This window comes from uncultured Rhodococcus sp., assembly GCF_963525155.1.
GTDB lineage: Bacteria > Actinomycetota > Actinomycetes > Mycobacteriales > Mycobacteriaceae > Rhodococcus_F > Rhodococcus_F qingshengii.
The window spans coordinates 1-47964 of sequence record NZ_CAURKP010000026.1; the positions used below are offsets into that span (position 1 = coordinate 1).

At 62.2% G+C, this 47964-nt stretch carries 44 protein-coding genes; 21 read left to right on the forward strand and 23 right to left on the reverse strand.

Features of this window, described 5'->3' with window-relative positions; genetic code table 11:
• Nucleotides 1-42 precede the first annotated feature (42 nt).
• Both RWT78_RS08555 and RWT78_RS08560 read right to left on the reverse strand, forming a co-directional pair.
• Nucleotides 43-1038 (reverse strand): endonuclease/exonuclease/phosphatase family protein, encoded by a 996-nt coding sequence (locus tag RWT78_RS08555; RefSeq protein WP_217017827.1) that lies wholly within the window; start codon nt 1036-1038, stop codon nt 43-45.
• Nucleotides 1039-1105: 67 nt separating this feature from the next.
• Nucleotides 1106-2527 carry a short-chain fatty acyl-CoA regulator family protein gene (locus RWT78_RS08560; protein ID WP_314675307.1) on the reverse strand — a complete coding sequence of 474 codons (1422 nt, stop codon included), beginning with the start codon at nt 2525-2527 and terminating at the stop codon, nt 1106-1108.
• A gap of 167 nt (nt 2528-2694) precedes the next feature.
• On the opposite strand from RWT78_RS08560, the gene prpD reads away from it, so the two are divergent.
• The 6 genes from prpD (at nt 2695) to RWT78_RS08590 (ending at nt 8609) form a co-directional block, all read left to right on the forward strand.
• Nucleotides 2695-4197 (forward strand): 2-methylcitrate dehydratase PrpD, encoded by a 1503-nt coding sequence (prpD, locus tag RWT78_RS08565; protein ID WP_063315793.1) that lies wholly within the window; start codon nt 2695-2697, stop codon nt 4195-4197.
• Entirely contained in the window at nt 4197-5114 is a 918-nt protein-coding gene (gene prpB / locus RWT78_RS08570) for a methylisocitrate lyase (RefSeq protein WP_042448311.1), read from the forward strand. The genes prpD and prpB overlap by 1 nt, the downstream gene beginning before the upstream one ends.
• Nucleotides 5111-6232, forward strand: a complete 1122-nt coding sequence (locus RWT78_RS08575) for a bifunctional 2-methylcitrate synthase/citrate synthase (protein ID WP_314675308.1) — start codon at nt 5111-5113, stop codon at nt 6230-6232. Before prpB ends, RWT78_RS08575 begins: the two co-directional genes overlap by 4 nt.
• 189 nt (nt 6233-6421) lie before the next feature.
• Nucleotides 6422-7204: an enoyl-CoA hydratase gene (locus RWT78_RS08580; protein WP_314675310.1), complete on the forward strand. Its 783-nt coding sequence runs from the start codon at nt 6422-6424 to the stop codon at nt 7202-7204.
• A 60-nt stretch (nt 7205-7264) separates the two neighbouring features.
• A complete protein-coding gene (locus tag RWT78_RS08585) occupies nt 7265-8125 on the forward strand; it encodes an SDR family NAD(P)-dependent oxidoreductase (RefSeq protein WP_314675311.1) in 861 nt (286 codons plus the stop codon).
• A gap of 10 nt (nt 8126-8135) precedes the next feature.
• A complete protein-coding gene (locus RWT78_RS08590; RefSeq protein ID WP_030538051.1) occupies nt 8136-8609 on the forward strand; it encodes a MerR family transcriptional regulator in 474 nt (157 codons plus the stop codon).
• Nucleotides 8610-8615: 6 nt separating this feature from the next.
• Here RWT78_RS08590 and RWT78_RS08595 read toward each other — a convergent pair whose 3' ends face one another.
• Nucleotides 8616-9125, reverse strand: coding sequence for a MarR family winged helix-turn-helix transcriptional regulator (locus RWT78_RS08595; RefSeq protein WP_151098213.1), 510 nt, complete (start codon nt 9123-9125; stop codon nt 8616-8618).
• Nucleotides 9126-9219: 94 nt separating this feature from the next.
• Here RWT78_RS08595 and RWT78_RS08600 point away from each other — a divergent pair, with 94 nt between their 5' ends.
• A complete protein-coding gene (locus RWT78_RS08600; protein ID WP_314675314.1) occupies nt 9220-10188 on the forward strand; it encodes an NAD(P)/FAD-dependent oxidoreductase in 969 nt (322 codons plus the stop codon).
• Here RWT78_RS08600 and RWT78_RS08605 read toward each other — a convergent pair.
• Both RWT78_RS08605 and RWT78_RS08610 read right to left on the reverse strand, forming a co-directional pair.
• Nucleotides 10146-11066 carry a TIGR01777 family oxidoreductase gene (locus RWT78_RS08605; RefSeq protein ID WP_314675315.1) on the reverse strand — a complete coding sequence of 307 codons (921 nt, stop codon included), beginning with the start codon at nt 11064-11066 and terminating at the stop codon, nt 10146-10148. The genes RWT78_RS08600 and RWT78_RS08605 overlap by 43 nt on opposite strands.
• Complete coding sequence (locus RWT78_RS08610; RefSeq protein ID WP_314675317.1) at nt 11063-11740, reverse strand: TetR family transcriptional regulator; 678 nt, start codon at nt 11738-11740, stop codon at nt 11063-11065. The genes RWT78_RS08605 and RWT78_RS08610 overlap by 4 nt, the downstream gene beginning before the upstream one ends.
• A 145-nt stretch (nt 11741-11885) precedes the next feature.
• Between RWT78_RS08610 and RWT78_RS08615 the strand changes: the two genes are divergently transcribed.
• Together RWT78_RS08615 and RWT78_RS08620 are read left to right on the forward strand one after the other, a co-directional pair.
• Entirely contained in the window at nt 11886-12290 is a 405-nt protein-coding gene (locus tag RWT78_RS08615; protein ID WP_314675319.1) for an EVE domain-containing protein, read from the forward strand.
• A 12-nt stretch (nt 12291-12302) separates the two neighbouring features.
• A complete protein-coding gene (locus RWT78_RS08620) occupies nt 12303-12749 on the forward strand; it encodes a MarR family transcriptional regulator (protein ID WP_314675321.1) in 447 nt (148 codons plus the stop codon).
• Nucleotides 12750-12770: 21 nt separating this feature from the next.
• Here RWT78_RS08620 and RWT78_RS08625 read toward each other — a convergent pair whose 3' ends face one another.
• The gene (locus tag RWT78_RS08625) at nt 12771-13409 is read right to left on the reverse strand and encodes a TetR family transcriptional regulator (protein WP_314675323.1); all 639 of its coding nucleotides are present in this window, start codon (nt 13407-13409) and stop codon (nt 12771-12773) included.
• A gap of 96 nt (nt 13410-13505) precedes the next feature.
• Between RWT78_RS08625 and RWT78_RS08630 the strand changes: the two genes are divergently transcribed.
• From RWT78_RS08630 to RWT78_RS08670, 9 genes are all read left to right on the forward strand, one after another.
• The gene (locus RWT78_RS08630) at nt 13506-13967 is read left to right on the forward strand and encodes a MaoC family dehydratase (protein WP_042453553.1); all 462 of its coding nucleotides are present in this window, start codon (nt 13506-13508) and stop codon (nt 13965-13967) included.
• Between the two features lie 28 nt (nt 13968-13995).
• Nucleotides 13996-15168, forward strand: a complete 1173-nt coding sequence (locus tag RWT78_RS08635) for an acyl-CoA dehydrogenase family protein (RefSeq protein ID WP_314675326.1) — start codon at nt 13996-13998, stop codon at nt 15166-15168.
• Between the two features lie 9 nt (nt 15169-15177).
• Nucleotides 15178-16317, forward strand: coding sequence for an acyl-CoA dehydrogenase family protein (locus RWT78_RS08640; RefSeq protein ID WP_007731347.1), 1140 nt, complete (start codon nt 15178-15180; stop codon nt 16315-16317).
• Nucleotides 16318-16447: 130 nt separating this feature from the next.
• Nucleotides 16448-18376 (forward strand): molecular chaperone HtpG, encoded by a 1929-nt coding sequence (htpG, locus tag RWT78_RS08645; protein ID WP_314675330.1) that lies wholly within the window; start codon nt 16448-16450, stop codon nt 18374-18376.
• Nucleotides 18377-18530: 154 nt separating this feature from the next.
• A complete protein-coding gene (locus RWT78_RS08650) occupies nt 18531-19070 on the forward strand; it encodes a DinB family protein (protein WP_165638907.1) in 540 nt (179 codons plus the stop codon).
• A 92-nt stretch (nt 19071-19162) separates the two neighbouring features.
• Nucleotides 19163-20743, forward strand: coding sequence for an FAD-binding oxidoreductase (locus RWT78_RS08655; RefSeq protein WP_065351386.1), 1581 nt, complete (start codon nt 19163-19165; stop codon nt 20741-20743).
• Nucleotides 20740-21657: a diacylglycerol kinase gene (locus RWT78_RS08660; RefSeq protein WP_007731349.1), complete on the forward strand. Its 918-nt coding sequence runs from the start codon at nt 20740-20742 to the stop codon at nt 21655-21657. The genes RWT78_RS08655 and RWT78_RS08660 overlap by 4 nt, the downstream gene beginning before the upstream one ends.
• Before the next feature lie 46 nt (nt 21658-21703).
• The gene (locus tag RWT78_RS08665) at nt 21704-22531 is read left to right on the forward strand and encodes an ion channel (RefSeq protein WP_314675340.1); all 828 of its coding nucleotides are present in this window, start codon (nt 21704-21706) and stop codon (nt 22529-22531) included.
• Between the two features lie 47 nt (nt 22532-22578).
• Nucleotides 22579-23265 carry a TetR/AcrR family transcriptional regulator gene (locus RWT78_RS08670; protein ID WP_007731351.1) on the forward strand — a complete coding sequence of 229 codons (687 nt, stop codon included), beginning with the start codon at nt 22579-22581 and terminating at the stop codon, nt 23263-23265.
• 6 nt (nt 23266-23271) lie between these two features.
• Here the strand turns inward: RWT78_RS08670 and RWT78_RS08675 are convergent, their stop codons facing one another.
• Nucleotides 23272-24456, reverse strand: coding sequence for a metallophosphoesterase (locus RWT78_RS08675; protein WP_118606632.1), 1185 nt, complete (start codon nt 24454-24456; stop codon nt 23272-23274).
• A gap of 123 nt (nt 24457-24579) precedes the next feature.
• Here RWT78_RS08675 and RWT78_RS08680 point away from each other — a divergent pair, with 123 nt between their 5' ends.
• Complete coding sequence (locus RWT78_RS08680) at nt 24580-25209, forward strand: GyrI-like domain-containing protein (protein WP_314675344.1); 630 nt, start codon at nt 24580-24582, stop codon at nt 25207-25209.
• A gap of 3 nt (nt 25210-25212) precedes the next feature.
• Here the strand turns inward: RWT78_RS08680 and RWT78_RS08685 are convergent, their stop codons facing one another.
• The 6 genes from RWT78_RS08685 to RWT78_RS08710 form a co-directional block, all read right to left on the reverse strand.
• Nucleotides 25213-25605 carry an RNA-binding S4 domain-containing protein gene (locus tag RWT78_RS08685; RefSeq protein WP_029256216.1) on the reverse strand — a complete coding sequence of 131 codons (393 nt, stop codon included), beginning with the start codon at nt 25603-25605 and terminating at the stop codon, nt 25213-25215.
• Nucleotides 25606-25629: 24 nt separating this feature from the next.
• Nucleotides 25630-26523, reverse strand: coding sequence for an oxygenase MpaB family protein (locus tag RWT78_RS08690; protein WP_314675347.1), 894 nt, complete (start codon nt 26521-26523; stop codon nt 25630-25632).
• 167 nt (nt 26524-26690) lie between these two features.
• Nucleotides 26691-27539: a 3-hydroxybutyryl-CoA dehydrogenase gene (locus RWT78_RS08695; protein ID WP_003940434.1), complete on the reverse strand. Its 849-nt coding sequence runs from the start codon at nt 27537-27539 to the stop codon at nt 26691-26693.
• A gap of 87 nt (nt 27540-27626) precedes the next feature.
• Nucleotides 27627-28784 carry an acyl-CoA dehydrogenase gene (locus RWT78_RS08700; protein ID WP_003939784.1) on the reverse strand — a complete coding sequence of 386 codons (1158 nt, stop codon included), beginning with the start codon at nt 28782-28784 and terminating at the stop codon, nt 27627-27629.
• A gap of 159 nt (nt 28785-28943) precedes the next feature.
• The gene (locus tag RWT78_RS08705; RefSeq protein ID WP_003939674.1) at nt 28944-29636 is read right to left on the reverse strand and encodes a TetR family transcriptional regulator; all 693 of its coding nucleotides are present in this window, start codon (nt 29634-29636) and stop codon (nt 28944-28946) included.
• Between the two features lie 28 nt (nt 29637-29664).
• Nucleotides 29665-31269: an acyl--CoA ligase family protein gene (locus RWT78_RS08710; RefSeq protein ID WP_030535166.1), complete on the reverse strand. Its 1605-nt coding sequence runs from the start codon at nt 31267-31269 to the stop codon at nt 29665-29667.
• Nucleotides 31270-31400: 131 nt separating this feature from the next.
• Between RWT78_RS08710 and RWT78_RS08715 the strand changes: the two genes are divergently transcribed.
• Together RWT78_RS08715 and RWT78_RS08720 are read left to right on the forward strand one after the other, a co-directional pair.
• Nucleotides 31401-32267 (forward strand): response regulator transcription factor, encoded by an 867-nt coding sequence (locus tag RWT78_RS08715; protein ID WP_314675353.1) that lies wholly within the window; start codon nt 31401-31403, stop codon nt 32265-32267.
• Between the two features lie 114 nt (nt 32268-32381).
• A complete protein-coding gene (locus RWT78_RS08720; RefSeq protein WP_314675355.1) occupies nt 32382-33809 on the forward strand; it encodes an amidase in 1428 nt (475 codons plus the stop codon).
• Nucleotides 33810-33837: 28 nt separating this feature from the next.
• Here RWT78_RS08720 and RWT78_RS08725 read toward each other — a convergent pair whose 3' ends face one another.
• The 10 genes from RWT78_RS08725 to RWT78_RS08770 form a co-directional block, all read right to left on the reverse strand.
• Nucleotides 33838-34518: a 3'-5' exonuclease gene (locus RWT78_RS08725; RefSeq protein ID WP_314675357.1), complete on the reverse strand. Its 681-nt coding sequence runs from the start codon at nt 34516-34518 to the stop codon at nt 33838-33840.
• 123 nt (nt 34519-34641) lie between these two features.
• Nucleotides 34642-35775 (reverse strand): o-succinylbenzoate synthase, encoded by a 1134-nt coding sequence (gene menC, locus RWT78_RS08730; RefSeq protein WP_054827073.1) that lies wholly within the window; start codon nt 35773-35775, stop codon nt 34642-34644.
• Nucleotides 35765-36586 (reverse strand): GNAT family N-acetyltransferase, encoded by an 822-nt coding sequence (locus tag RWT78_RS08735; RefSeq protein WP_314675359.1) that lies wholly within the window; start codon nt 36584-36586, stop codon nt 35765-35767. The genes menC and RWT78_RS08735 overlap by 11 nt, the downstream gene beginning before the upstream one ends.
• On the reverse strand, nt 36564-37727 hold the full coding sequence (locus RWT78_RS08740; protein WP_050656426.1) for a M20/M25/M40 family metallo-hydrolase: 1164 nt from the start codon (nt 37725-37727) through the stop codon (nt 36564-36566). The genes RWT78_RS08735 and RWT78_RS08740 overlap by 23 nt, the downstream gene beginning before the upstream one ends.
• Nucleotides 37724-41107 carry a serine hydrolase gene (locus tag RWT78_RS08745; protein ID WP_314675362.1) on the reverse strand — a complete coding sequence of 1128 codons (3384 nt, stop codon included), beginning with the start codon at nt 41105-41107 and terminating at the stop codon, nt 37724-37726. The genes RWT78_RS08740 and RWT78_RS08745 overlap by 4 nt, the downstream gene beginning before the upstream one ends.
• On the reverse strand, nt 41104-41895 hold the full coding sequence (locus tag RWT78_RS08750; protein ID WP_003940215.1) for an ABC transporter ATP-binding protein: 792 nt from the start codon (nt 41893-41895) through the stop codon (nt 41104-41106). The genes RWT78_RS08745 and RWT78_RS08750 overlap by 4 nt, the downstream gene beginning before the upstream one ends.
• Nucleotides 41892-43772, reverse strand: a complete 1881-nt coding sequence (locus RWT78_RS08755; RefSeq protein WP_225320135.1) for a dipeptide/oligopeptide/nickel ABC transporter permease/ATP-binding protein — start codon at nt 43770-43772, stop codon at nt 41892-41894. The genes RWT78_RS08750 and RWT78_RS08755 overlap by 4 nt, the downstream gene beginning before the upstream one ends.
• Before the next feature lies 1 nt (nt 43773).
• Nucleotides 43774-44787 carry an ABC transporter permease gene (locus RWT78_RS08760; RefSeq protein WP_003940249.1) on the reverse strand — a complete coding sequence of 338 codons (1014 nt, stop codon included), beginning with the start codon at nt 44785-44787 and terminating at the stop codon, nt 43774-43776.
• A 65-nt stretch (nt 44788-44852) separates the two neighbouring features.
• A complete protein-coding gene (locus RWT78_RS08765) occupies nt 44853-46454 on the reverse strand; it encodes an ABC transporter substrate-binding protein (RefSeq protein ID WP_314675365.1) in 1602 nt (533 codons plus the stop codon).
• Between the two features lie 227 nt (nt 46455-46681).
• The coding region (locus RWT78_RS08770) for an ABC transporter substrate-binding protein (RefSeq protein ID WP_314675367.1) at nt 46682-47964 on the reverse strand (1283 nt) is incomplete at its 5' end.

Consider the following 47964-nt stretch of genomic DNA (forward strand, 5'->3'; position numbering starts at 1 on the left):
GGGCACAACCATGCCCCGGTGCTTGCTCAATCCAGTATTTACTCAAGACAACGTGATGTCGGCAATCAGGCCGTGGTGATCGGATCCCTCGATCTCGATCCGTTCCAAGGATGTCGCCACGGCGCCTTTCGTGATGATGTGGTCGATACCGACCACCGCCGGATACCGCTTGTCGGTCGGATAGGTCGGGATCAGGCCGGAACCCAATTGGTCGGCGGCGCTGGTGTATCCGTTCGTGAGAAGATTCCGGAACTGTTTGTTCGAGTACGACGCGTTGAAGTCGCCGCTCACTATCACGTTGTCCCGTCCGGCGACTTTGTCCATGTAAGACCCAAGCCTTCGCTGCTCGTCCGCCCACACCGAAGGCGGTGAGATGTACGCCGGTGCCGGATGCACGGCGAACAATGTGACTGGCTGCGCCAAGCCGACATTCAGTTCTGCGGACAGCGTTTCGGGTGAGAATCCGTCGAGGCTAAGCGGATTGGAGAGTGGAAAGCGACTGTAGATTCCTGCCCCGCCACCACCGTCGGTGTACGGGACGAGGAATTGGTGGCTCAGAACCTCGTCAAGCCCGGCGGCTTTGAGCGCGTCGGCTTCCTGGTACGTCAACTCCTGGACCGTCACCACGTCGACCTCGCGTTCGCGGACCATCGCCACAAGCGACTCCGGATCCGCTGCACCGACCATCAAGTTGGCCTGCATGATTCGAATCGATGGACCGTTCGCAGACGTCGACTCCCCAGTTCCGCCGATGTACAGCGGGCTCACAGACCATCCGAACAACCCAAGGACGAGGATCGAGGCGGCGCACACGATCCACTGACGCCCGATACCCGAGACGACGGCACCGATCAGCGGAGCAATCATCAACAAGGGCGCCACTGACGCCAGAACGATCACGATGTTGTGATCGACGTCCAACTGAGTTGCGATCAAGGCAACCAAACCAGTCACGATGCCGGCCACACCGGCCACGGCCGAAAGGCGGCGAAGAACCAGTCGACGAGGGGTCACGGCATCGGGTTGCATGACGTCCATGGAAGCAGAAGAGCGTCATAGCTCCGGGAAACTGCAGGTGGAGTCGGTGCGCCCTATTGTTTGCGCCCTATTGTTGCGGATACGGAAGGTGGCTGCTGCTGTTCTCACTGACGGAGATCGAGCGGCCGAGTTGGGGGAAGGCGCGTTGAGAGCACGCTGGCCTGTCACAGACTTTGCACCCCGCGCCGATCGGCACGATGGTCGCGGGGTCGTCCGTCTGAATTCCGTGTGAGTAGACCATGCGATCGGCGTAGCCGATGTCGCAACCGAGTCCGACGGCGAAGTTGCGCTCGGGTGCGAGGTACCCGAGTCCGCCGCTGTGGGTAGTGCGCGCCACCCAGAGGTATGTCCGGCCGTCGGGCATCTTCGCGACCTGAGTGAGGATGCGACCTGGGCTCGCGAATGCCTCGTGGATGACCCACAGCGGGCAGCTGCCTCCGACTCTGGAGAAGTGAAAGGCGGTAGCAGACTGACGCTTCGAGATGTTTCCGGCGCGATCGGTTCGGACGAAGAAGAAAGGGATGCCGCGTTGGCCGTGTCGTTGGAGAGTGGACAACCGGTGGCAGACTGTCTCGAAGCCGACCTCGAACTTGAGGCTGAGCAGGTCGATGTCGTACCGCAAGGCCTCAGCGGATTGCAGGAATTGGGTGTACGGGAGTAGCAGTGCGCCGGCAAAGTAGTGTGCGAGTCCGACGCGAGCCAGCGCTGCGGACTCAGCACTCAATGATTCATCCTCGGCGACAAGGGAATCGATCACGTCGGCCTGCGTGAAGAAGGCCAACTGCATTGCGATCTGGAACGCGCGTTGTCCTGCCGACAGACGACGGGCGAGTGTGAGGACCGACTTGTTCGGATCGTAGTAACGCTTGGGCCCGAGCTTGTCGGGTTCGTCGGTACGGATCGTCACGGTGACGCCGTGCTGATCGCGAAGTAGTCGTGCCAGTTGCAAATCCACTGCGCCCGCGGACAATCCGTTGTCCAGAAACATCTGCTCGGCAGCGTCGTCCAGAACGGCGATGTGATTCTTTCGGTCGTAGAAGAAGTCCCGAACTTCCTCGTAGGGCATCGGTACGAGTGACACATCGGACGCTGGTTCGCCGGACAACTGCGTCGAGAACTGGTCCAACTGCTCTGTCGCGGCGTGAAGGCGGCGGTGCAACATCACGAGGGTGCGTCCGACCGCCGGCATGCGGGCCACCAATTCGTCCACCTCGGCCAGAGATACGTCTCCAGATTCCGAAGTTTCGGCCAAGGCGTGATGAACGTCCGCAACCAGGCGTGCGTCGGAATCGGAGGCGAAGAATTGCACGTCGAGATCGAACTCGGCGTTGAGCTTGAGAAGGACGGGCACCGTCAGCGGTCGTTGATCGTTCTCCAGTTGATTGACATAGCTGGGGGAGAGTTCGAGTGCCTTCGCCAGTGCGGACTGTGACAGGTTTCGTTCCTCCCGCAGCCGTCGCAGCCGCGCTCCCGCGTACATCTTCTTCATCGAATCTCCTCGGTGCCGATCGCGTTCACCCTACCGAGAAGCTATTCGCAACATTCGCAAGATTGCAGCATTGTCATTGCACAAATAGGCAATTGCGAGGGCCTATCCCGAGGTGAATGAGCTGCGTAGCGTGCAAATAGATACCGAAGAACGTGAGAAGAGGACCGATGAAGACGCATCTCGTACGCACTCACCGCTCTGCCGAAGAGTTCCCCAAGGAAGACCACCTCGCGTGGAAGATCGCGGAAGTTGCGACGGATTCCGTCGACGTCACCGACGCCACATCCGACATGATCGTCAACCGGATCATCGACAACGCGGCAGTTGCCGCAGCTTCCCTGGTACGCCGTCCCGTGGTGAATGCGCGGGCGCAAGCACACTCGCATCCGTATACGCCGGGCTCCACCGTGTTCGGTATCCCCGGTACGTTCTCGCCTGAATGGGCCGCCTGGGCCAACGGTGTCGCGGTTCGTGAACTCGATTTCCACGACACGTTCCTCGCCGCCGAGTACTCGCACCCCGGAGACAACATCCCGCCGATCCTCGCCGTCGCTCAGCACACCAGCCGTGACGGTCGAGACCTGATTCGTGGTCTGGCGACCGGCTACGAGATCCAGATCGACCTGGTTCGGGCTATCTGCCTGCACGAGCACAAGATCGACCACGTCGCACACCTCGGCCCCTCGGCTGCGGCAGGTATCGGAACTTTGCTGGGCCTGGGCACCGAGACGGTCTACCAGGCAATCGGCCAGGCGCTGCACCTCACGACGGCGACACGTCAGTCCCGCAAGGGCGAGATCTCCAGTTGGAAGGCGTACGCGCCTGCGCTGGCAGGCAAGGTTGCCGTAGAGGCGGTCGACCGCGCGATGCGCGGTGAGGGCGCACCGTCACCGATCTGGGAAGGCGAAGACGGCGTCATCGCCTGGTTACTCGGTGGCCCGGACAAGGAGTACCACGTTCCGCTGCCCGGTTCGGGTGAGGCGAAGCGCGCCATCCTCGACTCGTACACCAAAGAACACTCCGCGGAGTACCAGAGCCAGGCGCCGATCGACCTCGCTCGCCGAATGCGTTCTCGTGTCGGTGATCTCGACCAGATCGCGTCGATCGTCCTGCATACCAGTCACCACACCCACGTCGTCATCGGCACCGGTTCCGGCGATCCGCAGAAGTTCGACCCGACCGCCTCGCGTGAAACCCTCGACCACTCGGTGATGTACATCTTTGCCGTTGCGCTACAGGACGGTACGTGGCACCACGAACATTCCTACGCGTCCGAGCGTGCACAGCGCGCGGACACGATCGAGTTGTGGAACAAGATCTCCACGCGCGAAGATCCCGAATGGACACGCCGTTACCACTCGACGGATCCGGACGAGAAGGCTTTCGGTGCTCGCGCCGAGATCACCTTGAAGAGCGGCGAAGTCATCGTCGACGAGCTTGCGGTGGCCGATGCGCACCCGCTCGGCGCACGTCCGTTCGCTCGCGATCAGTACGTCGCGAAATTCCGCACCCTCGCCGAGGGCGTCATCGAGCCGAGCGAACAGGACCGCTTCCTCGATGCGGCTCAGCGCACCGCCGAATTGAAGGCAGGCGAACTCGATCAGCTGACCTTCACCGTTTCCGAAGACGTTCTCGCTCGGGCTCCCAAGGTCGCCAAGGGACTTTTCTGATGTCGGGCCTCATCGCAGCAGCGACGTCTGCAGCCGACAAGCGGATTGCCTTCCGGGCGGGGCTGACGTCCGGAAAGATTCAACGACTCCCGGGTGCGATCAATCCGCTGACAGCCAGACTGATTCAGGAAATCGGGTTCGAGGGTGTCTACGTTTCAGGTGGTGCGTACTCCGCCGGATTGGCGCTTCCCGACATCGGACTGACCACCTTGACCGAGGTCGCCGGCCACAGCAAGCAGATCGCGCGCGTCACGGACCTCCCGACGCTCGTCGACGCCGACACCGGTTTCGGTGAACCTATGAGCGCGGCCCGCACGGTCACGATCTTCGAGGACGACGGAATAGCCGGTCTGCACCTCGAGGACCAGATCAACCCGAAGCGCTGCGGGCACCTCGACGGCAAAGCAATTGTGCCCACCGAAGACATGGTTCGCCGTGTTCGTGCTGCAGTGTCGGCGCGTCGTGACCCGAACTTCGTCATCTGCGCGCGCACCGATGCTGCCGGAATCGACGGTATCGACGCGGCGATCGAGCGAGCAAAGGCCTATGTGGATGCCGGTGCTGATTTGATCTTCACCGAAGCTCTTGCCACCGAAGCAGACTTCGAGAAGTTCCGCGCAGCAGTCGACACTCCGCTCCTCGCCAACATGACCGAGTTCGGGAAGTCGAACCTCATTTCGGCGAAGACATTGGAAGAGATCGGTTTCAACGCCGTCATCTACCCCGTGACCACCCTTCGGCTGGCGATGTTCGCTATCGAAAAGGGTCTGCGCGAGATTTTTGCGGAGGGCACGCAAGAAGGACTGCTCGGCGAAATGCAGCATCGCAGCAGGTTGTACGAGATTCTCGAGTACGAGCGCTACAACGAATTCGACAGTGGCATTTTCAATTTCAGCTTGGAGGGGAGTAGGACATGACCGAACAGATTCCGACGATCTACAAGGGCTTGGCCGGAGTTGTCGTCGATACGACGGCTATCTCCAAGGTAGTGCCCGAGACGAATTCGTTGACGTATCGCGGTTACGCAGTGCAGGACCTTGCCGCGAACTGCAGCTTCGAAGAAGTTGCGCACCTGCTCTGGTACGGCGAACTGCCGACTCCCGAGCAGCTCGAATTACTCTGCCTGCGTGAGCGTGCGGCCCGTCGTGCCGACCGCTCACTGCTCTCACTCCTGACCAAGATGCCGGACAACTGCCACCCCATGGATGTTGTCCGCACGGCGATCAGCTACCTCGGCGCCGAGGATCCGGCGGAGGACGACAACTCGGAGAAGGCCAATCTGGCCAAGGCGCTGCGGATGACGGCTGTGCTGCCGACCATCGTCGCAGCCGATTTCCGCCGCCGGCGCGGTCAGGATCCCATCGCGCCGCAGTCGGACCTGGGTTTCGCCGAAAACTTCTTGAACATGTGTTTCGGTGCTGTTCCGGAGCCGGCGATCGTGAAGGCCTTCGAGGTCTCGCTGATCCTGTACGCGGAGCACTCCTTCAACGCCTCGACGTTCGCCGCTCGTGTTGTGACGTCCACACTTTCGGACATCTACAGCGCAGTGACCGCTGCTATCGGCACGCTCAAGGGCCCGTTGCACGGCGGTGCAAACGAAGCTGTCATGCACGACATGCTCGAGATCGACGACCTCGACCGCGCCGAAGCCTGGATGTCGGAGAAGTTGGCTGCCAAGGAGAAGGTCATGGGCTTCGGGCACCGCGTCTACAAGAACGGTGATTCGCGTGTTCCGACCATGAAGCAGGCCCTCCTCGACGTCGCGGCAGCGACCGACGGCGAGAAGTGGGTGCAGATGTACGAGATCCTCGAGAAGACCATGGTCAGTGCCACCGGAATCAAGCCGAATCTCGATTTCCCCACGGGCCCTGCATATTTCCTCATGGGCTTCGACGTCGAGATGTTCACGCCGATCTTCGTGATGAGCCGCATCACCGGATGGACGGCGCACATCATCGAGCAGGGGCAGTCGAATGCACTGATCAGGCCGCTGAGCCAGTATTCGGGCGTGCCACAGCGCACAGTCGTGGCATGACACTTTTTGCTGTCGTGGCATGACACCCCTTTGATACTGCGTCGGCGAGGTTCGGTTCTGGCATCACCGTCTCCTGGCCTCGTCGACGCTTCTCCGTTCGCACTATCTGCAACTTTGCATCGAGAATTCGCAAAGATATTCAAGTGCAATGTGTTTCGACTTTTCTCCACCGGAAATAACGTGAGTGTCATGACTGAAACGCACGAAGAAATCTTGATCATCCGTCGTGGCGAGACCCTCGACGTCGTGTTCAACCGGCCGGAAAAGCGCAACGCATTGACCCCGCAGATGTACGACGCCATTGCCGGAGCCTGCCGGCGCGCCGACTCCGACCGCGAGATTCGGTTACTCACTCTCCGAGGTGCTGGGGGAGAGGCGTTCTCGGCGGGCTCCGACATTGGCCACTTTCAAACCTTCTCGAGCTTTCAGGACGGGCTCGACTACGAAAGCCGGTTCGTCGGCGTACTGACCGAACTCGAGAAAGTGAGGGTTCCCACCCTCGCGGTCATCGACGGTGTGTGCGCGGGAGCAGGGCTGTTGCTGTCGGCAGCGTGCGATGTGCGGATCGCGACGCAGGGGTCACGCTTCTGCCTACCGATCGCGCGCACACTCGGAAACTCGTTGTCGATCCATTCCGTGGCGTTGCTGGCGGACAGGATCGGCAGTTCGCGTCTGATGTCGTTGATCGCTCGGGCTGGGGTGATGTCGAGTGGCGAGGCTCTGCGGAGCGGCTTCCTCAGCGACTGTGCAACAGAGTCCGAGTTCGCGACCCTGACTGCCCAGGCATCTCGCGATCTACTTGCCGCCGCCCCGATGACCGTCTGGACTATTCGCGAGTCCCTGCGACGCATCAGAACCCGAGTGATTGCCGACAACGATGATCTGATGAGCATGATCTACAGCAGTGACGACTTCAAAGCCGGCGTCGACGGTTTCCTTCGCGGGGAACGACCGGTGTGGGCCGGCGTGTAGTTCGGCGGTAGAACCACAGGCTTGCGTTGGAGCGCGCTCTAACCCCTAGCGTTGCCGACCATGACAACAAAGACCTGGATCATCACTGGAGTTTCTCAGGGTTTCGGCCGTGAACTCGCACTGTCTGCACTTCGATCGGGGGACGCGGTAGTCGCTGCAGTTCGTCGTCCCGAGTCCGTTGCAGATATCGCGTCGGAGCATCCGGACCGGTTCTCGGCGGTGACGTTCGACGTCCGCGACACCGCGGCGGCACCCAGCGTCGTCGAATATGCGCTCGAGCGTTTCGGTCGCATCGACGTGCTGGTCAACAATGCCGGTCGTGGGATGGTCGGCGCGGCGGAGATGGTGGACGATTCGACCTTGCGGGATCTCATGGAACTGCACCTGATCGGACCCGCCGCGTTGGTGCGCGCCGTCCTCCCGTCGATGCGAGTGCAGGGCAGCGGGACGATCGTGCAGATGAGCAGTCAAGGCGGCCGTATGTCGTTTCCCGGTGTCGGGGCGTACTCGGCGTCGAAGTTCGCTCTCGAGGGTTGGTCGGAGGCTCTCGCCGGTGAGGTCGCGCAGTTCGGCGTTCGGGTGATGATCGTCGAGCCCAGCCGATTCCGTACAGCATTCAACACGCCTGGCGTTCTGAGCTTCGCCGAATCATCATCGGAATACCGTGATTTGCTGGATCCCGTTCTGCGGGACATGGCGGCCGCAGACGGTGTTCAGGAGGGTGATCCGGAGAAGGCGGCAGAGATCATCACCTCGCTTGTGCACAGCGAGAAAGTGCCACTTCGTCTGCCACTCGGAAAGGAAGCCGTGGAGCGTGTCTCCGCGTCGTATCGGAAGAATCTCGCCGAGGTATGCGTCTGGGCCGACCTGGCTCGCAGTGCAGACTTCGCGGATGCTGCCGGACCCGTCCGTCCGTTCTAGGCTGAGAAGCATGGCTACCGAAGACTTGATGCGTAAGGCACTCGAGGCACTTGGGGAAGTGGACGGGCCCATGTCGATCGAGGTGATTCACCGACTCGTCGATGCAGGAGACGTTCAGGAGCCGATGTCGATCGCCGAAGTCTCGGACCTGCTGGATGTCTCGGCACATACGCTGCGCTACTACGAGAAGATCGGTCTGGTCGAGGTCGATCGTGACTCGAGCGGACATCGTGTGTACGGTCCGGAATCTGTTCGCAGGCTGGTGTTTCTGACCCGCATGCGTATTTCAGGTATGGCGATTCGCGACCTGCAGCACTACGTCGAACTGGTCGACGCCGGTGAAGGGACAGTTCCGGAGAGGCTCGACATGCTGCTCGAGCACCGGGACACCGTTCGTCGGCAGATCAAGGAGCTCACGTTGTCTTTGGCTGCGACGGAGTACAAGATTGCGACGTACGGCGGGCGGACCGGAGAGCAGGAGTAACCCCGATTACTTGCCCGGCATTCGATTCAGCCCGCTTTCCATGGATACTGCCAGTCGCTCGAGTGCGGCAAGGACCTTCCCCCGGTCCCGGCCGAGTTGGGTGAACAATTCACCGTGAGCGGCGAGTTCGCGAGGAAAGACGTCGTCGACGACAGCGTTTCCCTGGACCGTCATCGTGATCAGTGCAGATCGCCTGTCTTCGGGATTGCTTGTGCGGGAGACGAGTCCTCGCTTCTCGAGTCGCGCGAGTGCCTTGCCGACCCCGGCCCGAGACATACCGAGGCGTTCGGCGAGACGAATCGCGGTGACCGGTTCCTCGGCGTATCGCAGTGGCACAAGCAGTTCCACTTCCGACACGGTGAGATCCGCGGTTTGGTATACCGGTTCGACTGCTAGTTCGAGAAGCGCCGTAATCCGTTTGAGTTGCGCGACTACTTCCATGGGCGAGGTGTCGAGGTCGGGATTGTTTTCGGCCCAGAGGTTGCAGGTACGGGAGCGGAGTGTTGGTTCGTTCACGATTCCTCAACTTTGTTAACCGGTAAACAAATTTGCTAGATTGCCAGAATAGCCCACCGTCTCGGGTGGGACGATCTGCGGACTGGGGGAGCACATGAGGTTCGACGTGGTGATTGTCGGTGGCGGTGCGGCGGGGTTGAGTGCCGCGCTTGTTCTGGCTCGGGCTCGGCGGCGAGTGATGATCGTCGATGCAGGTAACCCGCGCAATGGTGTCTCCGAGCACCTGCACGGGTACCTGACGCGTGATGGTGAGAGTCCTACGCAATTACTTGCGGCCGGCCGCAAGGAGGTTCTCTATTACGGCGGCGAAATGACGACTGGCACCGCAATCCGAATCGAGCGCGCGGACGACGGTGGATTTCTTGTGCAAACCGACGCGACTGCGTCGCTGGAGGCACGGACTGTTCTGGTTGCTACTGGGTTACGTGACGAGCTGCCGAACATCGCTGGGCTGCACGATCGCTGGGGCGTCGACGTTCTGCATTGTCCCTACTGTCACGGGTACGAGGTTCGAGATTCCCCGATCGGTGTGCTCGGTGGTCACAACAGGCCGTTCACCATTCATCAGGCGTCGTTGGTGCGTCAATGGTCGGAGGATGTCGTCTTCTTTCCGAATCGCATCGAGCTGACCGGAGCCGAACGGGAGCGGCTGATTGCCAGGGGGATTCGCATTGTCGAAGGTGACGTGGCCGGGGTTTCGGTTGGCGATGGTCGATTGGACGGCGTCGAACTGGCCTCCGGTCAGGTGATTCCGCGAAGCGTAGTGTTTGTCGGCCCACAATTTGTTCCGCGAGGCGATCTGTTGACTGACCTGGGGTGTGAAGCCGACGAAAATGGTTGGGTGGTAACTGATCCTGCGGGGAGTACCAGCGTGCCTGGAGCCTGGGCCGCGGGGAATGTGTCGGATTCGCCGGCGCAGTTGATCACCGCCGCCGCTGCCGGATCAAAGGCTGCGATTGCACTGAATCACTATCTGCTCGAGCAGGATATCGTGCGAGCGGTGGCGATCGCAGCCGAACTTCAGCCGAGTGAAACCGGAAGCAGCCCTCGCGGGGTCTCCTGAGCGATCTGGTCCAGCGCCGACTCCAGTGTCGGAAACTGATAGCGGAAGTTGTTGTCCGCGAGCACTCCTGGCGCTACCCAGCGGCTCTTGAGCACCAACTCGGCCTCGGTGCGGATGACCCGAGCTCCGAACTCCAGCATCCAGCCGGGTGTGGGCAAACCGTACCGTCGACCCAACGCTGCGCGCACCTGTCGCATCATCTCGTCATTGGTCACCGGGTACGGGGATGCGATGTTGACCGGGCCTGAGATCTCCGGATGCTCGTAGATGTGGATGATCGAGCGAACGACATCGGCAATGTGAATCCAGCTGAACATTTGTCGTCCGTCGCCCATCCTGCCGCCGAAGCCCATTCGGGAGAGGTTGACGAACGGGTTGATCGCCCCGCCGCCCGCGCCGAGGACGATCGACATCCGAAGTGCCACTTTGCGAACGGGTGTTGGTGCCGAGAACAATTCGTGTTCCCACGCTCGCGCGACCGCTACGGAGAATCCCTTACCCAGCTCTCCGTTCTTCTCGTCCATCGGTCGATCTCGTGCGTCTCGGTAGATCGTGCCGGTACTGGCATTCGCCCAGAGTGAGGGTGGCTGCGGCGTGCGGGTCAGCGCACGACCCAACAGTGCAGTCGTTTCCACTCGGGAGGAGAAGATGTCGTCGGCATTGCGCTTGTTGTAGCGGCAGCTCACGGAGCGGCCGGCGAGGTTGACGAGCAGATCCGTGCCGCTGAGTACATCGGCGACGCCGTGCTCGTCGGACCACGTGGCATCGCTCGTTCCTCCCCGGCCGATCGTCCGAACGTCGACCCCGTTGGATTCGAGCGTTCGAAGAAGGTGTTGGCCCACGTAACCCGACGCACCACAGACAACAACGGTCTTCATGGTTTTGTGTTCCCCTCTGCAGAAACGACTTTTGTCATCAGGGCGGCGACATCGCCGACCAGACCTCGTGCCACTGGCAGCCGGGCGAGGGTGAGCGCTTTCGCGATGATCGGTACCAGGCCGTCGACCAGGGAACGGGTGCGCGCTTGCCCCGGAGACGAGTCGGTAACCCAGTGCAGCGTCACGCCCAGATAGCTGAGCCACAAGAGCGTGGGGAGCTGGGTCTCCAATGACGACGGCGTCCGCTGCTTCGACGCCGCCAGTGCTTCACGCATCAGATCGACGGCCATCGATCTCGCATCGGTCGACTCGGCCGAGAACGGGCTGGACTGTGATGTGGTGGGCAGGGCAACGTGCAGAAACGTGCTGCCGAAGCCGTGATAGGGGCCCATGACATCGAGCCCGGTGTGCAGGACAATCCTGAGATTTTCTGTCAGTGACCCACCTTCGCGAAGGAGTGGAAGCGCCCGCGCGCGGTGATCGCGTTGGATGACGAGATACAGCTCGTGAACCAGTTCGTCTTTACTGGCGAAGTAGTAGTAGGCATTCCCGAGCGAGACCTCTGCCTCATTTGCGATCTTGCGCATGGTCGTCGCTGCGAAGCCCTCGTCGCGGAAGAGCCGCAATGCTGTTTCCACCAGCTTTTCCCTGGTCTCGATCCCGCGACTACTCATCGACACTCCTTCTTTGAACATGTTCAAGTGCAGCGTACGCCCTGCAGTTGAACACGTTCAAGAGTGGATCTGTTGCGTGAAAGATAATAAGCGCGCATACTAAATCCATGATTGAGATTGTGAGCGGTTCGCCAGGTGGTCGGCGATGAACGCATGGTTGGGAGTTGTGTCCGCCGAACATGTGCGTCGCGCAGTGGATTTCGGTATCGCACAGATCGGGCACGGAAAGAGAGCCGGATTGGCACGGATGAAAGCAGGTGACGTGCTGGTCTACTATTCGCCGGTCGAGTCCATTGGTGATCGAGATCCGTTGCGCGAGTTCACAGCTCTCGGTGTGATCGAAGAGGGTGAGATCTGGCAGGCGGACGAGGGGTGCTTCAAGCCGTTTCGGCGTCGAGTGCGATACGAGCAGTTCACGCCCGTTCCACTCGGCGATGTGCGGAGTCGATTGGCGCTGACCTCGGCACCGAATTGGGGGTATCAACTCCGGCGTGGCTTGATTCCGTTGGATGACAACGACGTCGAGGTTCTGCGTTCGACGACGAGCTGACACACTGGCGCTGTGGCGAAGAAACTGGAAACCGACTTCGAGGACGCGGACGAGAGTCCCGGTCTGATGTTGTGGCGTGTCACCAATGCTTGGCAAGCCTCGATTCGCGCGGCGCTGCGACCTTTCGACCTGACCCACGTGCAGTTCGTTCTGCTCGCAGCACTGACCTGGCTGGATGCAGAGACGCCGATAACTCAACGCGGTCTTGCCGAGTACGCGCGCACCGACCCGATGATGACATCGCAGGTGGTACGGACCCTCGAATCCAAGGGGTTTGTGGAACGCCGTCCACATCCGACCGATGCTCGGGCACGCTCGGTGGTGGTGACCCAGGCGGGTGCGGCCCTGGCCGGCAAGGCAAACCGTGCGGTGGAAGCATCGGATCGGGAATTCTTTGCCGCTCTCGGGGATCGTCAGGCGGCCTTCGTTGCGATGCTCGGCGTGCTCGACCGAAAGTAGCGACCTACAGTTTTCAGGGGATTACTCTGAAGTGCGCTGCAGCAGTGCATATTTGACGTCCAGCCCGTCCAGTAGGGATTCCAGCGCGAGTTCGAAACTGGCACCGTCGATTTCCGCAGCACGCTCACGCAACAGATGTGCTCGCGTGAGGTGCGGGTAGCGCTCGGCGTAGATCGCAGGATCGTCCACGAATCCGCCGGAGAACGTCGCCGTCGCAGCACCCATGACCACGTACTTGACGGAAGCGCCGATCAGCGTTGCCGTGCGCTGCGGCCATCCGGCGCGCACCAGGCCGCCGTGGATGGCGTTCGCGCGATCGAGGGCGATGGGCCTGACGCTCGGACCGTAGGCCAGATAGGGAACGATGTTGGGATGCTTGCCCAGGGCAGCGTGGTAGGACCGCGCCCACGTACGCAGCGCGCCGCGCCAATCGTCGGAGTCGAAGCCGCTCACGTCGACGGACTCCATGATGACGTTCGCGACGTCGTCGAGTAACTCGTCCTTGTTGGCGTAATGGCTGTACAGCGACGGTGCCTGTACGCCGAGAACAGTGGCGAGTTTGCGCATCGAGAAGTCGGTCAAACCGTGCTCGTCCACCAGTTTCAGGGCGGTGTCCCTGATGATCGGCTTACTCAGTAGTGGAACCCGCGGTCGCGCCATCGGCCAGAACCCTTTCGTCTGAAAGTACTGGACAACCTTACACTGTGAGTTTATTATCCAATTAACCTAACAGTGTTCGGGGACGTGGAGGATCAGATGACACGGGTGTTCGAGAACAAGTCCGATCTCCTGGGGGCGGTCGGTGAAACGCTGGGCTCGAGCGAGTGGGTCGAGGTCACCCGCGAGATGGTCCATCAATTTGCCGACGCGACCGGTGACCATCAGTGGATTCATGTCGACGACGAAAGAGCCAGGCGCGAATCACCTTTCGGTGGACCAATTGCGCACGGGTATCTGACGCTCTCACTCCTGCCGCTTCTGTCGAAGTCCGTGTATCGCATCGACGGCGCGAAAATGGTCATCAACTACGGGTCCGACAAGGTTCGATTCCCGAGTCCGGTGCCAGTCGGGGCCAAGGTTCGAAATACCGCAGTGCTCTCCGCAATCGAAGAATTGCCGAACGGTTCACTACAGAGTCAGATCACCAACACCGTCGAGATCGAAGGCGTGGGCAAACCTGCCGTCGTTGCGCAGACCGTCGCACGAATCTTGTTCTGAAATCCTGCAAGAAGAAAGCAGACTCCACATGAATCTCGAACTGACCACTGAGGAAGTTGCGTTCCGCGAGGAGATGCGAAAGTTCTTCACCACCGAATTCTCGCCCGAACTTCGAGCACGTGCAGCCGGATTCGGAAAGCTGACTCGTGAGGACATCGTTGCGGGTCAACAGATTCTGAACGCACACGGGTTGGCGGTTCCACACTGGCCGGTCGAATGGGGTGGCAAGGACTGGACTCCGGTTCAGCGCCACATCTATTCCGAGGAAATGCAGTTGGCGTCGGTACCCAACCCATTGCCGTTCAACGTGAGCATGGTTGGGCCCGTTATCGCTGCCTTCGGTTCGCAGGAGCAGAAGGAGAAATTTCTCCCCGCTACGGCCAACGCCGATATCTGGTGGTGCCAGGGTTTTTCGGAACCAGAAGCCGGTTCGGATCTCGCTTCACTCAAGACGGCCGCTGTCCGTGACGGCGCGGATTACATTGTCAACGGTCAGAAGACGTGGACTACTCTCGCTCAGCACGCCGAGTGGATCTTCTGTCTGGTTCGCACAGATGCCAGTGCCCAGAAGCGGCAGGCAGGAATTTCGTTCTTGCTCATCGATCTGGCAACTCCCGGCATCACGGTTCGCCCCATCAAACTGATCGACGGCAGCGTCGAGGTCAACGAGGTGTTCTTCGACAACGTCCGCGTCCCTGCGGAGAATCTTGTCGGCGAGGAGAACATGGGCTGGGACTACGCCAAGTTCCTGCTCGGCAACGAACGCACGGGGGTCACACGGGTCGGGTTCTCCAAAACCCTTGTCGCCACGGCAAAAGAGAAGGCGCGGGAGGTCCGCGTCGGAAAAGGCACACTCCTCGAGGATCCGTTGTTCGCGGCTCGGTTGGCTGAGTTGGAAAACGAACTGCTTGCACTGGATCTGACTCAACTGCGAGTTGTGGCGAGTTCGGCAGACGGAAAGCCGAATCCGGCATCGTCGCTGCTCAAGCTCCGTGGCTCCGAATTGCAGCAGGCGGCAACGGAATTGCTGATGGATGTTGCGGGTCCGGACTCGTTGCCGGTGAACACGGCCGAGATCGACTCGCCGGAGTGGGCGCAGCAGGCGGCGCCGCGCTACCTGAACTACCGGAAGGTTTCCATCTACAGCGGATCAAGTGAGGTGCAGCGCTCCATCATTGCCTCCTCGATCCTCGGATTGTGAGCATCTGACATGAATTTCGAACTCGACGACGAGCAGACGATGCTTCGCGACACGACGCGTGAATTGCTCAACCGCAGCTACGACGCGGAGAAGCGCAACGCCACCTCGGCTACTGACGAGGGATGGAATGCCGCGGTGTGGAAGCAGTTCGCGGAGCTCGGGCTGCTCGGCCTGCCGTTCGCGGAGGCTGACGGCGGAATGGGCGCTGGACCGGTCGAGACCATGGTCGTGATGACCGAACTGGGCCGTGCGCTTGCACCCGAGCCGTACTTGGGTGGTGTTCTGATCCCCGGCGGTTTGATCGCGGCTGTCGGTTCGGCAGATCAGCGGGCGCGGCTCCTGCCGGCGCTCAGCGACGGGACCACTCTGTCGGCCTTCGCGCATACGGAACCCGGCACGCGCTGGCCGGTCGCCACCGTCACGACCACGGCGTCGCAGTCGGGATCGGGATCGGGGTGGACTATCACCGGCGTCAAGAACCCGGTCCTGCAGGGCGACAGCGCGCACGTCGTGATCGTCAGCGCCGCACTTCCAGACGGGGGCACCGGGCTCTTTCTGGTAGATGCGGAAAGCGCGGGTGTCTCATGGAGCAAATACGCAACTCACGACGGCCGTCGCGGTGCGCAGTTCACGTTCACCGATGCCGCGGCCGAACAGCTTGGTGAGGGCGGCGATGTCACGGAGGCGATCGTCGAAGCAGAGGTTCGGGCGCAGGCAGCTCTGTGCGCCGAGGCGATCGGGATCATGACCGAAGCTCTGCGACTGACGACGGAATACCTGAAGCAGCGCAAGCAGTTCGGTGTTCCGCTCGCGAAGTTCCAGACGCTGACTCATCGTGCGGCCGACATGTACGTGGCGCTCGAACTGGCGAGCAGCATGAGTCTGTACGCCACCATGGCCATCGCCGACGGAGTGATCGATCCGACCATCGCGTCGCGAGCGAAGCTGTCTGTCGGTCGCGCCGCGCATCAGATCGGTCAGGAAGCAATTCAGATGCACGGTGGTATCGGTATGACAGCCGAGTATCCGGTCGGGCACTACGTCTCACGGCTGGTGGCCATCGAACACACTTTGGGCGCATCTGACGATCACCTCAGGGTGCTGGCCGCCGGCGTCTCGAACTATTCGATGGTGAACGTCACCGAGTAGATCGGTGGTGAAGATAACGGGAGGTCACGCGCAGGTCGCGTGGCCTCCCTTGTCTGTGCGGGGGCCGACCCGCGGTATTCGCGGTCAAGTAAAATTCCTGTGATCAGTCCGAGAAGAGAAAGGGATCGAAGTGACCGCGCATACCGAGCAGCTCGAGTTCCAAGCAGAAACACGTCAGCTGCTGGATCTGATGGTTCATTCAATCTATACGAACAAGGACAGCTTCCTTCGTGAGTTGATCTCCAACGCTTCGGACGCGCTGGACAAGCTCCGCCTCGAGTCTTACCAGGACAAAGACCTCAACGTCGACGTCTCCGATCTGCATATCGAGATCGACATCGACAAGGCAGCACGCACCCTGACCATCCGCGACAACGGCATCGGCATGTCGCGTGACGAGGTCGTCGACCTGATCGGCACGCTCGCCAAGTCCGGCACCGCCGAGGTCCGTCGCAAGCTCAAGGAAGCCAAGGATGCAGCGGCATCCGAAGAACTGATCGGTCAGTTCGGCATCGGCTTCTACTCCACGTTCATGGTCGCGGACAAGGTCACGCTGCTGACCCGCCGCGCCGGTGAAGATCACGCGACGCGCTGGGAATCGACCGGCGAAGGCACGTACACGCTCGAGCATGTGAACGAGGCGCCTCAGGGTAGCTCCGTGACCCTGCACCTGATGCCCGAGGATTCCGAGAACGGCCTGCACGACTACACGTCGGAATGGAAGATCAAGGAACTGGTCAAGAAGTACTCCGACTTCATCGCGTGGCCTATCCGCATGGATGTCGCTCGTACGTCGACGCCGGCCGAGGGCGAGGAGCCCGAGGTCACCATCGAGACCGAGACGATCAACTCGATGAAGGCTCTGTGGACTCGCGCCAAGGACGAGGTGTCCGAGGACGAGTACAAGGAGTTCTACAAGCACGTCAGCCACGCCTGGGACGAGCCTCTCGAGGTCATCCCGATGAAGGCCGAAGGTACTTTCGAATACCAAGCGCTGCTGTTCATTCCGTCGACGGCGCCGTTCGATCTCTTCATGCGTGAGCGCAAGGCCGGCATCCACCTCTACGTCAAGCGCGTCTTCATCATGGACGACTGCGAAGAGTTGGTGCCCGATTACCTGCGCTTCGTCAAGGGCGTGGTCGACGCACAAGACCTCTCGCTCAACGTCTCTCGTGAAATTCTGCAGCAGGACCGGCAGATCGCTGCCATCCGTCGTCGTCTGACCAAGAAGGTCCTCTCGACCATCAAGGACATGAAGGCGAACGAGCCGGAGAAGTACTCGACCTTCTGGACCGAGTTCGGACGCGCGCTCAAGGAAGGCCTGATGGCCGATGCCGACAACCGCAAGACGCTGCTCGACATCTCGTCCTTCGCCTCGACCAACAGCGAAGAGGGCGTGACCACTCTCGCCGAGTACGTGGAGCGCATGAAGGACGGTCAGGAACAGATCTACTTCATGACCGGCGAATCTCGTCACCTCATCGAAGGCTCGCCGCACATGGAGGCTTTCAAGGCCAAGGGCCTCGAGGTTCTGGTACTTACCGATCCCGTGGACGAGATGTGGGTCGACGCAGTCTCGGACTTCGACGGCAAGACCTTCCAGTCGATCGCCAAGGGCGAGGTCGACCTCGACACCGAGGACGAGAAGAAGGCGGCCGAGGCCGAGCGCGAAGAGAAGGAAAAGGAATTCGGCGCGCTACTGACGTGGCTGACCGAAACCCTGTCCGACGACATCAAGGAAACGCGTCTCTCGACGCGCCTGACCACGTCGGCTGCCTGCATCGTCGGCGACGCGTTCAGCATGTCTCCGACGCTCGAGAAGATGTACAAGGCTTCGGGTCAGCCTGTTCCACACAGCAAGCGCATTCTCGAGCTCAACCCGGAGCATCCGCTTGTCTCGGGTCTGCGGGAGGCGCAGGCCGCCAATGACAATGCAGAGAACCTGACGGAGACGGCTCAGTTGCTCTACGGCATGGCGTTGCTTGCCGAGGGCGGTGAACTGAGCGATCCGGCGCACTTCACGCGCCTGCTGGCCGATCGTTTGGCTCGCACAGTCTGATCTCGTCTAGCTCGCTCGAACTCCCGGCACTCACCTTCATCGGTGGGTGCCGGGAGTTTTTTCTTGATCGTTTTCTAATGAGGACCGTTTCTGTCCGCAATAACTTCTAACGTAGTTCTCACAGGGCACGAACCCACGAGCGAAGGAAAACATCATGAACGCACCGATCACCACCGTCACCGGCGAGCGCGCGGATCTCCTCGAGAGCCTGCGTCGGCATCGTGAATTCCTTCTTTTCACTGTCAAGGACCTCACCGACGAGCAGGCTGCTTCGAGGCCGACCGTGAGCGAACTGTGCCTCGGCGGATTGATCAAGCATGTGGGTCAGGCGGAAAAGGGATGGGTCGACTTCATTCTGGAAGGGCCGGCCGGACTTGGTGGGGACTTCGACCCGACCCAGTGGTCGGAAGAGATGCAACAGGAACGGGCGAACGAATTCGCGATGGTCGAGGGTGAAACCTTGGCAGGCATCGTTTCCGAGTACGAGGGGATCGCGGCCAGGACCGACGAGTTGGTGGCCTCGCTGGACAGCCTCGACATCTCGCATCCACTGCCGTCGGCGCCGTGGTTCGAAGCGGGAGCTCGCTGGTCAGCGCGGCGCGCATTGCTGCACATCATCGCCGAGACGGCCCAGCATGCGGGCCACGCGGACATGCTTCGCGAAGCCATCGACGGTTCCAAGACGATGGGTTGATGGATGGATTGATCCACCGGGATGTTTACACATCACACAAATATGTAACACTAGTGTCTATGAGCACCGAAAAGTCTGCCTTGCAACCGCCGATGCAGTGGGACGCCTGGGGCGATCCGGCCAAGAAGCGTGAACTGTCGGACGCAGTCACATCATTGTTGACCGGATTTCTCGGTGTCTCCGCACCGACTCGATCGCGTCTCGCCATCGAAGACGTCCAGGTGGCTCCGTCCGCTATGGCCCAGTCGCATGTCGAAGCGCTGGCTGGGCTGGTCGGGGCCGAGTACGTCAGTACCAAGGATTCCGATCGAATCCTTCGGGCCGGTGGCAAGAGCACCCCGGATCTGCTTCGCCGTCGTAGCGTCGAGCCACAGGACGCACCGGACGCAGTCGTCACCCCAGGGACAGACGCAGAGGTCGAGCAGATTCTCCGATACTGCTCTGCCAACCGGATCGCAGTGGTCCCATTCGGCGGCGGCACCAGCGTCGTCGGCGGGCTCGATCCCATTCGTGACGGGTTCGACGCAGTTCTATCTCTCGATCTGCGCAGGTTCGATCAGCTCGTCGGGTTGGACGAGGAATCGGGCATCGCGACGTTCGGCGGCGGAACTACCGGCCCACGGGCCGAGGAGCTTCTGCGTGAGCACGGTTTCTCGGTCGGGCATTTCCCGCAGAGCTTCCTGTTCGCCACTCTGGGCGGGTTTGCGGCAACCCGGTCTTCGGGGCAGGCGTCGGCTGGATACGGACGCTTCGAGGACATGGTCCAGGGCCTCACTGTTGTCACTCCGAGTGGTGTGATCGAGACCGGGCGTGCGCCGGCATCCGCTGCAGGCCCCGATCTGGGTGAGCTCTTTGTCGGCTCCGAAGGCACTTTCGGCGTCATCACGCACGTGCGTGTGCGGGTTCACCGTCTGCCCGAGACCACCGTGCGCGAAGGGTGGAGCTTCCCCGACTTCGCCACCGGCGCAGCAGCATTGCGTGAGCTGGTCCAGGAAGGATCGGCTCCGACAGTATTGCGGTTGTCCGACGAGGCCGAGAGTGGCGTGAATCTGGCGACCACCGACAAGATCGGCGAGAACGCCTTCACCGGTGGTTGCCTCGGCATCACTACCTACGAGGGCACCGCTTCGCACACCGCTGAACGGATGGCGGAGGCCCGAGCAATTCTCACCGCTCACGGCGGCACGTCGCTCGGTGAGGAGCCCGGAAACAGCTGGGAACACGGGCGATTCGATGCGCCGTATCTGCGTGACGCCTTGCTCGACGTCGGCGCTTTGTGCGAAACCCTCGAGACGGCAACCACCTGGGGTAACCTCGCGAACCTGCGCTCCTCGGTCACCGAGGCGCTGACCAAGGCTCTCGTCGAGCAGGGGACTCAGCCGCTCGTGATGTGCCACATTTCGCACACCTACAAGACCGGTGCTTCGCTGTACTTCACCGTAGTCAGCGCGCAGACCGAGGATCCGATCGCTCAGTGGCACAAGGCGAAAACTGCCGCTGGCGATGCGATCATCGCCGCCGGTGGCACGATCACCCATCACCACGCTGTGGGCGCCGATCACCGCCCATGGATGAAGGACGAGATCGGTGAACTGGGCGCGAACATCCTTCGCGCAGTGAAGAATGCAGTGGACCCTGCCGGCATCCTCAATCCTGGAAAGCTGATTCCGTGACCGAAACCCGCAGTCAGATCGAGAAGGTTACCGTCCTGATCAATCCGATGGCGGGACATGGTCACGCGCCTGCGGCAGGACGCAAAGGTGTTGCGCGACTGCGCGCTCGGGGAGTTGCCGTCACCGAGATCATCGGAACCGACGCCGACGACGCCAAGAAATTGGCCCGTCGTGCGATCGAGGAGGGTACCGACGCGCTGGTGGTGGTCGGCGGTGACGGTGCCATCAGCATCGGATTGCAGGCTGCCGCGTTGACCGATACTCCTATCGGGCTCATCCCGGCGGGCACCGGTAACGATCACGCCCGTGAGTTCGGCATTCCCACAGGCGATCCCGAGGCAGCCGCCGATGTGATCGCCGACGGCGTCGTGCAGCAGTCCGACCTGGCGAAGATCACGCTGGCCGACGGTTCCGTCGTCTGGTCGGGAACGATCATCGCGAGCGGATTCGATTCGCTGGTCAGTGAACGGGCCAATCGGATGTCGTGGCCCAAGGGACCGATGCGCTACAACTTGGCGATGCTCGCCGAGTTGGCGAAGATGAAGCCGCTGCCGTACCGGATCGAACTCGACGACGAGGTCATCACGGTGGACGCGACGCTCGTGGCTGTCGGCAACGGCCGCTCGTACGGTGGCGGCATGCTCATCACTCCGGGCGCGTCGAAGTCTGATGGGTTGCTGGATCTGACCGTCGTCGGGCACGGTTCGAGGTTGCGTCTGGTGCGCCTGTTTCCGCGGGTGTACAAGGGAACTCACGTCTCCTTGGATGCGGTGCAGACGTATCGGTCGAAGAAGGTGCGGTTGGTCTCCGAGGGCATCATCGCCTACGCGGACGGCGATCGGGTGGGGCCGTTGCCCATCACGATCGAGGCAGTTCCCACGGCGCTCAACATCTTGACGCACACTCGGATCTGAGTCGGTTCTGCCGGGCACTAGGTAGCGGTGGTGTCAGACTTCTCGGATGAACGAATCGACGAAGTCGGCGCACCGCCGCGCTGCGTGGACGTTGGAGAAATGGCAGCTAGCCATCGACATCCCGTTGACCGCTGCGGCCTGCCTGTTCTTGGTGGCGTACGCGTACCAAGTGCTGGCGCAACCGACGGGCCTTCCACATCGTCTGACCGAATGGACGATGTGGGCTGCGTGGGTCGTTTTTGCCGTCGACTACGCAGTTCGCCTGTGGTTGGCACCTGCCCGCGGTCGCTGGTTCGTCAGGCATCTCTTGGACTTGGCGATGGTGGTGTTGCCCATGCTGCGTCCGCTGCGCCTACTTCGGTTGGTCACACTGCTTGCGATAGTTCACCGCTCGAGCGGGCAAAGCTTGCGTGGACGGGTGGTTATTTACGCCACTGGTGCTACGGCCTTGCTGATCGGTGTCGCGGCGCTGGCCATGCTCGATGCCGAGCGTCACGCGCAGGGCGCTGCCATCACGTCGTACGGAACGGCATTGTGGTGGGCGATGGAGACGGTCACGACCGTCGGTTACGGAGACATGGCGCCCGTTACCACGACCGGGCGCATGATCGCCGGAGCATTGATGATCGGCGGAATTGCGTTGCTGGGCATCGTGACTGCCACACTCGCTTCCTGGTTGGTCGATCGCGTGGCGGAACAGGACGAGGCATCCCAGGCCGCGACGCGTAAGCAGGTGGCGGACCTGTCCGAGGAAGTCCGAGCCTTGGCCACCCGCACGCACCGAGTCGATCTCGCGTCCGTCGATACCGATTCGCTGCGTCGCGAACTGGCGTCGAGGGGAGTCGTGGCGCAGCATGCACCTTCGGACAATTGACCCGCAGTACAGCAAACAATAGAACGATGGTCTGATAATCTTGCGTGATGGTGGCGACCCACGGATTTCAGCGCGCGCGCAGGCCTGAGCAGATCGAAGCGCGTCGGTGCGCGATTCTCGATGCGGCCCGCGCGATGCTCGGGTCCAGGCCCGTCGCCGACATCAGCCTGCGTGAGCTCAGTGAGAGCGTCGGACTGGCGAAGTCGAACGTGCTTCGCTACTTCGACAGTCGCGAAGCCATCTTTCTCGAAGTGCTCGACGAGAACTGGGTTGCGTGGTTGGACGGGTTGTCCGAGTCGTTGACCCCGACCGGTGACGACTCGCCGTTCGCCACTGAAATCCATGTGGCATCGACGGTTGCGGAATCGCTTGTCGCACAGCGTTTACTGTGTGAGTTGATGAGCGTCATGGCAGGTGTCCTCGAAAGAAACATCTCCGTCGACTTCGCCCGTGACTTCAAGAAGCGGGCAACGGTCAACTCGGGAAGGTTTGCGTCGCTGATTCATTCGCAATTGCCTCACCTCTCGGAGGGCGACGCGGCTCAATTCGCCAAGGTAACCCTGGTGATTGTTGCAGGCTTGTGGCCGACTGCCGAGCCTGCCGAATCCATGGTCGTCGTACTGAACGAGATGCAGGCGCCCCCTGCTGCCGACATGTTCGCAACCGGCCTACGTGAAGGTCTGATCAATCAGCTCGTCGGGCTGTCGGCGCGAGCGGCAACCCGAACGAGCTGAGCCCGTTCAGGCGCTGTGCAGCGTCAGGACGGTGATCTCGCTCGGTGCGAACACGCGGAATGGTGGACCCCAGAACCCGGTTCCGCGGCTTGTGTACAACTGCGTGCGGTCGCCGTGACGGGTGAGCCCGTGCACCGACGGTTGATCGAGTTTGACCAGAAGGTTGAACGGCCAGATCTGTCCGCCGTGGGTATGACCGGCGAGCTGCAGATCCACTCCCGCGGAAGCGGACTGAGTTACCTGCTTCGGTTGATGGGCGAGCATCAGGATCGGCAAATCGGGGTCGGTGCCGGCAAGGGCCATATCGAAGTTCGCGCCGTGACCGTCGAGCTTCGATCCCAGAGCGGTGGCGTCGTCGACTCCGGCGATGACCAGGTTGTCGCCGCCCTTGGTGACGACGAGGTGCCGGTTGTGCAGGGCATCCCAGCCGATCGAGGTCATGTAGTCGAGCCACTCCTGAGCCTCGTGGAAGTACTCGTGATTCCCGGTGACGTAGACACGAGCGAGTCTGGCTTCCACCGACGCGAGTGGGGTGGCTTGGCCGAGGCGCTGCTCCACTGTTCCGTCGGCAATGTCACCGACGTGGGCCACGATGTCGGCGTCGAGATCGTTGACTGCCGCGATCACGCGCTCGGACCACTTCTCGCGATTGATCGGCCCGAAGTGAGTGTCGGTGATCGCGACTACCCGAAGTTTGTCCATCCCCGCACCAAGGCGGGGGATGGTGACGTCGACCTGCTTGATCCGTGGCAGTCTCATGGCTTCCCGATAGCCCCAGATCAGCAGAACGGCCGAGGTGATCAGTGCCGCAACGGCGACGATTCTCGATCGAAGCGGGTCATCCACGCCGCCGACGAGCAGTCCGAGCCTCAGGACTTCACCGAGCAGGGTCCACACGAACACGACCCAGATGATTCCGAGGAGGGCGTCGCCGACCAGGCGAACTGGATCGCGGTCAGTGTGTCCGTGGCTGAGCATCATGGTGGCAGGCAGGGTGATCAGGAGGGCGGCAAATAGAACGGTGCCGAAAACTGCCACCGCTGTCGGCCAGTCCGGCCGGATGAACAAGCTCCACCACGGGTACGCGAACAACAGAGCCAAGATCGACGCGACAATCGCGGATATGGCAACGATCCGCAACGGTCTGCGGCGCGGAACTCGAGCGACGTCGGTCGCCTGGGGTGTAGTCACCCCGTCCAGAGTAAAGGTCCACTGGTCTATTAACAAGGGGACGGTGGTCCGCTATCGGAATGTCGGTGTTCTCGGATAGGTTTCCGAACGTTGAAACTCGGCCAGTGATCAGGTGGGTGGCGCATGGAGAAGTACGACGTCAAGAAGGCATACAAGGATCTCTATTCCCCCGGGCGCCGCGATTTTGCCCTCGTGACCGTCCCGCGCTTCGGCTACTTCGCCGTCGACGGTCACGGTGATCCCAACACTGCCACCGAGTACTCCGAGGCGCTCGAAGCGCTGTATTCGGTGTCCTACGCGACCAAATTCGCGAGCAAGAAGGAACTGGATCGCGACTTCGTCGTGGGCCCGCTGGAAGGGTTGTGGCGGGCAGATGATCCCGAGGTGTTCGTGACGCGGGACAAGTCGTCGTGGGATTGGACGATGATGATCTCGCAACCGGAGTGGATCACGGAGACCGAACTGTCTGCGTCGATTGACGCAGTCCGGGCCAAGGCAGTGCGGGCCAAGAAGGAGATTCCCGCTCTCGACAAGGTCAGGTTTCTCGAGTTGGAGGAAGGTCTGTCCGTCCAGATTCTTCACGTCGGCTCGTACGACGACGAAGCTCCTACCCTGGACCGGCTGCACAACACGTTCATCCCGTCGAACGGCCTGAGCTTCAACGGCGATCATCACGAGATCTATCTCAGCGACGCTCGCCGTACACCGCCCGAGAAACTGAAGACGGTTCTGCGTCAGCCTGTTTCGAGGTAGTGATTACGGCTCGAGGCCGCGCAGCTTCTCGAGGTCGCGTCGCTCGCGTTTGGTCGGTCTGCCGGCGCCACGATCACGTCGCGGAATGGACGCGATCAGTTCGGGCGGTGGTGGGGGCGGCGAATTGTCCTGCAGGCAATCGGCGGCCAGCACGGCGCTGACTCGCTTCGTGATCGGCTTGACCACGACGACGATGCGCTCGATGCCGGATACACGCACCCGCACCTCGTCGCCGGCTTTCACCTGCTGAGCCGCCTTTGCCGACGTTCCGTTGACCCGAACGTGTCCCGATCGGCAGGCGGTCGCCGCCTGCGAGCGTGTTTTGAACAGCCGAACCGCCCACGTCCAGCTGTCCACGCGGACACTGATCGCGTCGGAGGGGAGTTGGGCTGGCACGCACTCCAGCCTACCGACGAGTGCTCACAGACCCTGCGCGCGGATGCCCGAGTAGGCGCGCGGTGCATACCGCAGTCGTAACGGCAGCAGATGCCAGAACCGATCCGTCAATGTCAGGAAGCGGGCGAACCAGAAGTACATCCGTTCGTCGCGCGGCGTCCATTCCCATTCAAGGGTCTTGCGCGCCTTCTCCGGCATCAGTGCCTTGCCGATCCAGTTCGCCACGGCCATCGTGGGGCGAGAGCTAAGACGCCACAGCCACGTCGGAACCTTCGGCGCCGGTGCGATGTCGTGCTCGGCGATGCGCGTCGACCACTTCGTGGTGTGAGTGTTGATCAACTGGTTGTCGAGCATGTCTTCCCAGTACGTGCGGAAGCTGGCGTAGTCGTCGAAAGCCGGTCGGTCGGTGAGTCCGTAACAGCGCCACCAGGTTACGGCCTCACGGACAAGCTGGTCCTTCTGCTCCGCCGTGAACTTCTTGTACGCGAATCGCTCGTTGAAATCGAGTATCACCTCGAAGAACGTGACGTGTGTCCACCAGAAAGTGTCAGGAGCGAGGGCGTGGTAACGCCCGCCGGTTTCGTCGATTCCTTTGAGATCGGTGTGGAAGTTGCGAACGAGCGTGCCTGTGCCCTCTTCGGTCCGGTCGTACACGACGCCGTAGATGGGCGGCAGTGAGCGGAACAGGCGGTCGAGCGGGTTGTCGAAAAAATTCGAATGATCCTGCAGCGCTCCACTTACCGCGGGATGCATGTTCTGCAGCGTGCCTGCGCGTCCGAGATACAGCAGACCGCGAACGTCGCCGAAGTGTGTCCACGTCAGGGAACCGGGGCCGATCGGATCTGCTCGCAGGGCCCGGGGCGCTGGCAGTTCCCGGGGCTTCGGCCGACGAGTACCTGTGTCCGCATCGCTGCTCATCTGGGTGACCCCTCCGCCTGCGCATCATGTGACAACGGGTGTTGTCACATGATGACTTTTGCTGCGCCACGCGAATTTGTCAATGGATTCGACAAGATCTGTCCCAAAAACAGCTCCGGCCCCTCACCTGCAACAGGTGAGGGGCCGGAAGGGTGAAGCGGTCGGACTCAGGCGTATTCGTAGAAGCCGCGACCGGTCTTCTTGCCGAGACGACCGGCGTCGACCATGCGGCGAAGCAGTGCCGGCGGAGCGTAGTGCGGTTCTGCGAATTCCGCGTACAGCGACTCTGCTGCTGCGAGAGCGATGTCGAGACCGACGGTGTCGAGCAGCGTCAGCGGGCCCATCGGGTAGCCGCAGCCGCCCTTCATGGCCTCGTCGATGTCTTCTGCTGTGGCGTAGCCGGATTCGAGCATCCGGACAGCCTGGCACAGGTACGGGATGAGCAGAGCGTTGACGATGAAGCCCGAACGGTCGCCCGCGCGAACCGTCTTCTTGCGCAAGGTGTTCTTGGCGTAGTCGGTGACGGCGAGAACGGTCTCTTCGGACGTCGTCAGGCTGACCACGATCTCCACGAGCGGCATGACCGGCACGGGGTTGAAGAAGTGAACGCCGACAACCTGGCCGGGGCGCGAGGTGGCCTTGGCGATCTTGATGACGGGGATCGACGACGTGTTGGTCGCCAGAATGCCTGCAGGCTTGACGATCTTGTCGAGCTTGCCGAAGATCTCGTACTTGAGAGCTTCGATCTCGGGAGCAGCTTCGATCACCAGATCGCGATCGGCGAACTCTTCCATGTCCAAGGTGACGCGGACGCGTGCGATCGCGGCGTCGGCTTCTTCCTGGGTGATCTTGCCCTTGGCGACGCCGCGGTTGATCGACTTGGCGATCCGTTCGCGAGCAGCGGCGGCAAATTCTTCTTTGGTTTCGAGCACCAGTACCGAGCTACCGGCTTTTGCACAAACTTCGGCAATGCCGGCACCCATGGTGCCGCCGCCGATTACGCCTACGAGTTCCACGATTCTCCTCAAAAATTGGGGGCAAGCCCCTGTGCGCCGTTCCGGTAGTCAGAACTACCAGAAAGGCGCACAGGGGCGCGAAGTGCCTTACTTCAACAGCGCACGCGACATCACGACGCGCTGAATCTGGTTTGTGCCTTCGTAGATCTGCGTGATCTTGGCGTCGCGCATCATGCGCTCGACCGGGAAGTCGGTGGTGTAACCGGCGCCACCGAACAGCTGCACTGCGTCGGTGGTGACCTCCATGGCAACGTCCGAAGCGAAGCACTTCGCCGCAGCGGAGATGAAACCGAGGTTCTTCTCGCCGCGCTCGGCGCGTGCTGCGGAGGTGTAGACCATCAGACGTGCGGCTTCGACCTTCATCGCCATGTCCGCGAGCATGAACTGAACAGCCTGGAAGTCGCTGATGGACTTGCCGAACTGCTTGCGATCCTTGGTGTACGCCAGCGCCGCGTCGAGTGCGCCCTGGGCCAGGCCGACAGCCTGAGCACCGATGGTGGGACGCGTGTGGTCGAGGGTCTCGAGTGCCGTCTTGAAGCCGGTGCCCGGTTCGCCGATGATGCGGTCGCCGGGGATGCGGCAGTTCTCGAAGTACAGCTCGGCGGTGGGGGAGCCCTTGATGCCGAGCTTCTTTTCCTTCGGTCCGACGACAAAGCCCTCGTCGTCCTTGTGGACCATGAAGGAGGAGATGCCGTTGGCGCCCTTGTCAGGATCGGTGACAGCCATGACGGTGTACCAGGTGGACTTGCCGCCGTTGGTGATCCAGCACTTGGAGCCGTTGAGGATCCAGTCGTCGCCGTCAGCCTTTGCGCGGGTACGCATCGAAGCGGCGTCGGATCCGGCTTCACGCTCGGACAGTGCGTACGACGCCATTCCGCCGTTCACGAGGTCCGGGAGCACCTTGGACTTGAGCTCTTCGGAACCCTTGAGGATCAGGCCCATGGTGCCGAGCTTGTTCACAGCGGGGATCAGCGAGGAGGATCCACAGACGCGGGCGACTTCCTCGATGACGATGCAGGTGGCGACGGAATCGGCGCCCTGGCCGTCGTAAGCCTCGGGAACGTGGATGGCGTTGAAGCCGGACGCGTTGAGAGCGGTGAGCGCTTCCTCGGGGAAACGTGCGTTCTCGTCGACGTCCTTGGCGTACGGCGCGATTTCCTTCTCGGAGAGTCCGCGGATAGCAGCCCGCAGTTCGTCGTGCTCTTCGTTCAGTGCGAAGAGATTGAAATCCGGGTTTCCTGCCATGGGAACGCTCCTTGGTGAAGGTGGCTTGAAGGCGGTCGGTGCGGCTCCGGCGTTACCAGCGAGATTCGCGGACAGACCGGTGCCCATGACCCCAGTCAAACACGGCACTGAGTGCCAGGTCAAGGGATGGGTGTGTGAAGTTTCGGTGCACGAGCAGTGTCAGCCGAGTTGTTCGTGGATTTTTCTGCTGATCTCATCAGCGGACGTGCCCGGGGGAAAGGCTACTACCAGCACGGACTTCGATTCTGGCGTGCTGGTCTTGGACCCGGGTGCCACGCCGTACGTCCGCCGAACGTCGAGCAATGCCTGACTTAGTGCGTCAGCTGTGGCGTCCTCGTCGCCTTTGATCATGCTTCGCAAGAGGTAGTTGTGGCACGCGGTGACAGCTGCGGCAAAACCGACAACCTCGAGGACAGGTTCGCGGGGCACAGCGCTGCGCAGGTAGTCGACGAAGAGGCGCTCGTAGCGGAATCCGGTGACGAGTTCGCGGTCGCGAAGAGCCGGAACATGCTGTACGACGCGGTATCGCCGCATCGACAGGTCTCGGTTCCTGCGGAAGAAATCGAAGACCAGTCCCGCGGCCTCGCACACGGACGCCCAGGGGTCGGCGGAATCGGACGCGAGGAACTCTGCGACGTGTTCGAGGAGGGACTCGTGATCGGCGAAGATCACGTCTTCCTTGGAGCGGAACTGCCGGAAGAACGTCCGACGCGACACACCGGCGGCAGCGGCGATCTGCTCGACGGTGGTGGCTTCGTACCCGTTCTCCGAGAACAACCGGATCGCTTGAGACGCGACGTGTACCCGAAACTGTGCGGGGTCAGTTCCGGGTACATCGGAGCGCTCGGTCATGGATGCAAGTATCCAGGTTTCGTCGGCGTCAGTTGTCGGCGCGTAGCTGGAACTTGAGAACCTTGCCGGTGGGGGTGCGAGGAAGGTCGAGCGGGAAGACGATGTCGCGGGGAACCTTGTACCCGGCCAGCAAAGTGCGGGTGTGCTCGACGATGTCTTCGGCGGATGCCTGTAATCCCTTGCCCAGCACCACGAATGCCTTCGGGCGCTCGCCCCACTTCTCGTCGGGAACGCCGACGACTGCCACGTCGATCACCGCGGGGTGACTCATGATCGCCTGCTCCACCTCGACGGTGGAGATGTTCTCGCCGCCGGAGATGATGATGTCCTTCGCGCGGTCCTTGAGCTGGATGTATCCGTCGGGATGCATGACGCCGAGGTCGCCGGAATGGAACCAACCACCGGCAAATGCTTCGGCTGTCGCGGCCTCGTCGCGGTAGTATCCGAGCATCACGTTGTTGCCGCGGAGCACGATCTCACCCATGGTCTGGCCGTCGGCGGGGACGTCGTTCATCTCGGCATCGACAACGCGAGCATTTTCGGCTTGCACCATGCCGACTCCCTGACGCGAGAGAAGTGCGGCGCGCTCGGACTGCGGCTTGTCGTCCCAGGCTTCCTGGTATTCGCAGATCGTGTAGGGGCCGTACACCTCGGTGAGGCCGTAGACGTGAACGACGGTGACACCGATGTCTTCGAGTTTTCCGATGATCGTCGGTGACGGGGGAGCGCCGGCGGTGGTGATGCGCAAGGCGTCGACCTTGTGGGCCTGGTCTGCGTCGGCGATGGTGGAGCAGACGGTAGGAGCGCCGCACAGATGTGTCACGCCCAGATTGTCGATGGCGTCCCAGATCGCATCGGCGCGGACCGCGCGCAGGCAGATATGTGTGCCCGCGGCCTGAGTGACGGCCCACGGCGTGCACCACCCGTTGCAGTGGAACATCGGCAGTGTCCACAGATACTTCGTCGCTCCGTCGAAGCCGTTGTGGAATGTCTCGCCGAGCGAGTTCAGGTACGCCCCGCGGTGGGAGTACATGACGCCCTTGGGTTTTCCGGTGGTACCCGAGGTGTAGTTGATGGCGATGCACTGCTGCTCGTCGTCGACGCCCCAGTGCAGTGGCTGATCGGAGAGAGCTTCGCCTTCGGCAATCAGATCGGCGTACTGCCCGGTGACGATTCCGGTGGGAACGTCCGGATAGGGGACGGTGGAGTCCGGGATCTCGACGATCTCACGCAGGCTCCCCACGTTTGCCTTGGACGAGGTGACCGAACCGACGAATTCGGAGTCCACGAACAGGATCGTGGTTCCCGAGTGATCGAGAATGTATTCGAGTTCGGGACCGGCGAGGCGTGAGTTCAGGGCGATCAGGACCCCGCCGGCGAGGGGAACGGCAAAATGCGCGAACAGCATCTCGGGTACGTTCGGCGCCAGGTATGCGACGCGGTCACCGGGCTGAATGCGTTCACGCAGGACGCGGGCCAGAGCCGCGACCTCGTCACCGAACTCTCGGTACGAGTAGGTCCGGTCGCCGTGAACGACGGCGGTGCGCTCGGGGAACACCGCGGCGCTGCGCTCGAGAAAGCGCAGCGGACTGAGCGGGGTGTTGTTGGCTGCAACAGCTGTCGGGACAGACACGGTTCCTCCGAAGGCGACGTGGCACGGTTGGTGTCACGATAAGTGTGATCGGCACTACAAATGGCCTGGATGCACGCTATTGCCCAGCCAAAGGTGCCGCTACCCTCTGAATTGGGTACGTGGAGGTGAGAGTGAGCAGGGTACTGAGACCGAGCGACGACGACGCGTTGCGCGCCGAACTGCGTCGGCTGCACCCCAAAACCGAGTTGCCGGTTCTGTTTGGCGGCTGCGTCAGCGACCGGTCGCTGACCATCACCGGTCACGTCGGCACGCGCAGCAACATCCTGCGAAACCTGCGGATCGACGCCGAATGCGGACTCGGCGGTCGGGCGATCGCAGAACAACGACCGGGCGCGGTCCAGGACTACGCGAACTCGTCGCACATCACTCACGACTACGACTACGAAGTGGGCACCGAAGCGATCGAATCCTTGATGGCAGTCCCGATCGTCGTACGCGGGGTTACTCGCGGAGCGATCTACGGAGGACTGCGTGCCAACCTGCCGATCGGCGACGTGATCGCAGAGACGATGATGCGATCGTCGTACGCGTTGGCCCGCGAATTCGAGATTCGCGACGAAGTGGATCGTCGGGTGGCGATGCTCGATACCGCTGCGGTGGAACATGGTTCGAACCGCGATGCCCAGATATCCGAAGGGTTGACCGAGAGCGTCCTGGCGCTCGGCGAGATCGCGGCGAACCTCGAGGACATGGCTCTCAGCGCGCAGGTCCTCGCCGTCGAGGCAAAGTTGCGGGCGTTGGCGTCGCCGAAACCTGCCGCGAACACTCCAGTCGCGAACACCGTTGTCCTGTCGCCCCGCGAGCGGGAGGTGATGGGCTACGTAGCTCTGGGACTGCGCAATGCCGAGATCGCCGAGAGGTTGTCCCTGAGCGTCGAAACGATCAAGACGTACATGCGGAATCTGATGGGAAAACTCGACGTCCGCAGTCGGCACGAAGCAGTTGTGGAAGCGCGGCGGCAGGGCTTGATTCTGTAAGGCTGAATCGGTGGGCCGGTCCCGCCAAGCGGAATTTCGGAACTGCGTCGCCGCTCCGGTTGATATGACGGACCTCACTATCGGCAGAGTTCGACACGAGTGATGAGGGCATCGATGCAGGATTTGTTCGACAACAACGACATGACCGGCCTGGCCGAAGCGATCAAGAGCGGCGACGTCTCCGCCAAGGAAGTCCTCGAGTTCAGTCTGGACAGGCTCGACGAGCGCAACCCGGCAGTCAACGCGGTGATCAGTGAGCGTCGAGAGGAAGCGCGCAACGAGGTATCAGGCGGCCTGCCGGATGGCCCACTGCACGGCGTCCCGTTCGTGATCAAAGACCTCGGCATGGATGTGGCAGGATTGCCGAGCACCAATGGATCTCGATTGTTCGCCGACGCTGTGGCAGAAAATGATTCGACGCTCGTCGAGCGCTACCGCCAGGCTGGTCTGGTTGTCATCGGCAAGACGAACACCCCGGAGTTCGGCAAGAACGCGAGTACCGAACCTGCGCTGTTCGGACCCACCCGTAACCCTTACGCCCTTGATCGTTCGCCCGGCGGATCTTCGGGTGGCACGGCTGTAGCTGTTGCCGTCGGGATCGTGCCAGGCGGGCATGCCAGCGACGGTGGTGGATCGATCCGTATTCCCGCATCGGCCTGCGGCCTGGTAGGCCTCAAGCCGAGCCGAGGACGTACTCCGACGGCACCGGCGCGCACGCTCTTCTCGTCGCCGATGAGTGTTCATCACGCGCTCACCCGAAGTGTCCGCGACACTGCGTTGCTTCTCGATCTCTCCGCCGGGCCGACAGTGGGCGATCCTTACGTGATCCTGGCGCCGAAGCGGCCGTACATCGAGGAAGTGGGTGCCGATCCCGGACGGTTGCGGATCGGTCTGAGTAACGCTCTTCCTGACGGCACACCGGTGGACCCGGAGTGCTCGGCCGTCGCGACCGGTGTTGCCGGCCTGCTCGAAGAACTCGATCACGATGTCACCGAGAGTGCCCCGAACTTTCCGCTCGATGCGCTCACTGCCGGGCTGTCGGTGTTGATGGGCATTCCGATGACGATCGAGGTCGACGAACGACTCGACGCCCTGAACCGCGCGATCCGCGACGACGACCTCGAGCCGATGGCGCGGATGATCTACGACCGCGCGAAGTCCGAAAGTGCGACGAACGTCGTCAAGGCATTGCAGGAACTCGAGCGGGCCGCCCAGGTGATCGGTGCGTTCTTCGTCGATCACGACCTGTTGCTGACTCCGACGATGGCTCGGCCGGCAGCTCCGCTCGGTCTGCTCGATACGGCGAATCCTATGTCGATCTGGGAGCATTCGGCCGGGTACAGCGGCTTGACCAGTCCGTTCAACAGTTCAGGTCAGCCGGCGATTTCCTTGCCGATGGGTCATGACTCGGCCGGCGTTCCGATCGGCGTGCAGTTGGTCGGCGCGTTCGGCCGTGAAGATCTGCTGATTCAGGTTGCGTCGCAGCTCGAAACAGCCCGTCCGTGGTCCATTGCGCCGGTGTGGCCGCCGGTCCCGGCGTAGCGCGCGGTCGTCCGAGCCGGGGAGGACGTCAGGCGATGGTGCGAATCGGCCACTGGCCGTTCACATCTGCCACGTCCCTCCCTTGGCTGAGAAGGTACTCGGCGAAATCGCGTTGCCGCTCTGCGTGCCAATCGGCTTGATCGACCATGAGATCGAGCCCCAGGATGTCGGGGAACCGCACGGCCAACTCGCGGGCCAACGCCGCCGCCGCTTTGGCATCGGCCTCGGCTTCGTGCGCCGACTCCAATGAAATTCCGTAGTGCTCGCACACAGCCGCAAGCGTTCGCTTGCCCTTGCGGAACGTATCCATCGCCCGATCGATCACGTACGGATCGATCACCAACCCCGGAACGAATGCAGGCTTGCCGATGCGCAGACCCTCGGCATGCATGACCGTCAGATCATAGGAGGCATTGAACGCCACGACGGCGTGATCGCGCGCCCAGGAATTGTGCAGAGCCTCGCGAATCTCTTCGTAGCCCTCGGAATAATCCTGGCCGTGTTGCGCCGCGAACTCGGTGCTGATGCCGTGAACAGCTGAGGCGCCGGCGGGGATGTCGACGCCGGGATCGAGTAGCCACGTGCGTGTTTCGACACTCGAACCGTCGATCACCGCGACGCAGGCACTGACGATACGAGCGGTCGACGGATCCCGCCCCGTGGTCTCGAGGTCGAACGCGCAGATCGGGCGATCGGACCAGCTACTCATCGGGGGCCTTTCGGTGCAGAACGTCATGTCCGAATCACTATGCACCCCCCTACCGACACAAACGACGAACAGCCACCTCCGGGGTGACGGTGGAGGTGGCTGCTGCGTGACTGTGTGACGGACCTACAGAATCTCGGTTCCGACCGTGAAGCGATCCATGACGTCTTCGCGCGGAGTCACACCGAAGCCCGGTCCCTGCGGCACGGCGATGTGGCCGTCCTCGATGACAAAAGGTTCGGTGATGTCTTCCTTGTAGAAGCGATCGGACGCCGAGATGTCGCCGGGCAGCGTGAATCCGTCCAGCGCCGCGAGGGCTGCGTTGGCGGCGCGGCCGATTCCGGTCTCGAGCATTCCGCCGCACCACACCGCAATACCGTGTGCCGAGGCGAGATCGTGGATGCGCTTGGCTTCCAGATATCCACCGACACGGCTCGGCTTGATGTTGATGACCGAAGCGGCGCCGAGCGTGATGGCATCCGCCGCATCCTTGGCCGACTCGACCGACTCGTCGAGGCAGATCGGAGTGGAGAGGGACTGGGCAAGTTTGGCGTGCTGCACCAAATCGTCCTCGGCCAGCGGCTGTTCGATGAGGAGCAGTGCGAATTCGTCCAGGCGGCGCAGCAACTGCGCGTCGACGAGGGTGTACGCGGCATTTGCGTCGACCTGCAGAGGAACGTCGTAGCCGAACTCCTTGCGCACCGCAGCCACGGGAGCGATGTCCCAGCCCGGCTTGATCTTCAGCTTGATTCGCACGTACCCCTGCGACAGATAGTTGCCGACGGTCTCGAGCAGCTGAGGGATGCTGTCCTGGATGCCGACGGACACTCCCGAGGGAACTCGCGTGCGAGTGGCACCGAGGTACCGAGCGAAAGACTGTCCGCGAGCGCGCAATTCAGCATCGAGAATTGCCATTTCGATAGCCGACTTGGACATCTGGTGACCCACGATGTGGTGAAGTACGCTGCCGACCGTCTCGGCCGAGAGCGGCTGATCCGACTGCGACTTACGTAGCGTCGGAACGAGATACTCGCGAAGCATCGCCCGCGCACCAGCGGTGTACTCCGAGTTGTAGTACGGATCGCTCAGCGAACCGCACTCGCCCCAGCCGACAGTCTCCACCGGACCGTTGGGGCCGTCGGTGGTGCCGCTCACCTTCAGGACGAGGGTGTTGCGCTCGAGCTGGGTGCTGAATGACGTGGTGAAGGGGGAGACGAGAGGGATGCGCAGTTCGCGCAATTCGACGGACTCAATGTGCATGGACTTGCTCTTCTCCGGTTGTCTCGCAGATTTTCGTGAACGTGTAATAGCCGCTGGGGTCGAAGCCGGTCGATTGCCATTCCTTCGAGGCGATCAGTGGTTCGAGGTACTCGCGAAGCGCGTGTCGCCAGGCAAAGGCAGAGGCGCGGTCGACTGTTCTCAGATGCTCGATGTCTCTGGGTATTCCGACTGCGATATCGACGCAGTCGGGTGGGATCGGGAGCATTCGAGGCGTACCGTCTTCGGTGGGTTGAAGCACCTTGAATGTATCATTCACGGCCACAGTAGAACTCGGAGATCCATCGACGTCGAGGTCCCAACTGACGAGCATACGATCGCTGGCGTCGCCTGCGTTTATACCGTCTGCCATCGACCCGTAGAAATCCGGGTTGTATTCGGCCGGTTCGGCTCCGAGACGCTGAATGTTGAAATAGGCATTTCGTGCGACCAGTGGATCGAAGGTCCACCGGATCGTCCTGACGCCGCGCTCGATGCACCAGTCTCGCTGATGATGCTTGAGGGCGCGGCCGATTCCCTTGCCTGCGTGTCCCGGTAGTACTCCGGCGATGTGTGAGTGCAGAACCTCGCCGAGAGGCTCGACGAAGAATCCGACGCAACCACCGATCATTTCGCCTTCGGAAAAGGCTCCCACCACGTAGTGACCACCGTGGTGAAGCGCAACCAACATCGCAGTGCCGAAATGAGCCGGTCCGGGACTGGTAGCCCAGATCTCGTCGAAAACGGCGGATAGATCGGCTATTTCGCGGGTATCGACCAGTTCTCGAAACTCAACCGCTTTGCTTTTCGACACGAGGGCCCCCTTCAGACGTGATCGAACGAATAAGGCCCGCAACCAGCGCCGTCCTCGGAGCGATTGCGGACACGAGCGCATGCTCGGTCTCGGCGTGTGCACCGCCGCCGACGCCACCGAGGCCGTCGAGGGTGGGGATACCGATACCGGCAGTGAAGTTTCCGTCCGAGGCTCCGCCTACGGCGAGGCCGACGGGAGGAGTCAGATCATGCTCGAGCGCAACGCGTTCCGCCAACGCCAGCAACGGTGCGGACATCGTCGCTTCGAGAGGTGGACGGTTGACACCACCCGAGACCGTGACTACGGCTTCGGGGTGGATTGCCTGCAGGGCTCGGATATTCGCATCGACGCGCTCCTGCTCGGCAGCGCTGGTCGCGCGCACGTCCACGTCGACGAAGGCTTCTGCCGGAACGGTGTTGGTTGTGGTTCCGGCTGAAATGACAGTCGGGGTGACGGTGGTTGCCTGCGCCGGCGAGGACAAGTCGTTGATCGCGATCACGAGACGAGCCAGTTCTACTGCAGCGTTGATGCCTTTTTCCGGCTCCAGCCCGGCGTGGGCGGCGCGACCGGCAACATGGATCCGATACAGCGACACTCCCTTGCGGACAGTCTTCAGTTCGCCACCGTCACCGCCGGCCTCGAGAACCAGTACCGCGCCTGCCGCAAGTTCCTCGATGAGGGACCGCGACGTGGGTGAACCGATTTCTTCGTCACCGGTCACGAGGAGTGTGATTCCGTCGAGTGCATCGTCGCCGTGCAGCTCCCGGACGATAGCGAGGGCGTGGATTGCCTGAACGACACCAAGTTTCATGTCGAGTCCGCCCGGACCTCGGAGCGCTCCGTCGGTGACGGCTGCGGGCAGGCGTGTCAGGGTGCCGATCGGCCACACGGTGTCATGATGACCGAGCAGCATCAGCCGCGTCGGTGAGCTGCCGAAACGGGTCACCAGATGGGTACGGCCTTCCGTCACTATCGACTCCGGTGTCACGCCGAGTCGTTCGTGGACAAGGTCTGACGTCCACTTCGCGCTGCGGGCAACAGCTTCGAGATCGTGCGACGGCGACTCGACTTCGATGAGCGCGATGGCGTCCTCGAGGATCTGAGGAAGTTGGCGCTCGGCCAGATCGCGGAGAATGGTCATCGGTTGTTCACTCGCGGATACGCGCGGCTTCCGACGTGTAGCAATTGTGTACTCCCGTTGTCGGAGAAAGTGATCCGGATCCAACCCGCTGATTGAGGTAGTTGGGTCGCGAATACTCCAGGGTGAACTTCGATCAGGCTGAGAGAGACGGACTCTGCGCTTTCGGCGGTGACCGAAGGGTCGATGTGATCGGTGCGGCGGGCGGTCAGGGAACCGCCGGTCCTTTCCAAGACGAAATCGGCTGCGGCATCGCGGTACAGGCCGCACAGCGCATCGAGTACTTCAGGTGAGGACGTGACGCGGGTGTGGGGGTCACCAGGCGAGAATGCCGGTGTCACACTGACGCCGCCTATCGAACCGATTACTTCAGCCAGAAGATCGCCGGAGAGAGCGTCCATTGCTCCACCGTTGGACATCAGGACCACGGCTAGACCGCACGACGGCACCACTCGCAAGAACGACTGCTGGCCGAGAGTTCCGCCATTGTGGCCATGAGCCAGTACACCGCCCCAATTGTGCAGCAGCCACGTGGTTCCCATGATGTCCGCTGACGACACGTCACCGATCTGGCGGCGCTCCTCGAGCATCGCCAGATGAGTGGAACGCCGAAGGAGAACCGGGTCCTCGCGCATCGAGTCCTGAGCGAACAGGAGTAGATCTTCGGCCGTGCTGTTGATGAGGCCGGCGGGGCCCATCGAGCGGGGGATGAGGAACTGTGGTGTCTGCTCGAGATTGTCGGCGCCGCCGACGTGCCCGACTGCGGCACCGCCGACGTGCCCGACTGCAGCGCGGTGCAGTGCCGTCTCCTCAGGCAGGGTCGTGGTTTTGGTCAGGCCGAGCGGTTCGATGATCCGCTCGCGCAGAACCGCGTCCCAACTCTTACCTCGGAGAACCTCGATGATTCGTCCGGCGATCACGAAGCCGGTGTTGCAGTACGACCAATCGGTGCCGGGGGCGAAGAGCTGCACCGTTGATTTCAGTGATGCGACGTATCGCTCGACGCAGTCGTCGCCGCGCCCGCCGTCGATGAAAACGTCACCGTCGATGCCACTGGTGTGAGTCAACAGGTGGCGAGTCGTGACCGTTTCGGTGGCTACCGCGTCGGCAACTGCGAAGTCCGGCAGGATGTTCCGGACAGGTGAGTCGAGATCCAGCAATCCTTCTTCGGCGAGCTGCATGATCAGGGTGGCCGTCCAGACCTTGCTGATCGAACCCATCTGGAACAACGTGTCGGGCGTAGCCGCGACGCCGGTGCGGGTACTGACGACACCGGACGTGACCACGGTGCGGGAGTATCCGCTGCGGGTTGTGGTCAGAATTCCCAGTGAGGCGCCGGGTACCCCGTACTTCGCACTCAGGGTGTCGAGTCGGTACTGCCAGTAGTCGGAATCGACCGTGGTCAGTGCGGGCTTGGGGGAGAGGTGCCGTTCGATCCAGTCGACGAGACGAGTGCTGTACTCCAGTCGGTGGGACGGCCGACCCGTCAACACGAAGGCATGTGACGCGTCCGGGAAAACCACCAACTCGGTCGGGGTGCCGGCCAAACGCAGTCCACCGAACCACTGTTCGGCCTGGTTGACCGGGCAACGGACGTCGCTGCCGCCGTGAAGGATCAGCGTCGGTGCCGTCACCTGGGAGACTCGCCCCAGCGGCGAAAGTTCCCGTACCCGAGATGACTGCGGGTCGAATTCGACCGTCTGCAGCAAGATGCCCTCGTCCGAGGGGCCGGCTGTGTTCGCGATGTCGCAAACGAGACCGCCAGCGACTGCGACGGCAAACCGATCGGTGACGGACGTCAGGGCGCACGTCATGAATCCGCCGTAGCTGTAGCCCGTGAGCACCAGTTGCTTCGGATCGGCCATCCCTTCGGCGACAAGGGTTTCGACTGGTTCGAGCAGGTCGGCGCGATCCGCCTCACCCCAACCGTCACGCACACCGTCGAAGAACTCGTTGCCGTAGCCGTCGCTTCCCCGCGGATTGATCATCAAGACCGTGTATCCGAGCGCGACCAGTTCCGCGTGGTACGCGTGCATCGGGGTGGGTGTACCGGTCCAGGCATTGTGTGGTCCGCCGTGGACGTCCAGAACCAGCGGACCGACGCCCGTGACGTTCGGGTCGCGCAGGATCCAACCCTGAACACGGGTGCCGTCGCTGATGTCGAACCAACGCTCGGAGGCGACTGGAAACGCGACGGAAGTTGTCAGTTCCGTGTTCAATTCGGTGACCGTTTCGACTGCACGAGTCTCGAGGTCGATGACGGCGACCTCGCCGAAGGATGTCGCCGTTGCCAGCGCGACGACGGCTCGCCCGGACGTCAGGGCAAGGCCTGAGACCACTGTCTGCTCGCCGGTGAGAAGTGGTGAGACGGAGCCTGATCCGAAATCGACCTTGTGCAGTTCGGTGGAGCCGTGGTTGCGGATGCAGAAGACGATGTCGCCGTCGGCGGTGAAACTCGGTGCGCCACCGGGATAACCGGTTCCGCCCGGCATGACGTTTCGGTCGAGTCCGGACGTCAGGCTGCGGTCTTCCACTCGCTGGTCGCGGTGCAGGACAAGAAGTTCGTTGTTGTGAATGATCGGCGTGTGCCAACCGACGGCTACGACCGCGTCGCCGGCAGGTGTCCATGCAAGTGGTCCTGCGATGCCGCGTGCGTGCCCCAACATCCGCGGAGCGGAGGCGAGATCAGTCAGCGATACGGTCCAGGCGGAACTCGCCCGCGTCAGATCGGCGTCGCCGTCCATCGCCGCGGTGAAAGCCAGTTCGGTGCCGTCGGGACTGTACGCGGGATGCGAAGCGTCCCAATCGCCGTCCGTCAGCTGCCGTAGTGAGCCGGCGGCCAGATCGAACTCGAACAAGTGCGCCCGAACGCTGCCCCGGACACCGGATCCGTCGACCTTGTAGTTGAGGCGCTTCGCCACCAAGAGGCATGACGATCCGGCGGCAGTGCGGTCGACGGGGGCGCTGAAGGCGATTCGAGCGCCGTCGGGAGAGAACACCGGTGCCCCCGCGCCGAGCGGGAGCTGCGCCGTGGTGGTCAGCTGTGTTGCCGGGCCCCCGGTGGCGTCGACCTTCCACAGTTGTGGTGTGCCCGAGGAATCCGGCCGAACGAAGACCAACAGCGTCGAAACGGGATGCCAAGCCGGCGAGGTGTCGGCAGGTCCCGCGGTGAGCTGTAGTTGCGGGGAAGCCAACCAGATCGAGTGCTCGTTGGTATCCGCAGCCGGATTCGCTTCGGTACGTACGTATGCAATGCGTCCCGACGCCGATACGGCGATGCTGGTCGGTGTAACCACGGACGCGTAATCCTGGATTCTCGCCGAACGACGTTCTTCGGCACGGGCTACGGCAGCGGGGGAGTCGAGAGTGGTCGGCGTTGTCATTGGAACATCGGCTCCCCGAATGTCGGGATCGCGGACAACAGCTTTGCCGTGTACGGCTCCTTCGGCGAATCGATCACGTCGAGAACCGGCCCGTGCTCGACGATCTCGCCGCCGAGCATGACTGCGACGTGGTCACAGACGTAGCGGATCACCGCCAGGTTGTGACTGACGAACAGAACCGTCAGACCCAGCTGCTTCTGCAGATCCACCAACAGATTCAGAACCGCGCCCTGCACGGACACGTCCAGAGCGGAGGTGATTTCGTCGGCAAGCAGAACTGCCGGTGCGGCTGCCAAAGCCCGCGCGAGGGCAACGCGTTGGCGCTGACCACCCGACAACGACGATGGGTATTCGTGCGCCTTCTCCACCGGCAGTTGGACGGTGGTGAGGAGTCGAGCGACCTCGGCGGCGCGGTCGCCGCGGCTGCGCCGAGCTTTGTCACGACGCTCGGTGGACCGCAGCGCCTCGGCGAGTGACTGGCCGATGGTCATTCGCGGGTCGAGGCACGAGTACGGATCTTGGAATACCATCTGGATCCGGTGGCGCAGACGAGCCGTCGCGCCGCGGGCGTGAGCGACGTCCACACCGTCGAGAAGGATCTGGCCGGAACTGGGCTCGGCCAGGCCGACAGTTGCTCGCGCCAGTGTCGACTTTCCGGAACCCGATTCACCGACGAGACCGACCACCGATCCGGAGGGGATGTCGAGATTGATGTTCTTGACGGCGTGGAATTTTTTCGAACCGCTACCGAGGTGGACGTTGACGTCACGGAATTCGAGTCTGCTCATCGGATCTCCTCTGCAACAGCCAACAGTTCTTCCAACTCGATGTCGGCGGTGCTCTCCTCGGCGTCGAGGCTCTCCACCTGCCAGGCTTCGTCGACGGTGGCAAGCGGCTTGTCGCGATCGGTGCTCATGGTGGGGACCGCGGCGATCAGCGCGCGGGTGTACGGATGCTTTGCACGGCCGGCAATCAGATCGTCGACTGCGATGTCTTCGACGATTTCGCCGGCAAACATGACGAGGACACGGGTGCACATGCCGGTGATGACGGCCATGTCGTGCGAGATGAGAAGGATTGCGGCGCCGGTTTCTTCGCGAACCTCGTGGAGCAGCCCGAGGACCTCACGCTGAACGGTCACGTCGAGCGCAGTGGTGGGTTCGTCCGCGATGATCAGAGCGGGCTTACCCATCAGACCCATGGCGATCATCGCGCGCTGACGCATACCGCCGGAGAACTCGTGGGGGTACTGCTTCGCACGCCTGGGCGCGTCGGGGATCTTGACGGCGTTCAGTCGCTCGACTGCCGCCTTCTTCGCGTCGGCCTTGCTCATACCTTCGTGGAGCCAACCGATCTCGGCGACCTGGTATCCGACCTTGAGAGACGGATTCATGGACGACATCGGATCCTGGAACACCATCGCCATACGTGTGCCGAGTTGGCGGGCAACCTTGCGCGAAGCCGCGTCGTCCGGCCGCTTGCCGTCCTTCATCAGCACGGTGCCGTCGAACTCGATGAGCCCGGCGTCGACCACGGTGGGGTGGTCGGTCAGCTGCGCGATTGCCATGCAACTCAGTGACTTTCCGGACCCGGATTCACCGACGATGCCCACGGTTTCGCCGCGGTGAACTGTAAAACTGATGTTGTCGACGGGGCGACGCCAGTCGTCACCCGCGGGGACTGCGACGGACATGTTGCGGACGGTCAGTACCGCGTCTTCGTCGGTGGGCGCCGAATCGGCCTGGGCAGTTTTCCGGTTGATCGGCTTCCACTTCGGCAGGCGACTGCTGATCGGGCTGCGAACTCCCGCGCCGCGAGCAATGGCCTCGCCGAGCAGCGTGAAGGTCAAGCCGGCGAGCACGACGGCGATGCCGGGGGCGAGTGCGGTGGCCGGGTTGACGAAGATCTTCGACAGACCTTCGTTGAGCATCCGGCCCCAGTCGAATGCAGGCGGCTGAATGCCCAAGCCGAGGAACGAGAGTCCGGCGAAGACCACCAGGCCGCTGCCGACAGCGATGCTGGCATTGACGATGAGTGGTTCACGGATATTGGGGAGAATGTGGCGGAACAGCAGCCCGGGCTTGGTAACCCCGAGGATGCGTGCTGCGTCGATGAAGTCGCGTCCGTTGACCGACGAAGCCAGTGCGTACGTCAACCTCGCGAACGGCGAGGCCAGGGCGAGACCGATGGCGATCACCGCGCTGCCAGCACCCTGTCCGAGAACGACCAACAGGAAGATCGCGAGGAGCAGTCCGGGGAATGCGATGGCGAAGTTGAGGAATGCCACGACCATTCGTCCGACCCAGCGGGGAGCGAGTGTCGGGAGCGTACCGAGTATCAGGCCAATTGTGACACCGAGTGCGACGGCTCCGAGAGCCATGAGCACCGACAGTCTCGCGGCGGTCATCGTGCGGGCGAAGACGTCACGCCCGCCGGCGTCGGTGCCGAAGATGTGCTCGGAACTCGGTCCCTGAGACAGTGCCTTCGGGTTGGCTGCGACAGCGGCGTCACCCCAGATCATCGGTCCGAAGATGACGAGGGCGATGAGAGCGGTCAGGAAGGTGAGGGCCAGGATTCCCAATGGGGTGCGGAACGTTCCGACGATCCAGTGTCGTCGCGGGGGCGTCTTGGGGGCCGCAGTGGGGGCCGTAGGTGAGGTGCTCAACTCAGTTCTCCCGAATTGTGGATCGTGGGTCGATGAGAGCGAGCACCACGTCGACGATGAAATTGATGAGAAGGACGATGGCGCCGTAGATCACGACCAGTGTCTGGGCGAGCGGGTAGTCCTTCTCGGTGATGGACTTGACCAGCGCCATGCCCATGCCGGGCCAGGCGAAGATGCTCTCGATGAGCACGGTGCCGGCAATCAGACCACCCAGGAGGAGTCCGGCGAGCGTCAGCGTCGACGTCATGAGGTTGGGCATTGCATGACGGAAGTAGATTCGTGCCACGGGCATTCGCTTGGCGCGCGCCGTACGGATGTAGTCCATGTCCAACACGCCGAGCGCCTCTGCACGGACGATGCGCGACATCGAGGCGATGGCACCGATCGACATGGCCGCGACCGGGAGGATGTAGCTTTCCGGTCCACCACGGCCGGCGACGGGCAGAACAGGGAACGTGACGGCAAAGAGGTAGACCAGCGCCGTACCGAACATGAACTCGGGGATCACGGCGATGGTGCCCGACGTTGCGGTGTAACCGATCTCGACTCCGCGTCGTCGACCGTTGCGGGTCAGTGCAGCGAAGATGAGGCCGATCGGAATGCCCACTAGCAGCACCGTGACGACTGTGAGTACAGCCAGTTCGAGCGTTGCCGGGAGGCGGGACGCGATCACCTCGAAGACCGGAGTCCTCAAGGTGATCGAGTCACCGGGATTCCCGCTCAGCAACCCGCCGACGAATCGGAAGTACTGCTGCCACAAGGGAAGGTCGTAACCGAGCTGAGACCTCGTTGTCTCGACCAGTTCGACCGGTGCGTTCATTCCCAGAGCCAACCGAACCGGGTCTCCCGGAATCAGTTGGAGCATGAGGAACGCCGCAGTCACCAGCGCCCAGAGTGAAATCACGAAGGTGCCGAAACGACGCAGAAGATATGCGGGCCAGCTGTCGGACTCGAGCCACTTTGCTCGAGCCTGAGGCGCCGCTTCTGGTTTCGCGGCTTCAATAGTTTGACTCATGGGCTGTCTTTCCGGAGGGCGGGAACAGATGCAGGGCGGGAAGAGATGCTGAGCGGGAGAACGACTTACTGGTAGAGACGCAACGCAGAACCGGTGAGCGTCTTACCGAATGAGAGTCCGGCCTTGTTGAAGTACACGTTCATGACGGAGTCTGCGAAGGGCACGGCCGCGATCGTCTTGGTGAGCTCCGACTCGGCGTCGGCCCAGGCGTCACAAGCGTCGCTACCGGTCAGACCGGAAGCCTTGGTGGCTGCTGCTTCGTAGGCGGGGTTGCTGACCGATCCGAAGTTCTTGCCTGCTGCGGGAACCGGCCCGGCAAAGTACGCAGTGAAGGTGCTGGGCAGCGAGGAGTTGACCTGGACCCAGGCGATGTCCCAGGCAGAGTTGTCCTTGCCGCTCAGAATGACGTCGATGATCTTGTTCGAGTCGCCCCCGGTCACCTCGACGTTTGCGCCGAGTTCGGACCACGCCGACTGAGCAAGTTCGGCCGCCGCGTTGCGCGGATCGTCGGTGCCGTCGTACACGAGGCGGAGATTGAGCGGCTTGCCGTCCTTGCTTCGCTTGCCGTCAGCGCCGGCGGTCCAACCAGCGCCGTCCAGTGTTGCCTTGGCGGCAGTGAGGTCGAAGTCCGGAATGTTGCCTGCGACAGAGTCGTAAACGCAGGCGCGCGGTTCGACGGCGACGAGGCTGGTTGCCCGGACCCCGTGTCCGGCGGTGATGACCTGAGTGAGGTCGTCGAGATCGACCGCTTGGATCAGGGCCTTGCGCACTGCGGGATCGCTGGTGGGATTACTCGCGATCTGGTTGAAGTACATCTGGCCTGCCGGCAGAGGCCGACCGACGGAGTCCAGATTGGCTGCCGCGACGCGGTCCTTGTCCGGACCGGCGATCGGAGCTGCGTTGAGTTCACCCGAGAGCAGCTGATTTGCGGCGGTGCTCACGTTCGGCGACATGGCGGCGACGACCGTCTTGGGGACGCCCGGGGTGTCGGAGGTCGTGCCGTCGGGGCCCCAGTTGTAGCCCTCGCGACGCTGGAACGTGTAGTGGTCGTTGGCGGCAACTTCGGTGACTTCGAACATGCCGGTGCCGAGCGACTTCTTGTTCGACGCTGTCGGATCTTTCAATCCGGCCTCGCACAGGATCGGCAGGCGACCGACGTTGAGAAGAAGGAACGGGCTCGGCGCCGGAGTGGTCACCGTGACACTGCGCGTTGCCGGATCAGCAGTCGCAGTGGCGCCGGTCGGTACGGAGGACCCGCGCAACTGAGAACCGTTGTCCGGGTTGGCCACGAAGTTGATGTTGTCCGCGACGGTCTGCGGTGTCAGCGTCGATCCGTCGGTACAGGTCACCCCGTCACGGATGGTGAAGGACGCCGAGGTCGGGGTCTCCTCCCACTTCTCCGCCAACCACGGTCCGACTTCACTGGTATCGGGATCCTGGTAGATCAGGTAGTCGTACGCCAAACGCGACAACTCGGCGGTCGCCGAGGCGGCCGACATGATCGGGTTGAGTGCACCCGGATCGGCCTGCAGGGCGAAACGGAAGGTCCCGTCGGTGGCCGGTTCACCGCCACTGGCGCCCGAGGACGTGCCTCCCGAGCCACAAGCAGACAACACAAGCGTGAGCCCTGCGGCTGCCGCAAGTGTTGGATAGAAGCGGTGTTTCATGGTGCCTCCGTGATGGAGCAGGGGCCCGAGCGAAAAACGTGAGGGCGCGGTTGAGTGTTGACTGCTAAATCTTGGCGCATGACGTGACGCGCATCTCTGTCGATCCTCACGAAAATCGGGTCGATTTTCGTCCGCTCCCACGAAAACCGTCAGGATCAGTGAATACCTGTCCGTATACCGACAGCGACCGGCGAAACACGACGATTTCCCCGGTCGCTACCGGCGGTCTACTGGTACAGGCGCAGGGCCGAACCGGTGAAATTACGGCCGAATGCGAGACCCGCATTGTTGAAGTAGAGAGTCGTGATCTTGTCGGCAAAAGGTACCGCGGAGTTTGCTTTGATGATCTCTGATTCGGCGTCTGCCCAAGCGGCACAAGCATCCTCGCCGGTCAGTCCCGAAGCCTTGGCGACGGCTGCGTCGTAGGCCGGGTTGGAGATCGACGAGAAATTGAGTCCCGCAGCTGGCACCGGACCGGAGAGGAAGGGTACGAGCATGCTGGGCAGCGCGACGTTGATCGGCTCCCACGCAACATCCCACGCGGTGTTGTCCTTGCCGCTGAGTGCTACATCGAGGATCTTGTTCGAGTCTCCGCTGGTGAGTTCGACAGTTGCGCCCAGATTGTTCCAAGCGTTGAGTGCGACGTCGGCGGCAGCATCGGTCGAGTCACCGAACGTTTCGTAGACCATCCGAAGTCGGAGCGGTGTGCCGTCCTTGCTGCGCTTACCGTCGGCACCGATTTTCCAGCCCGCTGATTCGAGAGTTTCTGCGGCTGCGCTGGGATCGAAGGCCGGCAGGTTTCCGGCGACAGAGTCGTAGATGCAGGCCCTCGGTTCGATGGACACCATCGTGGTAGACCGGGTTCCGCGGCCGGCGGTGAAGATCTCGGCGAGGTCGTCGAGATTGAGCGCCTGGACAAGGGCTTTGCGCACGGCCGGATCGCTGGTCGGATTACCCGGGCTGTGATTGAAGAACATCTCGCCTGCCGGAGCCGGCTGCTTGACCGTGTTCAGGTTCGCGGCATTCAATCGGTCCTGATCGGCGCCGGAGACGGCGGCGGCATTCAGATCACCGGACAACAGCTGATTCGCAGACGTACTCGTATTGGTCACGATGGACGCGACGACATTCTTGGGCACTCCGGCAGTGTCGGAGGTGGTGTCGTCAGGTCCCCAGTTGTATCCGTCGCGCCGAACGTAGGAGTAATGATCGTTGGCGACTGCCTCGGTCATCTGGAACATGCCCGATCCGAAGGTCGTCTTGTTTGCCGCCGTCGGATCCTTCAACCCTGCCTCGCACATGATCGGAATCCGCGCCAGATTGAGGAGCAGGAAGGGCGAGGGCTCCGGAGTCGTAACAGTCACTGTCCGTGTTGCCAGGTCGGCGTTGGCAGTTGCAGTTGCCGGTGCGTACACCCCGCGGAGAGCGGATTTGTTTGCGGCGTTCGTGATGAAGTTGACGGTGTCTGCGACAGTCTGAGCAGTCAGGGCGGATCCGTCGGTACAGGTGA

Excerpts from the sequence above, each read along its gene's own strand:
- RWT78_RS08555 (WP_217017827.1), bottom strand. The coding sequence starts at position 1,038 with ATGGACGTCATGCAACCCGATGCCGTGACCCCTCGTCGACTGGTTCTT.
- RWT78_RS08560 (WP_314675307.1), bottom strand. The coding sequence starts at position 2,527 with ATGAAGAAGATGTACGCGGGAGCGCGGCTGCGACGGCTGCGGGAGGAA.
- prpD (WP_063315793.1), top strand. The coding sequence starts at position 2,695 with ATGAAGACGCATCTCGTACGCACTCACCGCTCTGCCGAAGAGTTCCCC.
- prpB (WP_042448311.1), top strand. The coding sequence starts at position 4,197 with ATGTCGGGCCTCATCGCAGCAGCGACGTCTGCAGCCGACAAGCGGATT.
- RWT78_RS08575 (WP_314675308.1), top strand. The coding sequence starts at position 5,111 with ATGACCGAACAGATTCCGACGATCTACAAGGGCTTGGCCGGAGTTGTC.
- RWT78_RS08580 (WP_314675310.1), top strand. The coding sequence starts at position 6,422 with ATGACTGAAACGCACGAAGAAATCTTGATCATCCGTCGTGGCGAGACC.
- RWT78_RS08585 (WP_314675311.1), top strand. The coding sequence starts at position 7,265 with ATGACAACAAAGACCTGGATCATCACTGGAGTTTCTCAGGGTTTCGGC.
- RWT78_RS08590 (WP_030538051.1), top strand. The coding sequence starts at position 8,136 with ATGGCTACCGAAGACTTGATGCGTAAGGCACTCGAGGCACTTGGGGAA.
- RWT78_RS08600 (WP_314675314.1), top strand. The coding sequence starts at position 9,220 with ATGAGGTTCGACGTGGTGATTGTCGGTGGCGGTGCGGCGGGGTTGAGT.
- RWT78_RS08605 (WP_314675315.1), bottom strand. The coding sequence starts at position 11,066 with ATGAAGACCGTTGTTGTCTGTGGTGCGTCGGGTTACGTGGGCCAACAC.
- RWT78_RS08610 (WP_314675317.1), bottom strand. The coding sequence starts at position 11,740 with ATGAGTAGTCGCGGGATCGAGACCAGGGAAAAGCTGGTGGAAACAGCA.
- RWT78_RS08615 (WP_314675319.1), top strand. The coding sequence starts at position 11,886 with ATGAACGCATGGTTGGGAGTTGTGTCCGCCGAACATGTGCGTCGCGCA.
- RWT78_RS08625 (WP_314675323.1), bottom strand. The coding sequence starts at position 13,409 with ATGGCGCGACCGCGGGTTCCACTACTGAGTAAGCCGATCATCAGGGAC.
- RWT78_RS08630 (WP_042453553.1), top strand. The coding sequence starts at position 13,506 with ATGACACGGGTGTTCGAGAACAAGTCCGATCTCCTGGGGGCGGTCGGT.
- RWT78_RS08635 (WP_314675326.1), top strand. The coding sequence starts at position 13,996 with ATGAATCTCGAACTGACCACTGAGGAAGTTGCGTTCCGCGAGGAGATG.
- RWT78_RS08640 (WP_007731347.1), top strand. The coding sequence starts at position 15,178 with ATGAATTTCGAACTCGACGACGAGCAGACGATGCTTCGCGACACGACG.
- RWT78_RS08650 (WP_165638907.1), top strand. The coding sequence starts at position 18,531 with ATGAACGCACCGATCACCACCGTCACCGGCGAGCGCGCGGATCTCCTC.
- RWT78_RS08655 (WP_065351386.1), top strand. The coding sequence starts at position 19,163 with ATGCAGTGGGACGCCTGGGGCGATCCGGCCAAGAAGCGTGAACTGTCG.
- RWT78_RS08665 (WP_314675340.1), top strand. The coding sequence starts at position 21,704 with ATGAACGAATCGACGAAGTCGGCGCACCGCCGCGCTGCGTGGACGTTG.
- RWT78_RS08670 (WP_007731351.1), top strand. The coding sequence starts at position 22,579 with ATGGTGGCGACCCACGGATTTCAGCGCGCGCGCAGGCCTGAGCAGATC.
- RWT78_RS08680 (WP_314675344.1), top strand. The coding sequence starts at position 24,580 with ATGGAGAAGTACGACGTCAAGAAGGCATACAAGGATCTCTATTCCCCC.
- RWT78_RS08690 (WP_314675347.1), bottom strand. The coding sequence starts at position 26,523 with ATGAGCAGCGATGCGGACACAGGTACTCGTCGGCCGAAGCCCCGGGAA.
- RWT78_RS08700 (WP_003939784.1), bottom strand. The coding sequence starts at position 28,784 with ATGGCAGGAAACCCGGATTTCAATCTCTTCGCACTGAACGAAGAGCAC.
- RWT78_RS08705 (WP_003939674.1), bottom strand. The coding sequence starts at position 29,636 with ATGACCGAGCGCTCCGATGTACCCGGAACTGACCCCGCACAGTTTCGG.
- RWT78_RS08720 (WP_314675355.1), top strand. The coding sequence starts at position 32,382 with ATGCAGGATTTGTTCGACAACAACGACATGACCGGCCTGGCCGAAGCG.
- RWT78_RS08725 (WP_314675357.1), bottom strand. The coding sequence starts at position 34,518 with ATGAGTAGCTGGTCCGATCGCCCGATCTGCGCGTTCGACCTCGAGACC.
- menC (WP_054827073.1), bottom strand. The coding sequence starts at position 35,775 with ATGCACATTGAGTCCGTCGAATTGCGCGAACTGCGCATCCCTCTCGTC.
- RWT78_RS08740 (WP_050656426.1), bottom strand. The coding sequence starts at position 37,727 with ATGACCATTCTCCGCGATCTGGCCGAGCGCCAACTTCCTCAGATCCTC.
- RWT78_RS08745 (WP_314675362.1), bottom strand. The coding sequence starts at position 41,107 with ATGACAACGCCGACCACTCTCGACTCCCCCGCTGCCGTAGCCCGTGCC.
- RWT78_RS08750 (WP_003940215.1), bottom strand. The coding sequence starts at position 41,895 with ATGAGCAGACTCGAATTCCGTGACGTCAACGTCCACCTCGGTAGCGGT.
- RWT78_RS08760 (WP_003940249.1), bottom strand. The coding sequence starts at position 44,787 with ATGAGTCAAACTATTGAAGCCGCGAAACCAGAAGCGGCGCCTCAGGCT.
- RWT78_RS08765 (WP_314675365.1), bottom strand. The coding sequence starts at position 46,454 with ATGAAACACCGCTTCTATCCAACACTTGCGGCAGCCGCAGGGCTCACG.